Consider the following 54,891-nt stretch of genomic DNA (forward strand, 5'->3'; position numbering starts at 1 on the left):
GATCATGCCGGGCGACAACGCCGAGCTGGACGTCGAGCTGATCACGCCGATCGCGATGGAAGAGAAGCTGCGCTTCGCCATCCGTGAAGGCGGCCGCACCGTCGGCGCCGGTGTCGTGGCCAAGATCGTCGAGTAATCGACGATCCTCGCCACGCGAGACTAAAGCCTAGGCGGGAGCTCGCTCCCGCCGGGGCCAAGATCGTCGAGTAATATCGACGGGCGGCTTTCGAGCCGCACAGTACGAGTATGCGTAAGCGTACCGGCCTCAAGCAGCCCGCAAGGGCGGTAGGCCGCAGTAAAGCGTAACAGAGCGGCCCCCGGAGAAATCCGGGGGCCGTTTTGCTTTCTGACGATGCATTGAATCAGAGCGGGCGCCCGACTTTGGTCGAATGGGACGGTTAAGCTTTTCTCAGCCAGGCGTGGGCCATCAGGCGCCGCTGAAAGGAGCATCTATGACTGACGTTGACTGGCCCCGCCGCGCCGGCCTCTCCGCCGCGCTCGACGAGGCCGCCATCGTGGCGATCACGGATCGCGCCGGCCGTATTCTGTACTGCAATGACAAGTTCGAGGCGGTCAGCGGCTACTCGCGCGAGGAACTGATCGGTCAGACGCACAGGGTGGTGAACTCGGGCGTCCACCCGCGCGACTATTTCCGCAATCTGTATCGCACCATCGCGGGGGGCGAGGTGTGGCGCGGCACCATCCAGAACCGCACCAAGTCGGGCGAGCCCTATTGGGTCGATACGACCATCGTGCCGAACCTGGGGTCTGACGGGCGGCCCGAGACCTACACCGCCATCCGCTTTGAGGTGTCGGACCACGTCCGCGCGCTCAAGGCCCTGGAACTGGCGCAGGCCGAGGCGCGACAGGCCGCCGAGGTGCGGGACCGTTTCTTCGCCAACATCAGCCATGAGGTGCGCACCCCGCTGAACGCCGTGCTGGGCCTGGCCTCGGCCCTGGCGCACACGACGTTGACGTCGCGCCAGACCGAGATGCTGAAGTTGATCACCGGAGCAGGGGACGCCCTGCGTCGCGTGCTGGACGACATGCTGGACCTGTCGAAGATGCAGGCGGGTCAGTTCAGCCTGTCGCTGACGCCGTTTGACCTCAGAACCGACATCGAGGCCGTCGTCGAGATGCGCCGCGCGGTCGCCGAGGACAAGGGGCTGACGCTGGACGTGGCGTTTGCGCCGAGCGCGCAGGGGCAGGTGATCGGCGACGGCGTCCGCATCACCCAGATCGTATCCAACTTGGTGTCCAATGCGGTGAAATTCACGGCTGAGGGGCGTGTATCTGTTCGTGTCGACGTGCGCGCCGAGGACAACCGGGAACATCTGATCATTGAGATCGAGGACACGGGCATGGGCTTTGACGCCGAAGCGGCGCGACGCCTGTTTGATCCCTTCGTTCAGGCCGATGACGCCATATCGCGCCAGTTCGGCGGTACAGGTCTGGGCCTGTCCATCTGCAAGTCGTTGGCCGAGTTGATGGGCGGAGAGATTGCCGCAGAGTCGGCGCTGGGCGAGGGCAGTCTGTTCCGTGTGGTCCTGCCCGTCGAGCGTGTGGCGGCGGTCGTGGCCGAACCGGCGGCGACATCGGTTGAAGCGGCGCATGCGTCGGATGAGGGCGCGCAGATTCGCGTCCTGGCGGTCGAGGACAACCCGGCCAATCAGATGGTGGTGCGCTGCCTGCTGGAGCCGCTGGGCTTCGAGATCGTCACTGCCGACAACGGTCTGGAAGGCGTGCGGCGTTTCGAGCAGGAGCATTTCGATATGGTGTTGATGGACATGCAGATGCCGGTCATGGACGGGCTGGACGCCATGCGCCGCATCCGCGCCGACGAAGCGCGACTGGGCGCCGAACGCACGCCCATCGTCATGCTGACGGCCAATACGACCGAAGTTCACCATCTGAAGGCGGTGCAGGCGGGCGCCGATCATCTGGTGTCCAAGCCTGTCACTCTGGACATCCTGTTGCAGGGGATGGAGCAGGGCGCCGCCGCCGCCGCTGAATGGTCGGGCGAGCCGGTTCTTTCGGCCGCCTGACCGCAGGAACCGGGCCGCGCGGCTCGGCGTTCAGAAGCGGTCGTCAATGATCGGTTAACCACGATGAAACGCGCCGCTCGTCTAGGCTTGATGATTGGTCTGGTGATCGGGCTCAGCGCCTGCGCCGCCGGACATATGAGGCAAGGCGACGTCGATACGGGCTTCTACGGCGGCGTCGAAGCGGCTCGAACGGGCTGAACGCCGCAGTTTTGACAACAGTGCTGGCGCAGACGAGGCTTCGCCTTTACTATCGGCTGCGCGGACGCCGTTAGTCGCGCCGCGTCAGGGCTTCTCCCTTTTCGATGTTGACCATCGCTATCGTCGTCGTGCTGCTGCTTGTGGTGCTGAACGGCCTTTTCGCCATGACCGAACTCGCGGTCGTGTCCTCCCGCAAATCCAAGCTTCAGAGCCGCGCCGAACGAGGCGACCGCGGCGCCCGCGCCGCGTTGAAGCTGGCCGAGGAGCCGACTCAGTTCCTTTCGGCGGTTCAGGTGGGCATCACCCTGATCGGCATTCTGGCGGGCGCCTACGGTCAGGCCGCCATCGCAGGCGAGCTGGATGACATCCTGACGGCGAACCTGCCGGCCCTGGCCCCCTATTCGCAGATCATCGCCACCGGCGTGGTCGTGGTGCTGATCACCTATGTCTCGCTGATCGTCGGCGAACTGGTGCCCAAGCGGCTGGCCCTGATCTTCCCCGAGACCATCGCCTCCAAGATGGCCGGTCCGATCTCGACCCTGGCCCTGGTGATGAAGCCGTTCGTGTTGCTGCTGACGGCCTCGACCTCGGGCATCCTCAAACTGCTGGGCGTCAAGGACCGCGACGGCTCGGACGTCACCCAGGAAGAGGTGGAGAGCATTCTGGCCGAGGGCACTTCTGCGGGCCTGATCGAGCCGGAAGAGCAGGAGATGATCGAAGAGATCCTGCGCCTGGGCGACCGGGCCGTGCGCGTGGCCATGACGCCGCGTCACGAGGTTTACTGGATCGCCCTGGACGATTCGGAAGAGATGCTGCGCGAGGAAATCCGCACCTGCCCCTATTCGCGCATCGTGGTGGCGCGCGACAACGACATCGATAATCCGTTGGGGGTGGTCCACAAGAAGGATCTGCTGGATAGCCTGCTGGACAACGGCGAGTTCAATGTCGAGAAGCTGGTGGCCGAGCCGGCCTTCATCCCGCAGTCGACCTCGGTGCTGAAGGCGCTGGAGATCCTGAAGGGCTCGAAGGTGCACATGGCCTTCGTGGTCGATGAATACGGCGCCTTTGAAGGCGTGGTCACGGCGACGGATCTGCTGGAGATGATCGCCGGCGACTTCAACGAGAGCCATGACGAGGCCGAGACGGCCGTGCGCAAGCGCGCTGACGGCACCTGGGCTGTCGACGGTCAGATCGATCTGGATGAACTGGGTGAGGCCCTGGGCGAAGACTTCGGCGAGCATGAAGGCTTCCACACGGTGGCGGGCCTGGTGCTGCACCATCTGTCGCGGGTGCCGAACGAGGGCGACGTCCTGCAACTGGGGCGTTTCGAGGTCGAGGTCATCGACATGGACGATCGACGTATCGACAAGCTGTTGTTCCGCCCGGTCATCAAGGGCGAAGAAATCGACGCCGCCTGATCCAGGCGGCGTCGATCATGACGGTTCAGTCGCGATCCAGCGGCTGGACCAGGGCGACCCGATAGGGACGCATGGGGCCGCCCGGCTCGGCCAGGGAGACGTATTCCCCCGGCACGAAGCGTTCGCTTTCGAGGCGGAAGCCGACGGCGTCGGACTCTTCGCCGGGGAAGTCCAGCACCCAGCGGCCGTCGGCGCCCTGAGACAGTTGGCCGACCGCCAGGGTTTCGCCGTCGTGGAAACGACGGACGCGCGTGCGCTCAGGCGCAGCGAGCAGAGCCGCCGCGTCCAGCCGTGATTGCTGGTCCAGCGTCATGACCAGATCATAGCCGTCGCGCGGATCGCCGTGCGGCGCATCGGCCTCGCGGGCCAACTCCAGCCGGATATGGTGCAGCGTCATGGTCAGCGCGCCTTGCGGTCGGCCAGGTTGCTGCTGATCACGCCATAGGCCATGGCGGCCATGAAGGTGAGGAAGAAGGCGCCCATGGCGGCGACGGGAGCGACGATTTCTGAAGGCATGACAGTTCTCCTATGCCGACAGCAGAGCCTATCTCGGCCCTCTTCGCCTTGATGGAGATCAAAGGTCTCGCAGATCAGGCCGCGGCCCGAAGCGGTCCGACGTCGGCCTGGATATGGCCGTTCTGGCTGATGCCGCTGACCGTCAGAGCCTGATCGCAAAGGGTCAGGGGGGCCGGGCGGTGGCTGACCAGGATCAGGCCCTGGCCCGTGCGTTGGAGGCGTTGCGACAGCCGGTCCAGCACCTTGGCCTCAGTGGCGGCGTCCAGTCCTTCGGTCGGCTCGTCCAGCACCAGCCAGGGGGCGGGGCGCAGATAGGCGCGGGCCAGGCCCAGGCGCCGCCGCTCGCCGCCTGACAGCCGTGCGCCGTTTTCGCCCAGAGGCGCGTCCAGGCCGCCGGGCGCGGCGCGGATGCGATCAGCCAGTCCGGCGTCCTCCAGCACGGCCCAGAGCTGGTCGTCATCCGCCGTGGGGGCGGCCAGGCGCAGGTTCTCGCGCACCGTTCCAGCCATCAGCACCGCCTGTTGCGGCGCATAGGCGAACAGCGGCCGCACCGCATCCGGGGCCAGGGCGGCGCCGTCCATATCGGCGAAGGCGACCTCGCCTGGAATGGGCGCGCGCAGATGCATCATCCGCTCGATCAGGGTGGTCTTGCCCGCGCCTGAGCGGCCCACGACAGCCAGGCGTTGAGGCGGCGTGAGGCGCAGATCGGCGAATGACAGGCGAAGCGTCGGCGCTGCGGCGGCAGGCGCCGCGACGGGCGCTTCCCCATCCAACAGTTCGCCCAGACGCTGGACGGCGACCGCGACGGCGCCGTTCTGGCGCAGGGCGTTGAGCAGATTGCCGGCGCTCTCGATCGTGGCGACGGCGGCCAGCATGGCTAGCGCCGTCAGGGCGGGAGAGGCGGCGCCTGCGGCCAGCGCCGCGCCCGTGACGCCTAGCGCCATGGCCAGGGTCTGGCCCGCCATCAGCCAGCCTCCGGCGCGGGCCAGGGCCTCTGCGGCGGCCTCGACGGCGCCGCCCTGACGGGCCAGGCGGTCCACGGCCCAGTCCTTCATGCCATAGGCCTGAAGTTCAGGCGCGGCGGCGGCCATGGCGGCGAAGTCGGTCTTGAAGTCGCCCATGGCCTCCTGCAAGCGGCGGCCCGCAGGTTCGGCCAGACGACGGCCCATGAGGACGCCCAGCGCCACGCTGACTACGGCGGCCAGCGCCACCGCAACGGCCGCCTGCCATCCGGCCAGCGAGGCCATCACCATGCCGGTCAGCAGGCCTGCGCCCGCACTCCACGGGGCGGACAGGCGCACGAAACGGTCCTGAACGGCGTCGACGTCCTGCACCAGACGGGCCGAGGCCTCGCCGCCCGCCAGCGACAGGGCGCGGGTCGCGGGGCCGCGCGCCAGGCCGTCGAACAGCTGGGGGCGCAGGGCGGCCAGCGCCTTCAGCGCCGCCTCGTGTCCGGTGACGCGCTCGCCATAGCGGGACGCGGTGCGCACGATGGCCAGAAAGCGGATGACCGCGCTGGGCACCAGATAGTTGAACGCCTGGGCCGCGGCCGGTCCGACGGCGCCGGCCAGGGCGGATGCGGTGATGAACCAGCCTGACACCCCCAGCAGGGCCACGGCCCCGGCCGAGACCAGCGCCCCCGTGACCGAAGCGGCCAGCAGGCGCGGAAACTGGGCGCGCTCCTGGGCGCGGATCATGGCCTTGAGGCGGGCGACGCCGGGAGAGGACTGAGGCTTCACAGGCGCACCACCACATCGGCCAGTTCGGCCACGGCGTCGGAATGGGTCGCGATCAGGGTCGTGCGCCCGCGCGCCGCCTCGCGGATGAGCGGCAGCAGGGCGGCCTCGGCCGCGGCGTCCAGATTGGCGGTCGGCTCGTCCAGCAAAAGCAGGGGCGAGGGCTTGAGGAAGGCGCGGGCCAGGCCCAGACGCCGCCGCTCGCCGCCTGACAGGCCGCCGCCGCGCTCGTCGATCCGGCGGTCCAGCGCGCCGTCGAGCCCCGCCTTGCGGGCGGCCTGTTCGATTTCTTCGGGCGTAGCCCCGCGCCGGGCCAGGGCGATGTTCTCGGCCAGGGTTCCGCGGATCACGACCGGGGCCTGACCGGCCCAGGCGATCCAGGCGGCCAGGTCGGGATTGTCCGACAGGCGCGCGTCGCCGACTTCAACCTCGCCTCCAGACAGGGGCGCCAGGCCCAGGAAGAGGTTCAGCAGGCTGGTCTTGCCTGCCCCGCTGAGGCCGGTCAGGGCCACGATGGAGCCGGGCGCGACCGTCAGATCGAAGCCGCTGAGGACCGGCGCGCCCTCATAGGCGATCGCCACGTCTTTGAAACGCACGGCGGGCGCTGCGACGGGCGGGGAGGGGCGGGCGCGGGGCGCCTCGTCGGCCTGGTCCAGGCGGCTGAGGCTGGGGACGGCGGACTCGGCGGCCTGACGGTCGTGATAGGCGGCGGCGAGACGGCGCATGGGCTGATAGACCTCGGGCGCGAGGGCGAGGACGAAGAAGGCCTGCGTCAGGCTCAGTTCGTCCGGCGCGGGGAAGGGCAGCAGCTTCAGCAGGTTGAAGCCGCAGTAGACGGCGACCAGGGCCACAGCCAGGGCTGAGAAGAACTCCAGCACCGCCGAGGACAGGAAGGCGACCTTCAACACCTTGCCGGTGCGGCGGGCCAGGTCGTCCGAGGCGCGGGCGATGACGCGGGTCTGCTGCGCCTCGGCCTGGAAGGACAGGATGGCGGGCAGGGCGCGCACCCGGTCCAGGAACAGGCCCGACAGCCGTTCCAGCGCCTGGAACTGACGGCGGCTCTCGGCGCCGGCCGCCATGCCGGTCAGGGCCATGCCCAGCACGAAGGGCAGCAGGGTGAAGATCAGGATGCCGGCGGTGAAGGGGCTGACGATCCCCGCCGCCAGGATCAGGATCAGGGGTGAGACGGCCGCCGCCGTTCGGGCGGGGGCGAAGCGGGCGACGTGGCCGTCCAGGGCCTCTACGCCCTCGGCGGCGGCGGTCATGGCGGCGGCGTCAGACAGGCGGCCGCTCAAGGCGCCTTTCAGCGCGTGACGTCGCAGGCCGTTCTTGGCGGCGCGGGCGGCGCGGGTGTTGACGAAGACCGCGCCCTGGTTGAGCGCGGCGCGCGCGATCAGGGCGACAGTCGCCAGAATCAGGCCGGGAACGGCTTCGGCCAGACCCTGCGGCAAGGCGCCGACGGCCAGGGCCAGTCCGGCGGCGAAGCCGATGGCGGGAACCGTGTCCGCGATCACCAGGGCGCCGCCCAGGCTCATCAGGCGACGCCAGGGCGACAGGGCGGATTTCAACCAGGCTGCAGGCGCCGTCGTCTCTGCGATTCGTCGCGAATCCGCCTGTTGAGGGTCGACCGGCTGGGCCGTCATCACGTCTCCTGGTGCGCCATTCTGGGAATGTGGGCCTGATCCGGCTTCATCCAATGCAACCGGCCACGATAGAGGATGGGGCAAAAAGCCTATGTGGCGAAAGGTCTTTGGGCGAAACGCCCTCTAGTTCAAGTCGCTGTCGCCAGCTTTGATCAGGATCAAGGCGCGCCAAACGGTGCGACTTTAGGTTATAGTAGAACGCCGGTCGATGGGGGCTGGCGGTCAGGAGCCTGAACCCATGATCGACCTGGCGGTCGTAGACCTGTCACGCCTTCAGTTCGCACTGACGGCGCTATACCACTTTCTATTCGTGCCCCTCACATTGGGCCTCTCCTTCATGCTGGTCATCATGGAGAGCATCTATGTGATGACCCGCAGGCCCATCTGGCGGACGATCACCCGCTTCTGGGCCACGCTGTTCGGCATTAACTTCGTGCTGGGCGTCGCCACCGGCATCACCATGGAGTTCCAGTTCGGCATGAACTGGAGCTACTACTCGCACTACGTCGGGGACATCTTCGGGGCGCCGCTGGCGATCGAGGGCCTGATGGCCTTCTTCCTGGAAGCGACCTTCGTGGGCCTCATGTTCTTCGGCTGGGACAAGCTGAAGCCGGTGACTCACCTGTTCGTCACCTTCCTGACGGCGCTGGGCACCAACCTGTCGGCCCTGTGGATCCTGATCGCGAACGGCTGGATGCAGAACCCGGTCGGCGCGGCCTTCAATCCGGACACCATGCGTATGGAGGTCACGGACTTCATGGCCGTGCTGTTCAACCCGGTGGCCCAGGCCAAGTTCGTCCATACCGTTTCGGCCGGTTATGTCTGCGCCTCGGTCTTCGTGCTGGGCGTGTCGGCCTTCTATCTGCTGAAGGGCAAGCACAAGGGCTTCGCCAAGCGGTCGATGACGGTGGCCGCAGCCTTCGGTCTGGCCTCGTCGCTGTCGGTCGTGGTTCTGGGCGATGAGTCGGGCTACGCCCTGACCGACAACCAGAAGATGAAGCTCGCCGCTCTGGAGGCCATGTGGCACACCGAAGAGGCCCCGGCGGGCCTGACGGCCATCGGCTTCCCCAGCCTGGAAGACCGCAAAACGCACTATGAGGTGAAGATTCCCTATGTTCTGGGTCTGATCGCCACGCGCAGCGTCGACAAGCCCGTCGAAGGCATTCTGAACCTGGTGGCTATCGCCGAGGACCGCATTGAGCGCGGCGTCGTGGCCTACGACGCCCTGGAGAAGATCAAGGCTGATCCGACCGACATGGCTGCGCGCGGCCAGTTCGAGACGGTCCGCAACGACCTGGGCTACGGTCTGCTGCTGAGACGCTATGTCGAGGATCCGCGTCTGGCCACGCCCGAACAGATCCAACTGGCGGCCTGGAGCACGGTGCCGAACGTGCCGGTGATGTTCTGGACCTTCCGCGTCATGGCGGGGATCGGTTTCCTGATGATCGGCCTGTTCGCCACGGCCTTCATTCTGTGCACCTTGCGCAAGCACGAAACCCGGTGGTTCCTGCGTCTGGCCGTTCTGGCCATTCCGCTGCCGTGGATCGCGATCGAGTTCGGCTGGATTCTGGCCGAGGTCGGCCGCCAGCCCTGGGCCGTGGAAGGCGTCCTGCCGACCTTCCTGGGCGCATCCAGCCTGACGGTGACGCAACTGTGGACGACGATCATCGGCTTCACCGTGCTTTACGGCGCCCTGGCCGTGATTGAAGTGGGCCTGATCCTCAAGGCCATCAAGAAGGGCCCCTTCCACGAACAGGAAGCCCAGGACGAGTCGGCGGCAGACGCCGAACCGGCCGTGGCCTGACGCTTCAGATCAAGGATAATCGAAGATGGAACTTCCTCTCGACTTCGCCACGCTTCGCCTGATCTGGTGGGGACTGGTCGGCATTCTGCTGATCGCCTTCGCCCTGACGGACGGATTCGACCTGGGCGTCGGCGCCCTTCTGCCCTTCGTCGCCAAGACGGACGAAGAGCGCCGCATGGTGATCAACACCGTCGGCGCCACCTGGGAAGGCAACCAGGTATGGTTCATCCTGGGCGGCGGTGCGATCTTCGCCGCCTGGCCCTTCGTCTACGCCGTCAGCTTCTCCGGCTTCTATCTGGCGATGTTCCTGGTGCTGTCGGCGCTCATACTGCGCCCGGTCGCGTTCAAGTATCGCTCCAAGCGGCCCGAAGCGAAGTGGCGCTCGATGTGGGACTGGGCGCTGTTCATCGGCGGCTTTGTGCCGGCACTGGTGTTCGGCGTGGCCATGGGCAACGTCCTGCTGGGCGCGCCCTTCCGCCTGACCAGCGAACTGCGCGCCTTCTATGACGGTTCGCTGCTGGGCCTGTTCACGCCGTTCACTCTGATCGCGGGTCTGCTGTCCGTGGCCATGTTGGTGTTGCACGGCGCCGCCTGGCTGGGGCTGAAGGCCGAACGGGGGCCCGTGGCCGACCGCGCACGCATGATCGGCACCGTCGCCGGCGTGCTGAGCATCGCCCTGTTTGCGATCGGCGGCCTGATGGTGGCCTATGGCGACATGGGCTTCCGCATCACCGGAGCCCTGGACGTCAACGGCCCGTCGAACCCGCTGCGCACCACGGTCGAGGCGGTCTCAGGCGCCTGGATGGACAACTACGGACGCTATCCGTGGATGATGATCGCTCCGGCGCTCGGTTTCCTCGGCGCGGCGGCGGCGGTCCTGGGCCTGTGGCGCCGCAGCGAGCCCCTGGCCTTCGGCGGTTCGTCGCTGTCGGCGGTGGGCATCATCTCGACCGTCGGCCTGTCGATGTTCCCCTTCATCCTGCCCAGCACGGTCGACCCGCAGTCCAGCCTGACGGTGTGGAACGCATCGTCCAGCCACTTGACGCTGTTCATCATGCTACTGGTGACGCTGATCTTCCTGCCGCTGATCCTTCTCTACACGGCCTGGGTCTACAAGGTGCTGTGGGGTCGTTCCACGACCCAGGCGCTGCGCAGCAACCCCGACCTCTACTGATCCCGCGAAAGGAGATCATTCCATGTGGTATTTCGCCTGGATCCTTGGCCTGGGCCTTGCGGTGCTCTTCGGGGTGCTGAACGGCCTGTGGCATGAGTTCCAACTGTCGGACGCCGGAGACGAGGGCCATTCAGAGCCCTGACGCTTCGGCCGCTGATACCAGCGGAAATATCCCCTTCGGCGTTTGTCGGAGGGGATTTTTCTTGGCTGAAACCGAAGAAATATCCATGGCTTGCGATGGATCAAGGCTGTACGGCGGTTGCAGGCGCATGGTCGGCAAGACATCGAAGCCGGGCGTTTTTCGATCCGGCGAATGTCGGGGATTAAACTAATGAAAACCGCCGCCGCATTGATCGCTTCCGTCAGCCTGCTGGCCGTCGCGGGCGCCGCCTCGGCCCAGAACGCCGCGCCTGAACAGGTAGGCAAGGGCTCGTTGATCGTCACGGCCCGCATGACGGGCGTCCTGCCGCAGGCCGACGACGCCATCGTCACCGCCGCTGGGGCCGACAGCGGCCTGAAGGTCGATGTCGGCGACGACTGGATGCCGACGCTGGGCTTCACCTATTTCGTCGCCGACCACTGGGCCGTCGAGGCCATCCTGGGCGCCACCCAGCACGAAGTCCGGGCCAAGGGCGGCGCCACCGACGTGGCCGTGCACGAGACCTGGGTGCTGCCGCCGGTGGTGACGCTGCAATACCGGCCGACGCCGAACGCGACGGTCAGCCCCTATGTCGGGGCGGGCGTCAGCTACATGGCCTTCTTCAGCGGCAAGGATAAGAACGGCTTCGAGGTCGATCTGGACGACGGCTTCGGCGTCGCGCTTCAGGCCGGGGCGGACTGGAACCTCTCCGGCCCGTGGACGCTGAACCTCGACGCCAAAAAGGTGTGGTTCGACACGGACGCCAAGATCAACGGCGGCGCGCTGAAGAGCAGCGTCAGCCTGGATCCCTGGGTCGTGTCGGTGGGCGTCGGCCGCAAGTTCTAAAGCCGATGCAGGGAGGGGCGCGGAACGTCAGGCCGCGTCCCCTTCACCTTTTTTCTGAAATGAGATCAGGCGGCGCCTTCGCCCAGGGCCTTCAGCGCGGCCGGATCGGGCAGGGCGGCGTCATTGCCCGGCAGCAGCTGGATCAGGCCCGAGGTCTTGAACTGGGTGAAGACCCGGCTGACCGTCTCGATCGTCAGGCCCAGATAGTCGGCGATGTCCAGCCGCGTCATCGGCAGGTGGACGTGGCCCACGGCGCCGCCCAGCTGCACCTGTCGCTCGGACAGGCGGGTCAGGAAGCTGGCCAGCCGCTCGCGCGCGGTCTTGCGGCCCAGCAGGACGATCTGCTCCTGCGCGGCCATCAGTTCGTCCCCGGCCAGGGCCACCAGGCGGTGCTCTAGCGCGGGCAGGGCGTTCAGCAGTTGATCGAAGTCGCCGCGCCGGAAGCGGCAGGCGTTCAGCGGCGTCAAAGCCTCGGCCGTGAAACTGGACGGACCGCGTCCGCCCAGGCCCAGGAAGTCGCCCTGGAACAGGAAGCCGGTGATCTGGCGTCGTCCGTCGGGCAGCAGGCGATACAGCTTCACCGCGCCGTCTACGACGTTGAAGACATAGGGGTTCGGATCGCCTTCATGGAACAGAGCCTGTCCCGGCTGGGCCGAGACGCTTTCGCTGGCGCAGGCCATGCTCTGCAGTTCATGGCCCTTCAGGTCCGCGCAGACGCCCAGCGGGCGGGCGCCGCAGGTGGAGCACGGATGGACGTCTTCCAGACGCACCTCTTCGATTTCGGCCTGGGCCGCAGCGGTGTTCACGAACGTCGTCTCCCGGATAGCGCGGCAGTCTAGGCGATAAGCGGCCGATTCCGAATAGGTCAGCCTGTCCTAGCCGTCAGTTCGGCGGCGCAGTCCGGTGCGGCGGCTTCCTCCGCGTAGCGTAGCCGAGCGCCCAACTGGCAGGCCAGGGCGGTCAGTTCGACGGCCAGGCTCTGCCGCACCAGGGGCCGCACCCCCATTTCGCGCACCACGAAGGGACCGGCCCACAGGGTCTCGCCGTACTCCAGATCGGGCTGGCGCCACCAACTGACGAAGCCCAGCACCCCGCCGCGCTGATTGCGGGCGCTGAGGATGCCCCGGCTTTCCGGTGCGGCGCGCCAGGCGGACAGGAAGGCGTTCCACTGCGCCGGCTCCAGATTGGGCCGCCACAACCGCGCCAGGGCGAAGGCGGCCGGCGCCTCGGCTTCGCTGAGGGGGGCCACCTCCAAGCGAGGCGCATCGGACGCGAAGCGGGACTCTGTCATAGGGGCATTGGAACCGAAGCCGCGTCCAGTCGCCTTGATCTGCGTCAAGGCTGCATCGAAGCTGTTCAGTCAATCTGTCTCGTCATCTTCTGGAGAAACGCCATGAGCTCGACCTCGCGCATCACCCCGATCCACGGCGGCGCGGTGGCCGCCATTCTCAAGCTGCTGGACAGCCAGAAGCTGATGACCCTGGCCGTGAACCGGGCCGACGGACGGCCGCAGGCGGCGACGCTGGGCTATCTGAACGACGGGCTGAACCTCTATTTCGTCACCGCTCGCGACAGCGAGAAGCTGAAGAACATGACCGCCGACCCGCGCGTCGGCGTGGCCGTGCGCGGCGTGGGCGAGGAAGGGGAGGCGGTCGGCGTCTCCATCGACGGCCGCGCAGAGGAGGTCACGGATGGCGACGAGGTGAAGCGGCTGAACGACCTGATCATCGCCCGCTCGCCCGACCTCAGCCCCTGGGCGCCCGGCGGCGACGCCGTGGCGGTGGTCAAGGTGATTCCCGAAGAGATCGAGGCGGTGGCGGTGGTGGAAGGCCGCAGCCGGGCCCAGACCTTTTCGATCGGCGATTCCGACGCCCTGGTGAAGGGGCTGAGCTATGAGCCCAGCGCCGTAGCGCGTCTGTTCTGAGGAAAATCCGCGACTTCGCGCGTCTGCGGCGCAGATGGCCCTTGAAATGACGGTGGGGCTCGGGCATACGCCCCCCTCTGGCGAGGGTCGCGCCGCTGGGTGGTTATCCACGGCGCGCTGATCTTTGTCCGGGACACTAGGAGTGTAGCTCAGCTGGTAGAGCATCGGTCTCCAAAACCGAGGGCCGGGGGTTCGAGTCCCTCCACTCCTGCCATTCCCCCTGTTGTGATCGCCTGGGACTTCCCATGTGGAGCAGCAGGATCCAGAGGTTGAAGAGACGTCAAATGGCCAAGGCGAAGACCCCGGGCGGCCGCCGCACCACGGGGACCAAGACCGCAGCAGCCGCGCAAGGCGCAGCGACCGTGGCTGTCGACGCGCCCGCGCCGAAGAAGAAGACGTCCATCCCGCAGTTCATCAGCGAAGTTCGCGCTGAAGCCCGCAAGATCGTGTGGCCCAGCCGCAAGGAGACCTGGATCACCTCGGTGATGGTCTTCATCATGGTGCTGATCGCGGCCGCCTTCTTCTGGATCGTCGACACGGGTCTCGGCTTCGCGTCCCGCATCATCCTCAGCCTTGGCCAATAAAGGAGACGCGCACATGACCGATGCAGCGCCCAAGCCGGCGGCCAACCCCCGCCACAAGTGGTACATCGTCCACGCCTATTCGAACTTCGAGAAGAAGGTCGCCGAGCAATTGCGCGACCAGGCCAAGCAACAGGGCCTGGAAGACGCCTTCTCTGAAATCCTGGTTCCGACCGAGGACGTCATCGAGATCCGCCGCGGCAAGAAGGTCAACGCCGAGCGCAAATTCTTCCCCGGCTATGTGCTGGTGAAGATGGAGATGACCGACGAGGCCTATCACCTGGTCAAGAACACGCCGAAGGTCACGGGCTTCCTTGGCGCCGCGGGCGGCACCAAGCCCCTGCCGGTCTCGGAGCGTGAAGTTCAGAACATCATCGGCCAGGTGGAAGAGGGCGTCGAGCGTCCGAAACCCACTATCCGCTTCGACATCGGCGAGAACGTCAAGGTCATCGACGGCCCGTTCGCCAGCTTCGATGGTCAGGTCGAAAGCGTCGACGAAGAGAACGCCCGCCTGCGCGTGGCCGTCTCGATCTTCGGGCGCCCGACCCCGGTCGAGCTGGAGTACAATCAGGTGGAGAAGGTCAGCGCCTGATCGGCTGCTGACGCCACGCAGAGATCGGGACCGTCTTCGGGCGGTCCCGTTTGCGTTTTCAGGGTCTGCCTGCTAAACGCGCGCCTTCGCTGGACGGCCTTCGAGTCGCCCGGCGGCAAATCCGTGGAAGGCAGCCATGCCGCACCACGGCTCACCGGCCGGGCGCATCGTCGCCGGGTCATTCATAGGAGAGACCAATGGCCAAGAAGATTCTCGGCTATATCAAGCTGCAAGTGCCGGCCGGTTCGGCCACGCCTTCGCCCCCGATCGGCCCGGCTCTGGGTCAGCGCGGCGTGAACATCATGGGCTTCTGCAAGGAGTTCAACGCACGGACCGAGAAGGAAGCCAAGGGCACCCCGCTTCCGACCGTCATCACCGTCTATCAGGACAAGTCGTTCACCTTCATCACCAAGACGCCGCCGGCGACCTGGTATCTGAAGCAAGCCGCCGGCATCAAGTCGGGCGCCAAGCTCGTCGGCCGCGAGTTCGCCGGCAAGATCACGCAGACGCAACTGCGCGAAATCGCCGAGAAGAAGATGAAAGACCTGAACGCGAACGACCTGGACGCCGCGTCGCGCATCATCGAGGGCTCGGCCCGCGCCATCGGCATTCAAGTGGTGGAGGGCTAAGACATGGCTAAGCTGACCAAAGCCCATAAGGCCCGCACGGGCGTCACCGAAGACCTGCTGGCCTTCTCGGACGCCATCAAGCTGGTGAAAGACAACGCCAAGGCCAAGTTCGACGAGTCGATCGAAATCGCCATCAACCTGGGCGTCGACCCGCGTCACGCCGACCAACAGGTCCGCGGCGTGGTGAACCTGCCCTCGGGCACCGGCCGTGACGTCCGCGTCGCCGTCTTCGCCAAGGACGCCAAGGCTGATGAAGCCAAGGCGGCCGGCGCCGAGCACGTCGGCGCTGAAGACCTGTACGAGAAGATCGCCGGCGGCTTTATGGACTTCGACCGCGTGATCGCGTCGCCGGACATGATGGCCCTGGTCGGTCGTCTGGGTAAGGTGCTGGGCCCGCGCGGCCTGATGCCGAACCCGAAGGTCGGCACCGTGACCCCGAACGTCGCTCAGGCCGTCAAGGACGCCAAGGGCGGCGCTGTCGAGTTCCGCGTCGAGAAGGCGGGCATCGTCCACGCCGGCATCGGCAAGGCCTCCTTCACCCAGGACGCCCTGGAAGCCAACGTCAAGGCCATCGTGGACGCCCTCGTCCGCGCCAAGCCGTCGGGCGCCAAGGGCACCTATGTGAAGCGCATCGCCCTGTCCTCGACGATGGGCCCGGGCTTCAAGATCGACCCGGCTTCGCTGGGCGCCTGATCCGGCTTCACGGCTAAGAATGACGACGGCCCCGGAAGAGAGATCTTCCGGGGCCGTTTTCTGTTGGGCGGGCTTGAGAGGCCAGTCGGGGATTCAGCCTCCCGTGAACTCTCGCTGCGCCTTCATCATCTCGGTGATCAGCCGTTTCTCGCCGTCGTCGAGGTAAGGGTTCCAGACGTCGAAGATCAGGATGACGCGCATGGCCTCCGCCTCATTCCACGCTTCATGCTCGATGGTGTCGTCAAAGACCCAGGCGCGGCCCATCTCCCATTCGCGCACTGTATTGCCCACGCGGAAGCGCGCCGGTCCCGGCAGGACCAGCGGCAGGTGCGTCAGCAGGCGCACGTTCGAGGAGCCGGTGTGCGGCGGAATATGCGTCTTGGGCTGAAGCGCCGAGAACATGGCGGTGGGCGCGAAACCGTCCTGATCCGCCATGGGCAGGCTTTCCAGCAGGGCGGCGGTCCGGGGCGCGCGGGCGCAGACTTCATCCTGGCGGCGGCCGTCCTTCCATAGGAAGAGGGAGCTCCATTTGCGCGAGTGGTTCAGTTCGCCCCACTGATTGACCGGCGCGCCCTTGGGATAGGCGATGTAGGGCGAGAACTCGTCGAAGGCGGTTTCGAGCAGGGTCGCCAGTTCGGCCTGGATGACAGGGGTCGCCTCTTCCAACTGCGCCAGCCAGGGAAACAGGGTGCGGTCATAGAAGGGGATGACCGGCAGACGCGGATAGTTGAGCAGGAGCGGCTGTTGCTTGGGCGGCTGTTTCAGACCAGCGTAGATCTCCAGGCCTTCTTCAAAGCGATCCCGGCTGGCTTCGCCCAGTTCGGTTTTCAGCGGCGCGATACGATCCTTCATGAACTCGGCCAGCGCCTTGGCGTGTCGGTCGATCAGGTTGCTGGCGTAGTCCATCTGGCTGACGACGCCGGGCGGGCAGGAGGCGCGCGGCGGGGCGATCTTCAGGGCGTTGCGATAGACTTCGACCGCCGTCTTGGTCTGGTTGATCTTCTCCAGCATGGCGCCTTTAGCCAGCAGCGCCATGAAGTCGTAGGGCCGCATGTCGAGCGCTTCGTCCAGGACGTGCAGGGAGGCGTGGTAGTCCCCCATAAGGCGCAGGGCGACGGCGCGGTTCAGGGTGGCGTTGTGCGTTTTACCGAACTGATCCGCCTGATCCAGCAACCGCAAGGCGGACTGGGGGTCGCGACGCGCTAGAGCCTGGCCGGCTTCGACAAGCAGGCGCTCCTGCTCCGCAGGGTAGGTCATGACACTTTCAGACGCTATTTGAACACAAAGATGACATTTTATTCATGCGCCTCGGCTGGAACGGCGTCAATGGCTGGGGGAGAAATCCGAGAATCCGTATGCGGATGACTTGACGAAGGGGCCGGAAGCCGGGACTTGGGGCGCCGGCTCGGTCCTCGGTATGCGCGAGGCGGCCTTGCGGAGACGACCCATGCTCAACTGGTTCCAGGCGCTGTTGCCGAAGGAAGACAACTTCTTCCGGCTGTTCGACGCCCACGCTCAGTCGCTGGTTCATGGCGCGGGCGCCCTGCGTCAGATGATGAACGGCGGACCCGAGACCGGGGAATGGTGCGCCAAGGTGGTCGCCCACGAGGAAGAAGCCGACGAGATCGCGCGCGAGGTGCTGTTCGCCGTGCGCCGCAGCTTCATCACTCCGTTTGACCGTTCGGACATCCGCGGCCTGACCAACTCGCTGGACGACACCATCGACCAGATGCAGAAGGCGGCCAAGATCGTCACCCTGTACGAGATGCGCGATTTCTCGCCCAAGATGCAGGAGTTGGCCGACATCGCGGTCGAATGCGCGGCCCTGACGCAGGAGGCCTTCGGCCTGCTGCCGGCGATGCGCAAGAACCATGAGCGGCTGGCGATCCTGACGGAGCAGATCACCAACCTGGAAGCCCGCAGCGACGACCTCTATGATGCGGGCATGAAGGCGCTTTATGAGGCGCACCGACACGACATGACGGGCGGCAACACCCTGGGCTTCATCATCGGCAGTCAGTTGCTGGATCACCTGGAGAAGGTGATCGATCGCTTCGAGGACGTGGCCAATCGCATCAATGGCGTCTTGGTCGAGCACCTGTAGGGCGCCATGGATCACGCCCTCCTGATCCTGGTCTTCCTGATCGGCGTCGCCCTGCTGTTCGACTTCCTGAACGGCCTGCATGACGCGGCCAACTCGATCGCCACCATCGTCGCCACGCGCGTCCTGCCGCCGATCTATGCGGTGGGGTGGGCGGCCTTTTTCAACTTCATCGCCTTCCTGTTCTTCGGCCTGCACGTCGCCGACACCATCGGGCGGGGCATCATCTCGCCGGACGTGATCTCGGATCAGGTGATCTTCGGCGCCCTGATGGGGGCCATCAGCTGGAACGTCATCACCTGGCTGGGCGGGATCCCGTCGTCCAGTTCGCACGCTCTGATCGGCGGCCTGCTGGGAGCGGGCATCGCCAAGGCGGGGGCCAGCGCCGTGGTCATCGCCGGGGTGCTGAAGACGGTGGGCGCCATCTTCATGTCGCCGGCCATCGGCTTCCTGCTGGCCCTGCTGCTGGTGCTGATCGTGTCCTGGCTGTTCGCCAAGGCCAATCCCAACTTCGCCGACCGGGTCTTCCGGGGTTTGCAGTTCGTGTCAGCCTCGGCCTATTCCCTGGGCCACGGGGGCAATGACGCCCAGAAGACGATGGGGATCATCGCCATCCTGCTTTATTCGCGCGGCATGCTGGGCGGCGAGTTTCACGTGCCGTTCTGGGTGGTCATCACCTGTCAGGCGGCCATCGCTCTGGGCACTCTGTTCGGCGGCTGGAAGATCGTTCACACCATGGGATCGCGCATTACGCGGCTTAGCCCCCAGCAGGGTTTCTGCGCTGAGACGGGCGGGGCCATCACCCTGTTCGCGGCGACCAGCATGGGCATTCCGGTGTCGACCACCCACACCATCACCGGCGCCATCGTCGGCGTGGGCGCGGCCAAGCGCGTCTCGGCCGTGCGCTGGAGCGTGGCGCGCAGCATCGTCACAGCCTGGTTCATCACCATGCCGGCCGCCGCGGCCATCGGCGCCCTGTTCTACGTCCTGGGCGGGCTGTTCCTGACCTGATGTCCAGCAAGCCCCGCACCTTGTCTTCGGAAACGCGCCAGATCGCGGCCTTGCCTTGGCGGCATGGCTCGAACGGCGTGGAGATCATGATGATCACCTCGCGCGAGACGCGGCGCTGGGTCATCCCCAAGGGCAACCGCATGGCCGGCAAGACCGACGCCGAGGCCGCCGTGATCGAGGCCTATGAAGAGGCGGGCGTCCAGGGCGACGTCATGGGCGCGCCGATCGGCTGGTTCCGGTACGGCAAGCGGCTGAAGTCCGGGCGGGTCCAGGCCACCATCGCCAGCGTCTATCCGCTGGAGGTCTTCATCCAGCTGGGCGCCTGGCCCGAAGACGCCCAGCGCGAGCGCCGCTGGATGTCGACCGAAGACGCCGCCGCTGTGGTGGACGAGGTCGAATTGGCTGAACTGATCCGCGACTTCGATCCGGGGCGCGGGACGGAGTAGGGCGCGCGCTTTCAATGGCGAACGGTGTTCGTTATGGGTGTGGCCTCGCTATGGAGAATCCGATGTCGCCCGTTCTGTCCGCCGTCTGTTTCACCCTTGTTGCGATAGGAGCGACCTTTGCGGCGCCCGTCCATGCTCATGCGTCGCTCGAGGAACAGGCCAAGGCCTCTGTGCAGGCTCCGGACAATCGCGCGGCCTTGACCCGTCGCTATCTGGAGTTGACCACGGGCGGCATCGACAAGCTCGTACAGCAACTGGTCAGCGATGAACTCATGGGCATGGCCGACGAGATGCCGGCCGAACAGTTGGAGTGGTTCCGCGCCAATACCGTCATCATCATGCGGCCTCATATGGATGGACTGATCCGGAGCTTGAGCGACGATATCCAGACGCGCTTCACCGAGGCCGAACTGGAGGCTTTGGTCGGTTTCTACGACACGCCGCAGGGGCGCGCGATCGCCGCCAAGCAGATGGAGATGGGCGGCGCCTTGAACCAAGCCATGCAGGGCTTCCAGATGGCCTATCTGCAAGATTTGATGACCAAGTTTTGCGGCGCCTTTGACTGTGAGGCCATGACCCGACAGGCGGCGGGCGGAGCCAAGCCCTCCAAGCGTTGATTTTCCCGCCGGGCCGTGTATAGAGCCCGCATCTCGTCAGGGCCTCGGTTCTGACGATGCCTGTCCGAGAACTTCGGGATGCGGGGGTCGCCCGCGTCGTAAACGTCCAGAGAGCCCTCTGGCGCCGTGGGGAGATGGGGATGCAAAGACCTTTTGCCTGCCGGCATCCGGCGGGCGGGCTACGCTTCCTTCGGACAATAAGACCGGCCTGAACGCTGTGCAGCGATGCATGGCGCTTAAGCCAAATCCGTCGTCGGGAATAAGCCCGGCGGCGAATACCAAAACTGGAGACCACAATGGACCGCGCACAAAAAGCCGAGTCGATCGAATCGCTGAAGAGCGTGTTCGCCGACGCGGGCGCCGTGGTCGTGACCCACAACCTGGGTCTGACCGTTGTGGAGATGGAAGACCTGCGTGGTCGCCTTCGTAAAGAAGGCGGCGCGTTCAAGGTGGTGAAGAACCGTCTGGCGCTCAAGGCGCTGGGCGTCGAGGAAGGCAGCGAGTACCACAGCCTGTTCAAGGGCCCCGTGGGCATCGCATACGCCGCCGATCCCGTCACTGCCGCCAAGGTCACGGCCGAATTCGCCAAGGGCAACGACAAGTTCGTCATCCAGGGCGGTTTCATGGGCGACAAGGTTCTGGACGCCAAGGGCGTCGAGGCCCTGTCCAAGCTGCCGTCGCTGGACCAACTGCGCGGCAAGCTCATCGGCCTGCTGCAAGCCCCGGCGACCAAGGTTGCCGGCGTCCTGCAGGCGCCGGCCGGCCAACTGGCGCGCGTCTTCAACGCGTACGCGACCAAAGACGCCGCCTAAGCCCCGTCATCTCTGCATATCTCTCTGAACCTCATCCTACCGAAGGAAGACTAAAATGGCTGATCTCGCCAAAATCGTTGAAGAACTGTCGGCTCTGACCGTCCTGGAAGCCGCTGAACTGTCGAAGCTGCTGGAAGAGAAGTGGGGCGTTTCGGCCGCCGCTCCGGTCGCCGTCGCCGCCGTCGCCGGCGCTGCTGAAGCCGCTCCGGCTGGCGAAGAGCAAACCGAGTTCACCGTTGTCCTGGTTGACGGCGGCGACAAGAAGATCAACGTCATCAAGGAAGTCCGCGGCGTCCGCACCGACCTGGGTCTGAAGGAAGCCAAGGACCTGGTCGAAGGCGCTCCGCAGCCGGTCGTCGAGAACGTCTCGAAGCAGACCGCTGAAGAGCTGAAGAAGAAGCTGGAAGAAGCCGGCGCCAAGGTCGAAATCAAGTAAGATTTCGGAACTGGCCTCTGGATCTCCAGAGACAGCTTTCAAAGCGAAGCGGGTCGGAGGGAAACCTCCGGCCCGTTTTCTTTTGCGCTGCGCCGCGCCACGAAAGCGCTGCAACAGCCGTGCGTGACGTGGACGGAAACGCGCGCTAATCTGCCCCGAAAGGCCATCAGAGCCGTGAGGAGCGTCCCCATGTCCGACTTCGAGCACGTTTTCGAGCAGCCGCCGGAAGGCGCCGCCGCCGACTGGACCATCCCTCAGAACTGGTCGGCCTATACCGAGGTCGAGCATCAGACCTGGAACACCCTGTACGAGCGGCAGATGAAGATCCTGCCGGGTCGCGCCAGCGAGGCCTTCCTGCGCGGCCTGGACGCGCTGGACCTGAACGCAGGCGGCATTCCCGACTTCGAGGTCATCAACCCCAAGCTTCAGGCCCTGACCGGCTGGACCGTGGTCTGCGTGCCGGGGCTGGTGCCGGACGAGGTCTTCTTCGACCATCTGGCCAACCGCCGCTTCGTCTCGGGCCAGTTCATCCGCAAGCCGGACCAACTGGACTACCTGCAGGAGCCGGACATCTTCCACGATGTGTTCGGCCATGTGCCGATGCTGACCGACCCCGACTTCGCCGCCTATATGGAGGCCTACGGCAAGGGCGGGCAGCGGGCGGCGTCGCTGGGCATGCTGCCGAACCTGGCGCGCCTCTACTGGTACACGGTCGAGTTCGGCCTGATGCAGGAAGCGGGCGAGCTTCGCATCTATGGCGCGGGCATCGTGTCGTCGGCGACCGAGAGCGTCTTCAGCCTGGAAGACCCCTCGCCGAACCGTCTGGGCTTCGACCTGGAGCGGGTGATGAAGACCCTCTATCGGATCGACGACTTCCAGCAGGTCTATTTCGTCATCGACAGCATCGAACAGCTGAAGCGAGAGACGCTTCAGGACTTCGGCCCGATCTACGACCGTCTGCAAGGCGCCGAGGCTCTGCCGATCGAGGCCGTGCTGCCGACCGACAAGGTGTTCACGCACGGCACCCAGGCCTACGCCGCCAAAGGCGGGCGGTTCGCGGCATAGGCGGCGCATCTTCTCCCTCCCCCTGAAGGGGAGGAAGAAAAAACAGAGTCCAATTCGTCTGAAACGTCTGAATCTCTCCTCTGCGGCGGCGCGGGGGAGGGATCATCGCATGGGCGCAGGCGACAGTGTGAAAGCGCGGGTCTACGCGAGCCGACGCCGGAAATTGTCTGCGTTTGGACGGTGAGGATGCGCTGACATTCCTCTGTCCGTCCCCCTCGGGACAGGCCCGAGGGGGACGGTATGGGGGAAGGGCCTCAGACCCTGAACCGCTCCCACGGGCCGGTGACGGCCAGCGTCATGCCAGGGGAATACAGGTTCACGAACATGGTCCGGCCGTTCGGGGCCCAGCAGACGCCAGCGAATTCGGTGTTCGATTCATCGGCGTCGTGGCGCATGGCGTTGCGGGCGATGGCGTAGACGCGCCCATCGGGAGTGACGCCCTTTACATGCTGGGTGCCGACCTGTTTGTCCTCGCAGCCGATGACGTGGCCGTTGGGGGCGATGGCGATGTTGTCGACATAGTCCAGCACGGCGCGGTCGCCCGCCTCGACGAACAGCTCCAGCACGCCCGGTTGGGCGGCCTCGTCCGACTGGCCCTCGCGCGGGCTGGGGACGTAGCGCATGATCTGGCCGTGACGGCCGACGCCGCCCGAGGTGCAGGTGAAATAGAGGTGGTCGCCCGCCCAGTGGACGCCTTCGCCGCGCGCGAACAGGGCCGCGCCCGAGGCGTGGCCGCGCAGGGATAGGTCGCCGTCGGGGCTTTCGACATGATCCAGGTCGACCCAGCGCACGGCCAGGCGCTGGCCCTGGCGCCACAGGACGTCGTTCCAGTTGCGGGTGTCGCCGCGCGCCTGATCGACCAGGGCCAGGGCCTGAAGGCGGCCGCCCGTCTGCAGACGGCGCGGGTCGGTCGGCAGGTAGCGGTAGAAGAGGCTCTCGGCCGTGTCCTCGGTCATGTAGACGACGCCGGTGCGCGGATCGATGCAGGCGGCCTCGTGCTTGAAGCGGCCCATGGCGCGGATCGGGGTCGGATCGACCAGGCCGGTGGCGCGCGACGGAACCTCGAACACCCAGCCGTGGTCCTGAGGCAGGCCGTCCTTGGTCCCGGCGACGATCTCTTCGCAGCTCAGCCACGAGCCCCAGGGGGTGACGCCCCCGGCGCAGTTGACCGCCGTGCCGCCCAGGCTGAGGTGCTGGCGCTCGGCGCGGCCGGTCCTGAGGTTGTAGACGACGGTGGTGGTGCCGCCGCCCAGCGGAGCGACCGCGCCGTTCTCATCGGGATAGACGCCGTAGACGCGGGCGCGGTCCAGGTCGCCGACCAGTCGGTGATTGGCGCCCCAGGCGCTGGCGTTGAACTCCAGCGGATTGACCTCGTGGTTGCGGACCAGGATCACCCGGTCCTCATCCAGCCCGAAACAGCCCATGCCGTCGAACTTGTCGGGGGTCAGCAGGCCGTCGGCCATGGTCTCGCCCGCCTGGGACGCCACGCGGTAGGAGAAGCCCTCGGGCAGGTCCAGCAGGCCATAGGGATCGGCCTTCATCGGGCCGTAGCCGAACACCTCGTTGCGCGAGGGGTCGTCGACGAAGCCGCCCGGTTCGGCGGCGACGGCGTGGGCGCGTTTGGCGTAGCCCGACAGGGCGAGGGCGGCGGCGGAGGCCATGAAGGCGCGGCGTGAAGCGATCATGCCCCGTGCTTACGAGCGGTGCATTACGGTCCGATGACGGCGGCTTGACCGCAGCGTGACGAGGGCTGCGGCCGATGGTCCCTTCGCTACTAAAGAGGTGTGGAAGCTCAAGCGCCGATATGAACGAAGCGCGCGGTGATTTTAAGGTCGTTCTGACTAATCAGCGCGGCGCACGATCTTTCATCAGAGGCTTCACAGCCTGACCATTCGACGCGCCAGACTTCGCCCCAGCTTTCAGGTACGCGAGCGGTCAACTGGACCGATGTCCCTGACATAGCTCGAATCCAGCATAGTCGAGGAGCTTCGTAACGATCGAACTCAAAGCGTTGGGCACCGCACCGAATCCCGACCGGCGAACTGACTACGATTGCCTGCGATGGAGCATCTTCATTGACCTCTACAGTCAGGCGGGTGTCCAGGCGGCGTCCTTTCACTTCCAGGAAACCGAGGTCGGTGACGGGATCTTGTAGCAGAAACAGGGTGAGGAGCGCGATCATGAGAAATCAGGTCCGCTGGAACGGATAAAAGCCGCCGCCGAGGTTCAGGATCTGCGTCAGCTCGTCAAGCGCGCCACGCGTCTCGTCCAGTAGGGCGGGGTCGGCCAGGTCGTGCGCCGTCAGGCTGTCGCGATACCAGCGGCGGCCCCAGTCCGACAGGCGGGCGTGCAGCGCGTCGGTCAGGCGCATGGCCGGATTGGTCGCCGCCAGCTCGGCCTCGGTCAGGACGACCCTGAGACGGAGGCAGGCCGGGCCGCCGCCGTTGCGCATCGACTGGCGCACGTCGACGTATTCGACATGGCCGATCGGGCCGTTGGAGGCGGCGAGCCCTTGCGCGACCGCATGGCTGCGCGGGTTGTCGCGCGTCTCGGTCGGGCAGATCAGGGTCAGGCGGTCCTGCCCCGGAACCCGGATCAGCATGGAGTTGAACAGATAGGAGCTGATGGCGTCGGCCAGCGGCAGGTCGGCGGCCGAGACCTCGACGAACTGCGGCTCGAACCCGTCGGCGGCGGCGCGGATGGCGGCCTTGGTCGCGTCCGTGTCCTCGAAGGCCAGCTCATGGAAGAAGAGGGTGTCCAGGGCCCCGACGCAGACCACGTCGTTGTGGAAGGTGCCGCCGGCGATGGCGGCCTTGCCCTGACGCGCCAGGACGGCGCCGGACGCTTCGTGGCGGCGCATGATCGCCTCGGACGCCTCGCGCCTCTGACGGGCGGGATAGGGACCGTCCCAATGCTCCCAGGCCTCGCGGCCCCAGACCATCAGATTGACGCCCGCCTCGCCGTGATCGCGGCACAGGCGGACGTGGTTGGCCGCCCCTTCGTCCGCCAGGTGGGCGACCGAGGGCAGGGCGTCGTGAACGGCGAAACGGCTGGCGTCGGGGAAGAGGGCGTCCAGCGCGCGCTTGGTCTGATCGTGCTCAAGGCTGCGGTGCAGATTGGTGATCAAATTAGCGGGGGTGAAGTGGACGCGGCCGTCGCGGCTGTCGGCGCTGGGCGTCACCGTGGCGGCGTTGGCGGCCCACATGGGCGAGGCCGAACAGGCGGCGGCGGCGAAGGAGGGCGCATCCTTCCATGCGCGCTCCAGCACCTGGGCGTCGGAGCCCGAGAAGCCGAGGTCGCGCAGGAAGGGGATGTTCGGCCGCTCATGCGGAGGCAGGACGAACTGGGGCAGGCCCAGGTCGGCCAGGGTCTTCATCTTGTCGAGGCCCTGCAGTACCGCCGCGCGCGGGTTCGACGCCTCGCCCTTGTTCAGGCTGGACGCCAGATTGCCCGGCGACAGTCCGGCGTAGGAGTGGGTCGGCCCGATCAGGCCGTCGGCATTGGCCTCGACAGCAGAAGTCATGCGCGCAAGCCCTTGATCTCGTTTTCGATGTTCTTGACCGATCCCGCCTCGAAGCTGGCGACCGGATAGGCGCAGTAGTCGGCGGCGTAGTAGGCGCTGGGGCGGTGGTTGCCGCTGGCGCCCAGGCCGCCGAAGGGCATGTCGCCCGCCGCGCCCGTGGTCGGGCGGTTGAAGTTCACCACGCCCGCGCGGATGCGGTTGATGAAGCGGTCCCAGTGCTTCGCATCGTCGCTGACCAGACCAGCGGACAGGCCGTATTTCGTGGCGTTGGCGGCGGCGATGGCGGCGTCGAAGGTCGGGACGCGGATGACCTGGAGGAAGGGAGCGAACATCTCTTCGTCCTCGACCGCGACGCCGGTGACGTCGATGATCGCAGGCTTGACGAAGGCGCCCGGCAGGTTGTCGACGGGGCCGGAGGCGCGGATCACGCGCGCGCCCGCGTCGATGCGCTGTTGCAGGGCGGCCAGCGCGTTGCCGGCGGCCTTCTCGGAGATCAGCGGCCCGGCGTAGGGTTCGGGGTCGCTGTCCCACGGGGCGAAGTTCAGGCGGTCCGACATGGCGGCCACGGCCTCGACGATGGCGTCGCCCTGCGCGCCTTCCGGCACGATCAGGCGGCGCGCGCACGAGCAGCGCTGACCAGTGGTGACGAAGGCGGACTGGACCACGATGCCCGCGACAGCCTCAGCGTCGGCGGCGTCCCAGACGACCAGCGGGTTATTGCCGCCCAGCTCCAGCGCCAGGATGACGTGGGGATCGTCGGCGAACTTGCGACGGAAGTGAGCGCCCGCCGCGCCCGAGCCGGTGAACATCAGGGCGTCGATGGGCTGGTCCAGCAGGGCCGCGCCGGTTTCGCGCCCGCCCTGCACCATGTTGAACACGCCCTTGGGCAGGTCGGCGGCGTCCAGGCACTCGGCCATCAGCTGGCCGGTTAGGGGCGTTTCCTCGGACGGCTTGAACACGACGGTGTCGCCCGCCAGCAGGGCCGGGACGATGTGGCCGTTGGGCAGGTGGCCGGGGAAGTTGAACGGGCCGAGCACCGCCGAGACGCCGTGCGGGCGGTGACGCAGGGTCGCGCGACCGAAGGCGGTGTCGTTGCTGCGCTCGCCGGTGCGCTCGTCATAGGCGCGGATCGAGATATCGACCTTGCCCGCCATCGAGGCCAGTTCGGTCTTGGTCTCCCACAGGGCCTTGCCGGTCTCGCGACTGATGGCTTCGGCCATTTCGGGGGCGCGGTCTTTCAGGATGGCCTGATAGCGCTTCACCGCGTCGATGCGGTCCTGGCGCGGACGGTCGGCCCAGTCGGGGAAGGCGGCGCGGGCGGCCTCGACGGCGGCGCCGACCTGTTCGGTCGTGGCGGCTTCGCCTTCCCAGACGGTTTCGCCGGTGGCGGGGTTGGTGGAGGTGAAACGGGTCATTTGAGTTCTCCCCTTCTCCCCTTGCGGGAGAAGGTGGTCGCGGCAGCGACCGGATGAGGGGTTGCGGCGACGTCTGACGGGGCGGTGCTGTAGTTAAGATAAGAGGCGGACGTCGCGGCGACACCCCTCATCCGACCTGCTTCGCAAGCTGCCTTCTCCCACAAGGAGAGAAGGGCGTTTTTGTGCGCTACCGCCTTCGGCTGCTTGAGCGCGGGTATCACGACTTCACCCGCACCGTGGCGCCGTCCTTGATCTTCAGGGCGGCGGCGACGTCGGGGGTCATGTGAACGGTTTCGCCGTCCACCAGGACGCGGGCGCGCACGGCGCGGAAGGCCGAGACGCTGTCGGTCGAGACGAGGCTGGGCAGTTCGACCTCGACCTCCTTCTCGATGCGGGCGCTCAGGACGCGGGCGTCGCGGACGGTGCGGATGTTGTCACGACCGCAGGCCACGGTCGGACCGGCGTCGAAGATGTCGACCAGGCCGTTGGGACGGAAGCCTTCGCTTTCCAGCAGGGCCATGGCGGGCACGCCCTGGGGGTGGACCTTGCCGATCACGGCGCGCGCGGGTTCGGGCAGCAGGTCGATGTAGATGGGGTGGCGAGGGGCCAGGTCGAGGATGAACTGCTTGTCGGTCGAGCCGCTCATGCGGTCAGCGTCGTCGAAGTCCATCGGGAAGAATTTGTGCGCCACATGGTCCCAGAAGGGGCAGTAGCCGTCGGGCGTGAAGACGCCGCGCAGTTCGGCCAGCACGTTGTCCGCGAACAGGTCCGGCTGGGCCCCGATCAGCATGTAGCGCGACTGGCTGAGCAGGCGCCCGGCGCCGCCCTTGCGACGATCGGCCTTGAGGAACAGGGAGCCGACCTCGGTCCAGCCTGTGCATTCGTTGACCAGGACGAGGGTCTGATGGTTCAGCTTGATGCCCAGCGAAGGCGACTGGACCGTGTTGTTGACCACGCGGAAGCTGAAGAAGGGGCGCTTCAACCCTACCGTCGCCTTGACCGAGCCGACGCCGTCGATGTCGCCCGTGTCGCCGTCTTCCAGCATCAGGGTGTACCAGGCTTCCTGCGACGGAATGCGGCCTTCGAAGCTGGCCTGGCTCAGTTCCAGGCGTTCGCTGAGGACATCGGCGTCCTCGGGCAGGCTGGTGAAGCCGGGGCCGGACAGGATGGCCAGTTCGAGCAGGTGATGAAGATCGGCGGGGCCGGCGGGGCGAACAACGAGCATGCGGTTACATCGTCTCCAGTCGGAGCTGTTTCAGTTTGAGGGCGTCGATCTCGCCCGAGGCGATCTTGCACAGGATAAGGGCGGACAATTGCGCCCGTTCGACGAAGCTGGCGGGCCAGGCGAACTCCTGGTCCGAGTGAATCTCGCCGCCGACGACGCCCAGAGTGTCGACGTTGGGCAGGCCCGCGGCGTGCAGGTTGTTGCCCTCGCAGACGCCGCCGGACGGCTTCCAGGCGATGGTCTGGCCCAGCAGGTCGCCGGCGTCGCGCACGGCGTGGAACAGGGCGGTCTGGCTGGCGTCCATCGGCTTGGGCGCGCGGGTCATGCCGCCGTGCAGGTCCAGCGTCAGGCCGGGGAAGGGCGGCTCGGCGGCGAGGGCGCGCACCGTTTCGTCGATCCAGGTCGCGCTCTGGGCGTCCGGCACGCGGACGTTGAAGCGGACCACGGCGTTGTCGGCCACGACGTTCAGGGGGCCGCCGCCCGCGATCTTGGCCACATTGACGGTGACGCCCTCGCGCTGGCCGTTCAGGCCGTGCAGGCGGGCGGCGATGATGGCGGCGCCCGCGACGGCGTTGGCGCCCTCATGGAAGGCGCGGCCCGCGTGGGCGGCCTTGCCGGTGACGATCAGGTGGAAGTTGCCGCTGCCCTTGCGTTCGCCCGCGAGCGTCCCATCGGACAGGGCGGGTTCATAGGTCAGGCCGACGTGGCCGCGCGCGCCCAGTTCCGCCAGCAGGGGCGCCGAGGCGGGCGAGCCGATCTCTTCGTCGGGGGACAGAAGCACGGTCCAGCCGACGCGGGCCTTGTCGGGATGGGTCTCGAAGGCCTCCAGCGCGGCCAGCATGACGCTGATGCCGCCCTTCATGTCGGCGATGCCGGGGCCGTTCAGGGCGCCGTCGTCGCGCGTGACGACGGTCTGGAAGGCGCTGTCGGCGGGGAAGACGGTGTCGTAGTGGCCGGTCAACACGACCTGAAGCGGGGCTTCGGGCCGGACGACGATCTTCAGGCAGTCGGCGTAGCTCTCGGCGATGACCGCGCCGCTGTCGGCGACGGTGGTGGAGCCTTGCGTCGGCACGCGCTCGACCGTGGCCTGCGCGAAGGCGGCGCGCGCCGTGGCGTCCAGAACGTCGAGAATCCGCGCCAGCCCTTCGGCGTGGCGGCTGCCTGAGTTGATGTTGGACCAGTCGACGGCGCGCTGGACAATGGCGTCGCCTTGGGCCGCGACGTGATCGAGCACGGCCTGATCTTGAGGTTCGATCCGCATGGCGGCGACCCTAGACGGGCGGGCGCCAAAGGTGAAGGTGGGGCGATATCTCTTTCACGCACTTGGGATTTCGGCGCGGAGCGGGATAGTTTCGCCGCCTCAGTCAGGGAGTCGCGCATGAACCGACGGATCGCACCGCCCCAACCGTTCGCCCCGGTCGATTCGACCGAGACGGCGAGGGCGCTGGCGCGCGGCAGCGCCTGGGCCTTCTGGATCTGGGCGGGCGTGGGCCTGATGCAGGCCGGGCTGGTCTGGTTCCTGAGCGCGCCCGAACAGGCGGAGTTCCGCGGGGCGACAACGGGTTTCGCGGTGGTCTTCTCGGCCGTGGCCGCCGTTCTGGGCCTGGTGCAGTGGCGCCGTCCCAACCGCATCCTGCCGGTCTTCGGCCTGGCCTGGGCGCTTTATGAACTGAGCGCGATGTCGGTCAGCCTGATGGTCGGGGCGTCGCCGGCCGCGCCGGGGCTGCCGGGCTGGAGCGTCGGCGTGGCGGGAGCCGGCATGGTGCTGTGCCTGTTGCTGCACATCGGCGGCCTGCGCGGGGCGGGGAAGCTGGCGCAAGACGGCCTCAAGGCCTAGGTGAGGGCGCAGACAGGAGCCTGACCATGACCGTCACCCTTTACCACAACCCGAAATGCTCGACCTCGCGCAAGGCGCTGGAGCTGCTGCGCGAGCGCGGGACCGAGCCGACGGTGGTCGAGTATCTGAAGACCGGCTGGGACGCCGAGACCCTGAACCGTCTGGCGCGCGAGACGGGCGGCGGGCTGAAGGGCCTGCTGCGCAAGAAGGAGGTTAAGGCCGCCGAGTTGCTGGCCGCCGATGCGGATGACGCGGCGGTCCTGGCCGCGATGATTGAGAGCCCGGTCCTGGTCGAGCGCCCCATCGTCGAGACGCCCAAGGGCGCGGCGATCGGTCGGCCGGTCGAGGCGGTGTTGGGGGTGCTTTAGGGGCTCTTGGTTTTCCGAGCTTCAGCCTCCTGCGCTCGACTATGGGCTTCAACGGCCTCTGCCGCCTCTGCGGGGACTTCGGCGCGGGCTTCAACAGATTGTTGGACGCCTGCGATCTTGCCCGTCTCAACAGGCGTCGTCACCTTTGCACTGACTTCATGACGGGGCTCGGAGCAGGCTGATATGAGCGCCAGGGTCGTTAAGGCTGCTGCACGCTTCATGTTCGCCTCCGTTTGATAACGCGACTCTTTCAAGTGAAGGTTGGTTCGTCGAGTGAAGATTTCTTCATGCGACAGGTAAATTGACCCCTCCGCGCTTCGATGTCAGACCCCGGTTGTCCGTCACGCTTGGAGTTCGCCCATGACCCGCACCCTGTATGGCATCAAGGCCTGCGACACGATGAAGAAGGCGCGCGTCTGGCTGGATCAGAACGGCGTGGCCTATGACTTCCATGACTACAAGGCGGCTGGGGCGAACCGCGCCGAGGTGGAGCGCTGGGTCGCCGAGCATGGCTGGGAGAAGGTGCTGAACCGGGCGGGCACGACCTTCCGCAAGCTGTCGGACGCCGACAAGGCCGACATCGACGCCGCCAAGGCGGTGGACCTGATGCTGGCCCAGCCGTCTATGATCAAGCGGCCGGTGCTGGACCTGGGCGACGGGCGCACCCTGTTGGGCTTCAAGCCGGACGTCTACGCCGCCGCCCTGAAGGGCTGAGGTTCAGTCCTCGACGGCGGTCGTCGGGCGGTCGTGGCCGTCGGCGCGCTCGGTGACCCACTGGCCCGAGGCGTCTTCATATTCGATCCAGAACGTGCGGTCCGGCACGCGCTGTTCGCGCGCCGCGGCCGTGGCCGCCGCCAGCGCCGCTGCGTGGCTGGGGAAGGTCTCGGAATAGCTGTCGCCCAGTTGGTAGGCCCAGCCGCCGTCGTGCTGGACGATGCGATAGGTGATGGTCATGCGCCGCTCCGAAGGGATCGGCTACAGCGTTGAACGCCGTTTCGGGCGTGTCGAGTCACGCTGTGGTGACGCATTACGAAGAGTTCATGCGCGCAACTGCATCCATAGGCGATCATCGCCGCCTCTTGTGATCAGAAGGCCGCCGCATCAGGCTCGGCCGAACAGAGTTTCACGAAGGGGCGACAACCCATGGACGGCTTTGAAATCCTTATCCCGCTGGCGCCATTCCTGATGGTGGTGGCGATCGTGGTCATCCCTGCCTGGCTGAAGAGCCGCGAGCGGCGCGAGATGCAGGCTACGCTGCGGACGGCCATCGAAAAGGGCCAGCCTCTGCCGCCCGAGGTCATCGAGACCATCAGCAAGGAGAATGTGAAGCCGCCGGCGACGGCTGCGCGCGACCTGCGCACCGGCGTCATTCTGCTGGCGGTGGCCTTCGGCATCGGCATCTTCGGGTATGCGGTCAGCTTCGCCGAGATGGACGCCTACTATCCCATCGTCGGCATCGCCGCGATTCCGGGCATGATCGGTCTGGCCTTCATCATCCTGAGCTTCTTCAACAAGAACAAAGGCTGAGGCGGGCCGGAGCAGGGAAGCCGTCATGGCCCAAGCCTTACGTGATCTGCATGACGTCGAGCTGGCCGGGCTTGCGGCCGGCGGCGGCCGCCGCGAGTTCGGCGAGTTGGTCCGTCGGCACGGCTCGGCGGTGCGGGGGCTGCTGCGCCGTATGGGCGCCCAGCCTGCGCTGGCCGACGACGTGGCTCAAGACGCCTTTCTGCTGGCGTTCGAGAAATGCGCCGAGTTCCGGGGCGAAGGCACCTTCGCCGCCTGGATCAAGCGTATCGCCGCCCGCATGTATCTGAAGCGCATCTCGAAGGAGGCGCGCTATGTGGCGGAAAGCGAAACGGAAAACGTCGCGCCCGCCGTCGACAGCATCGGCCGCGTGGACCTGGACGAGGCCTTGAAGGGGCTCAGCGAGGTCGAACGCCTGTGCGTCTCCCTGTGTCACGGCGCGGGGCTGTCGCACCCGGAAATCGCCGCGGCCATGAATTTGCCGCTTGGAACGGTGAAATCTCATGTCAAGCGTGGTCTGGATAAACTTCGGGCCCGGCTCCAGCCGGGGCCGGTTGCAATCGGGAGCGCATCCCATGTCGGCTGATGAATTCGACCCGACGATCGAGCGCCTGTTCGCGCAGACGCCGCACTTTCCCGATTCGGTCTTCTTTGAAGCGGATGTGGCCGCGCGGCTGAACAAGGCCTCGCGCGTGCGGTCCGTGGCCCTGTCGGCGGCGGGGGTGATCGGGGGCCTGATCGCGATGCACGAACTGCTGGGCGTCAACTTCCATGTGGGACCGGATGGATTCTCCGCCCAGGCGGGCGGCGTGATCGATTCGGCCAGCTCCCAGGCCGGGATTCAGGGCGGGCTGGCGCTTCAGTCGCTGCTGGAGCGGAGCGGGCTGGGCGATGCGGCCCTCGGCTCCATTGGCTCCATGGGCGGGATGCAGATGTTCTGGGCCACGGCCGGGGTGCTGGTCGCCTTGCTGGCGGCGGGCGTGGTGAAGCTGTCGCAACAGATCTGAGCGCCGTTTTCCCGCCCCAGTCCCGGCTTAGGGCTGGAAAAAGCCGTTTCGCGCCCAACGCCTGCGTTGCGGCCGTGACGCCGAACCTCTAGGGTCGCGGCGTTTTTATGATCGGCCTTGGCTGCATTTTTGGGGCGACGTTTCGTGGTTGATGTCTTCGAACAGGTCGAGGAGGAGCTTCGCTCCGAACGCTATAAGCGTCTGGCTCGCACCTGGCTGCCGATTCTGGGCGGCCTGCTGGCGGTCGCCCTGGTCGCCGCGCTGGCCTGGTGGGGCTGGCAATCCTATGTGAGCTCGCAGGCCGACAAGGCCTCGGCCGCCTATGAGCAGGGCGTTCAGGCGCTGCAGGCGGGCAAGCCCGCCGAAGCCAAGACCGCCTTCGCCGAGTCGGCCAAGGCGGGCGGCGGCTACAAGGCCCTGGCCCTGATGCAGCAGGCGGGTCTGGCTCAGGCCGAGAACAAGACGACTGAGGCCGTGGCTCTGCTGGATGAAGCCGCCAAGGCCGCCAAGGATCCGATTCTGTCCGACATCGCCGCCCTGAAGGCGGTCTTCCTGGTCATGGACACGGCCTCGCTGGAAGACGTGCAGAAGCGTCTGGAGCCGCTGACCGGCGACAAGCGCCCGATGCAAGCCTTCGCCCAGGAAGCCCTGGCCATGGCCCAGCTGCAGCACGGCAAGACCGCCGAGGCGCGTCAGACCTTCGTGCAGCTGCAACTCGGCCAGGATGTGCCGGACCCGGTGCGCCAGCGCGCCCAGGCCGCCGTTCAGGCCGTCGACACCGGCACGGCCGCCAACCTGGCCGCCATCGTCAAGGCCGCCGCTGCGCTGCCGACGCCCGCTCCGGGCCAGGCGGCTCCCGCCGCTCCGGCCGAGGCTGCGGCCCCGGCTCAAGCGCCCGCCGCGACGCCTGCCCCCTGATTTGACTCCCTCGGGACGCCAACCATGACCAAAACCCTTAAAGTCGCCCTGTTGAGCGGTCTGGCCCTGACCGTCGCGTCATGCGGCACGGTCCGCAACGCCCTGCCGTTCGGTCTGGGCGGAGACAAGGAGCCGGTTGCGACGGCGACCGAGGGACAGCGTGTCTCCATCCTGGAGTTCGAGCAGCAGCTGGCCCCCTCGGCGGCCCTGTCGGGTCGTGACTTCTTCCTGCCGGGCCCGCAGGCGGCGACCGCCTGGAGCCAGCCCGGCGGCAACGCCGAGAATGCCGTCGAGCATGTGATCGCCGCGCCTGAGTTCACCGTCGCCTGGCGGCGCGACATCGGCGCAGGCTCGGCGAACGATCGCCAGGTCATGTCCCCGGTGGTGGCCGAGGACGGCAAGATCTTCGTGCTGGACGGCGAAGCGGGCGTGACCGCCGTGGACGCCGGAACCGGCGCCGTCTTGTGGAAGGCCAGCGTCAAGGTCGAGGAGGCTGATCGCGGCCGCCGCTTCATGGGCATCGGCCTGGGGGGCGGATCGGGCGGCGGCGGCTTCGGCGGCGGCGTGGCCGTCAGCGGCGGCAAGGTCTTCGTCTCGTCGGGCTATCGCGTCATGACGGCGTTTGACGCCAATACGGGCGCCGAGCTGTGGCGCACCGCAGTCGACCTGCCGATCCACGGCGCGCCGACGGTGGCGGGCCAGCGCGTCTATGTCGTCGACATCGACAACCAGTTGATGGCCTTCAACGTGGCCAACGGCCAGCAGGACTGGTCCTATCGCGGCATCACCGAGCCGGCCCGCATCATGCGCGCTTCCAGCCCGGCGGTCAGCGGCGGCACGGTGGTGGCGCCCTTCTCCTCGGGTCAGATCGTGGCTCTGCAGGCGACCAACGGCCAGCCGGTGTGGGAGCAGGTGCTGTCGCGCACCAGCCGCACCAGCGCCCTGTCGGAACTGCGCGACATCGCCGGTCGTCCGGTCGTCAGCCGCGGTCAGGTCTACGCCATCAGCCAGTCGGGCGTGATGCAGGTGATGGACCTGCGCAGCGGCCAGCCGAAATGGTCCCTGCCCATCGTCGGGGTGAACCAGCCCCTGCCGGTCGGCGACGTGGTCTATGTCGTGTCCCAGGCAGGCGAGCTGACCGTGGTCAACCGCGAGACGGGCCAGGTTTACTGGACCCGCGACCTGAACGAGGGCCGCGTCCGCAAGGAAGGCGGCTTCCTGGGCTTCGGCAAGCGCACCGTGCGTCCGGTCTGGTCCGGCCCGATCCTGGCGTCGAACCGCCTGGTGCTGGTCAACTCGGACGGCGAGGCCGTGGCCTTCGATCCGAAGACGGGCGCGCAGACCGGCAGCCTGAAGCTGGGTTCGGCCGCCTATATCGCCCCGGCCGCCTACAACGGCGCCCTCTATGTCCTGACCGACAAGGGCCAACTGGTCAGCATCCGCTGACCTTTTCACCGATTTAAGCTAGAAGGCCGACATGGCTCTGAAGGTCGCCATCGTCGGCCGCCCCAACGTGGGCAAGTCGACACTGTTCAATCGCCTCGTCGGCAAGCGCCTTGCGCTGGTCGATGATCGCCCCGGCGTGACCCGCGACCGCCGCTACGCCGACGGCGTGATCGGCGACATGGATCTGACCCTGATCGACACGGCGGGGTATGAGGACGTCACCGACGAAAGCCTGGAAGCCCGGATGCGCGAGCAGACCGAGGCGGCGATCGAGGACGCGGACCTGATCCTGTTCATGATGGACGCGCGCGAAGGCGTGACCTCGCTGGACCGCATCTTCGCCGATCGCCTGCGCAAGGTGCACAAGCCCGTCGTCCTGCTGGCCAACAAGTCCGAAAGCCGCGAGAGCGGCGGCGGCGTGGGCGAAGCTCATGGTCTGGGCTTCGGCGAACCGGTGCCGATCTCGGCCGAGCACGGCGAGGGCATGGCCGACCTGTATCAGGCGATCCTGGCCGCGTCGGAAGACATCTTCATCGAGGAAGTCGACGAGCCGGAAAAGCCGATCCGCATCGCCGTCATCGGCCGTCCGAACGCGGGCAAGTCGACCCTGATCAACCGCCTGATCGGCGACGACCGCCTGCTGACCGGCCCGGAAGCCGGCATCACGCGCGACTCCATCTCGGTGGACTGGGTCTGGGAAGGCAAGAACATCCGCCTGATCGACACCGCCGGGATGCGTCGCAAGGCCCGCGTCCAGGAGAAGCTGGAAAAGCTGTCGGTCGCCGACACCATTCGCGCCATCACCTTCGCCGAGGTGGTGATCATGGTGATGGACAAGGACGACGCCTTCGACACCCAAGACCTGCAACTGGCCGATCTGGTCGAGCGGGAAGGGCGGGCGCTGGTCTATGTCGCGTCCAAGTGGGATCTGGAAGAAGAGCCGCAGTCGCGCCTGGCCGAGCTGAAGCGCCTGGCCGACGACAAGCTGCCGCAGCTGCGCGGTTCGCCCTTCGTGGCCCTGTCGTCCTTCAACGGCCGCGGCGTCGAGCGTCTGATGCCCGCCGTGCTTCAGGCCTATGACACCTGGTCGGTCAAGGTGAAGACCAAGGATCTGAACGACTGGCTGTCCCTGGCGACCCAGAGACATCCGCCGCCCGCCGTGGACGGCAAGCGCATCAAACCGAAATACATGGCCCAGACCAAGGCGCGTCCTCCGACGTTCGTGCTGATGGCCAGCCGCGCCGCGTCCATGCCGGAACACTACAAGCGCTATCTGATCAACTCGATCCGAGAGAGCTTCGACCTGCACGGCACGCCGATCCGGCTGAACGTCAAGTCGGGTTCGGCCAACCCCTATGCCGAGGGCGGCGCCAAGTCCGGCCCGGAACGCTTCAAGGGCGACGCCAAGACCGCCCCGCGCCGGGTGATCAAGGCCGAGAAGGCCGAGAAGCTGTCCAACCTGCCCGGCAAGGCGCTGGAGCAGAAGGCCAAGGCCGGCATCAAGCCCAAGGTGAAGCCTCTGGGCGGATTGAAGGCCAGCGCGTCCAAGAAGGCGGGCTCCAACGCCTTCATCGGCAAGGGCGCGCGCGGCGGCGCACGCCAGGTGTCCCGCTCGGGCCGCGTCCGTACGGGCCAGAAGGGCGGAGCCAAGCGCTGAAGATGTCGTCCCGGCCAACGGGACGTCTTTCGCCCATTGCTCAGGTCTGCGCTGATCGCTCCGCCTTGCGCGGCGATCAGCGTGGGCGACTGGGCTGTTCGGGTTCGTCGCCGAGCGCGAGCTTCAGGGCCAGGGCGACCATGACGACCCAGCGCAGCTCATGCCAGTTCATGGCGATGCTCTCGCTGAGCATGGTGAAGGTGAAGGAGGCCATCATCGGCAGGGCCACCCAGCCGCCGGGGCTGGTGTAGGCCGCCCACAGCGATTGCGCCCATATCTGCACCAGCCACAGTGCGAACAGGATGACGCCGCCCAGTCCCAGGGCGATGTAGATCTCCAGCCAGCCGCTGTGGGCGTTGGCCGGGATGAAGTGGGCCTGGTGCCCGATCCAGGCTTTAGGGCCGGTGAAGCCGGGGTCGTCCCATACCGCGCCGTAGCCGAAGCCGCGCCAGGGATGCTCGGACATCTGCTGCATGATGCCGGACCAGATTTCTGTGCGGCCGGTCAGGGTGGCGTCCTTGCCCAACAGCCCCAGCACGACGTCGGTTTCGGCGGAGATCAGCAGGGCGCCGCCGATGACGACCACGACGGCCAGCCAGGTGGCGACGACGGCGCGCAGGGGGCCGGACTTCACCACGGCGACGAAGCACATGGCGCTGAGCGACAGCAGCAGCACCAGCAGGGCCGTCTTCGAGGTCGACAGGATGACCAGCGCCACGGAGACGACCGCCAGGCCGAACCACAGCTTGCGCCGCTCGGGAGCCATGACGCCCGCGGCCAGCAGGAAGATGGTGGTCTTCACCATGACATGGCCCAGGCCGTTCTTCTCAAGCCACAGGCCGCGCCAGGCGCCGGGGAAGAGCTCCTGCATCCGGCCGAAGTCGGGCAGCAGCGCGCCCAGCAGGAAGGAGAGGACGGCCAGGGCGCCGAGGGTTCCCGCTATGATCTCGGTCAGGCTGCGCCAGCTCCACCGCGAAGCCAGGGCCACGCCCGCCAGGGTGGTGAACAGCAGGGCCGGAATCCGCCGCGCCGTCAGATCGGGCATGATGGACCAGAAGTAGGTGGCCGCCGTCAGCAGCAGCAGGGCGATCAGCAGCGGCGATCGGACCATGCCCCTGATAGCGCGCTCGGGCCTCATGCAGACCAGCACCACAGCCAGCAGATAGGCCGGATAGTAGAAGTTGCGAAGGAAGTCGGCCGAGCGCGCGCCATAGTCGGTCAGCGGCGCGCTCCAGAAGCCGACATAGGTGAGGATCAGGCCGACTGAAGCGATCAGCGCCACAACGTCGGCCAACGGGGCGGCGCGGACCAGCGGCAGGGACGAACGACGCAGCGTTGAGCTTGTCGCGGTTCGCACGTCCGTCGCCGGTCCTGTCGGCATGAAGACCCTAGACCAGGGCGTCCGCCGACAGGCCTTGCTTCCATTCCTTGAAGCTGACCGTCAGAGGCGGAGTGAGATCAGGGCGGGCCAGTTCGACGATCAGGGGACCGATCTCCGAAGGATGCGGCAGAACGCTGGGATCTTCGCCCGGGAACGCCTGGGCGCGCAACTGCGTCCGCATCCGGCCCGGATCGACGATGCTGGCGCGCACCGGCGTGCTCTCGATCTCGTCGGCCCAGCATTTGACCAGGGCCTCGGCGCCCGCCTTGGTCGCGGCGTACATGCCCCAGAAGGCGCGCGGCTGGCTTGCGACGCTGCTGGTCAGGTGGATGGCGCGCCCGGCGTCCGAGGCGCGCAGCAGCGGCTCCAGCGAGCGGATCAGGCGATAGACGCCGGTGAAGTTGATCTTCTCGACCTTGGCGAACTCGCGCGGTTCGGCGTGGGCGACCGGGGTCAGGCCCGACGGGCCCATGGTGGCCGCCGCCTGAACCCAGATGTCCAGCTTGCCGAAGCGTTGGAACAGGGCGCCGCCCAGGCGGTCGATGGCGCCGCCGTCCACCAGGTCGAACGGGACCAGGCTGGCGTGCTGGCCGGTGGCGGCGAAGATCTCGTCGTCCAGCTCCTCCAGGGCGCCCTGGGTGCGCGCGGCGGCGACGACGTGGGCGCCGGCCTTGGCCAGGGCCAGGGCAGATTCGCGGCCGATGCCGCGCGAGGCGCCGACGACCAGGGCGACGCGGTTGGCGAGAGGGAGGGAAGCGTGTTCGGACATGGGGCCGCTGATAGCGCGGCCGGACGCCCGGCGAAAGGCTCAGTAGCCCGGCGCAGGCTGCCACAGGCTGAAGCTGACGCCCTGATCGTCGCTGACCACGACCGACAGGCCGGACGGGCTCTCGGCCGGCACGGCCGCGCGGCCGCCCAGCTCGGTCACGCGGGCGCAGGCGGCGTGGATGTCGTCCACGCGGAAATAGAGATTGGGGAAGGTCTTGTGCTCGCCCTTGGTGAGGCCGAAGGCGGGGTCGGACCCGGCCACATGGGCGTAGGTCGGGCTGGACGAAGCCTCATCGAAGCGCCAGCCGAACAGGCCCGCGTAGAAGGCGCGGGCCTTGTCGACGTCAGGGGTGTCGAGCGTGAAGTAGCCGAGCTGGATCATCCAGCCTTAAGCGGTCACCAGCAGAGAAAGTTGCTTCCCGCGCGGATCGCGGCCGCCTTCCTCGATCTCACGATCCAGCAGACGGGTCGGATAGTCGCCGGTGAAGTAGTGGTCGGTGTACTGCGGGCTGGCGGCGTTGCGCGGCCCGGCGCCCAGGGCGTCGTACAGGCCGTCGATGGACAGGAAGCCGAGGGAATCGACCTCCAGCACCGCGCGCATCTCTTCCATGCTGTGGGTGGCGGCCATCAGCTGCGACCGCTCGGGCATGTCGATGCCGTAGAAGTCTGGGAAGAGGATCTGCGGGCTGGCCGAGCGCAGGTGCACCTCCTTGGCGCCCGCCGCGCGCACGGCGCGGACCAGCTTCAGCGAGGTGGTGCCGCGCACGATGGAATCGTCGATCAGCACGACGCGCTTGCCTTCCAGGGCGGCGCGGTTGGGGCTGTGCTTCATCCGCACGCCCTTCTGACGGGCGCCCTGGCTGGGCTGGATGAAGGTGCGGCCCAGGTAGTGGCTGCGGATGATGCCCATTTCATAGGGCAGGCCGCTTTCCTGGGCGTAGCCGAGGGCGGCGGGGACGCCCGAGTCGGGCACCGGCACCACGATGTCGGCCTCGACCACGTGCTCGCGCGCCAAGCGACGGCCCATCTCCTTGCGGACGTCATAGACCGACAGGCCGTTCACGACGGAATCGGGACGGGCGAAGTAGACGTATTCGAACAGGCAGGGGCGAGCGGCGCGTGCGGCGAAGGGCTTGATCGAGGTCAGGCCCTCCTCGTCGATGACCACGACCTCGCCGTGTTCGACGTCGCGCACGAAGGTGGCGCCGATGGTGTCCAGGGCGCAGGTCTCGGACGCCAGCACCCAGGCTTCGCCGACCTTGCCCAGCACCAGCGGGCGGATGCCCAACGGGTCGCGCGCGCCGATCATCTTGTAGCGGGTCTGGGCCACCAGGGCGTAGCCGCCTTCGATCCGGCTCAGGGCGTCGATGAAGCGGTCGACGATCTTGGCCTTACGGCTGCGGGCGATCAGGTGGAGGATGGCCTCGGAGTCCGAAGTGGACTGGAAGATCGCGCCTTCCGAGACAAGTTGCGCGTGCAGGTATTTGAAATTCGTCAGGTTGCCATTGTGGGCGATGGCGATGCCGCCCTGGTCCAGATCGGCGAACATCGGCTGGATGTTGCGCAGGAAGCTGCCGCCGGCGGTGGAGTAGCGGGTGTGGCCGATGGAGGCTTGGCCTGGCAGGCGTTTCGTCAGTTCGGCGTTGCCGAAGGCGTCGCCGACAAGGCCCTGGTGCCGTTCGGTGTAGAAGCGGTCGTCGTGGACGCTGGCGATGCCGCAGGCTTCCTGGCCGCGATGCTGCAGGGCGTGCAGGCCCAGCGCGACGATGGAGGACGCCTCGTTCTCGGGCGCGCCCCAGACGCCGCAGACGCCGCATTCGAGGCGCAGCTGATCATCTTCCGGCTCACGCCAATGCTCACGGTGAACGACGGGTTCGGCGATATGGTGGCGCATCGTCAGGCTCCGATGACCGGGGAAGGATAACTCAAAGGGCGGCGCCGCGCACGTAAGCCGCCCAGGCGTCCGGGGCAAGCCTCATTGGTCGGAAAACCCTTCGCGAACGGAAGAACCGACGACGGGGGTCAGGGCGTCGGCGCCCTTGCCCAGGGTCGGCAGCACGATCTGGATGGCGCGGGCGGCGCCCTCGCTGACCGGGGCGGTGGCGGCTTCGGACAGCCAGCGCGGCGGGTTGTCCTGCATGGCGCCCATGATGATCAGGTGGACGGCGCCGATCAGGGCCAGGGCGCGGACGAGGCCCACCAGCAGACCCAGCGTCTGGTCCAGCATGCCGAGGGCATGGCCGCGCGCGCCCTGCGAAATGGCCGAGCCGAGGAAACGCAGGCCGAAGTAGAGGATGACGAAGACCAGCCCGACGGCCAGCACGGACCCGGCCCAGTCGGGATCGACCAGATCGCGCCCGATCGGCGCCGTCCACGGCAGGCTGATCAACGCCAGCAGCGCCGCCAGCATGAAGCTGAACAGGGCCGTGAGCTCGCGCATGCCGCCCCGGAACCATCCGGCGGCGCCCGAGGCCAGCAGGGCCAGGATCACGAAGACGTCGTAGCCGGTCACGCGCTCTGCGGCCTCAAGGGATGGGAACGCGCCTTAATAGCGGTTCTGGGAGATTCGCTCGACCGCGTCGGTCAGGCGGGTGACGACGGTCAGGGCGACATCGCCCTTCTTCACCTTGCCATTGGCTTGTGGCGGCGCGAGGGCGCGCTCGAAGCCCAGCTTCTTGGCCTCGCGCAGGCGGGCCTCGGCACGGCCGACGGCGCGGACCTCGCCTGACAGGCCGATCTCGCCGAAGACGACGCAGCCCTGGGGCAGGGGCATGTCCAGCGCCGAGGAGATCAGGGCGGCGGCGGCGGCCAGGTCGGCGGCGGGCTCGTTGATCCGCATCCCGCCCGCGACGTTCAGATAGACGTCCTTGTCGCCGAACCCCAGACCGCAGCGAGCCTCCAGCACCGCCAGCAGCATGGCCAGACGGCCGGAGTCCCAGCCGACGACCGCTCGTCTTGGCGTGCCGTATGCAGAAGGCGCGACAAGCGCCTGAATTTCCACCAGAACGGGGCGCGATCCCTCAATCCCGGCGAAGACGGCGGCGCCGGGCGCCCGGTCCTTGCCTTCGCCCAGGAACAAGGCCGAGGGGTTGGGCACTTCGCGCAGACCGGAATCGCCCATTTCGAACACGCCGATCTCGTCGGTGGCCCCGAAACGGTTCTTGCCCGCGCGCAGGATGCGGAAGGGATAGCCGCGCTCGCCCTCGAAGCTGAGGACGGCGTCGACCATGTGCTCGACCACGCGCGGCCCGGCGATCTGGCCGTCCTTGGTGACGTGGCCGACCAGGACGATGGCGGGGCCGCCGTTCTTGGCCAGCCGCACCAGTTCCGCAGCGCAGGCGCGCACCTGGGTGATGGAGCCGGGACCGGCGTCGTGCGCGTCGCTCCACAGGGTCTGGATGGAGTCGATGATGACGATGTCGAACGGATCGCGCTTCAGCGTCGTCAGGATGTCGCGCAGGGCGGTGGCGGAGGCCAGTGACACGTCGGCGTCGGCCACGCCCATGCGTTTGGCGCGGGCGCGGATCTGCTCGATCGCCTCTTCGCCTGAGATATAGGCGACCTTGGCGCCGTTGCGCGCCGCCTTGGCCGTGACCTCCAGCAGCAGGGTCGACTTGCCGACGCCGGGGTCGCCGCCCAGCAGGATGGCCGAACCCGGCACCACGCCGCCGCCGCAGACGCGGTCGAACTCGGTCACGCCGGTGACGATGCGCGGCGGCTCAGGCGTGTCGGACTGCAGAGACTCGAACTGGACCCCGCGCCCGCGCGCGGTCGAGGCGGGCTTCATCGCGCCCGGCGGGGCGGCCTTGGATTCCTCGACCAGGGCGTTCCACTCGCCGCAGGCCGAGCACTGCCCGGCCCATTTGGAATGAACCGCCCCGCAGGATTTGCAGACGAAGAGAAGAGAGTCGCGCGCCATGTGATCAGACCTAGCAGATCAGACGGGCCAGGACAGGCGGGTCGGAATGGCTTACGTCCGAAACTGTCATAGGGAGAGTGCGGGGTTGCGTCGGCATCCACACAGCCGTCATTCTGACATGATAAGGCCGTGATCCGACTCAACCGCCCAGAAGGCTAACGAATGACCCTGGAAAATCCCCCCGCCGTCGATCCCTCGCTCGTCTCGCGGGTCAAATACATCCTGACACGGCCCAAGTTCGAATGGCCGGTCATCGACGCCGAAAGCGCCAGCATCAAGGGGCTGTTCACCAGCTACGCCGTCATCCTGGCGGCCATTCCGGCGGTGGCGACCATCGTGGGCCAGATCGCCTTCGGCCATCGCGGCCTGTTCGGTCCGGTGCTGGCGGGCGCGCTCAGCTATGTGCTGAGCCTGATCAGCGTCTATATTCTGGGCCTGATCATCGACGCCCTGGCGCCGACCTTCGGCGGGACAAAGAACCCGGTGAAGGCGATGCAGGTCGCCGTCTATTCCATGACCGCCGCCTGGGTGGCGGGCGTGCTGAACGTCCTGCCGATGCTGGCCTGGCTGGCGGGCCTGCTGGGCCTGTACGGCTTCTACCTGATGTATCTGGGCCTGCCGACGCTGATGAAGACCGCCGCCGACAAGGCGCTGGGCTACACCATCGTGGTGGTGGTCGCGGCCATCATCCTGAACGTCATCGTCTTCGCCATCGTCGGCGCGGTGATCGCCAGCTTCGTCATCGTCGGCGCGGGCGCCACGGCGTTCGCCCTGAGCTAAGTCTGAAGAAGGGCTGGGGCCTTGCGCCTCAGCCCTTTGCTGTCAGCCCTGATAGACGCGCGGCACGCGCGGCGTGATCGAGGTCAGCAGTTCATAGCTGATGGTGCCCGCTGCGGCGGCCGCGTCGTCGATCAGGCGATTGGCGCCGAAGATCTCCACCGGATCGCCCGCCTTGACGTCGAGGCCGGTCACGTCGACCGCCAGCACGTCCATCGACACCCGGCCGATGATGGGCCGCATCTCGCCCGCGATGAAGACCTGCCCCTTGGGGCTGTAGGAGCGCAGCACGCCGTCGGCGTAGCCCGCGCCAACGGTGGCCACGCGCATCGGCCGCTCCGCCCTATACCCTTGCGAATAGCCGACGGTTTCGCCTGCGGGCACGTCGCGTACCTGCACCGCCTGGGCGATCAGGCTGGCGACCGGAGCGATCTTCTCGTGCGGGCGGCCTTCCGGCCCGCCGCCGTAGAGGCAGATGCCTGGACGCACCACGTCGAAGGCGAAATCCGGCCCCAGGAAGCAGCCGCCCGAGTTGGCGAAGGAGCGCGTCACGCCCGGATAGCGTTGGACCGCCGCCGCATAGGCGTCGCGCTGGGCGCGGTTCAGCGGGTTGGACGGTTCGTCGGCGCAGGCCAGGTGGGTCATCACCAGTTCGAGACCCTCGAACGGTTCGGGCGCGTCCTCGACGCGGAAGCCCAGCCGGTTCATGCCGGTGTCGATCTGAAGCCCGCAGGCCCCGCCGCCCGCCGCCTGCCAGGTCTGAAGCTGGGTCGGGTGGTTGATGACGGGCCGCAGGTTGGAGGCCTTGAGCATGGCGGCCCCGTCGCCGTGGCAGCCGTCCAGAATATAGATGACCGGCTCAGGCCCGATCGCCTCGCGCAGGCGCACGCCCTCGGCCGCACGGGCGACGAAGAAGGTGCGCGCGCCCTCGGCCATCAGGCGCTGGGTCACGGCGGCGGCGCCGAGGCCGTAGCCGTCGGCCTTCACGACCGGATTGACCGGACGGCCGGTCACGGCGCCCAGGGTGCGATAGTTGCGGGCGAGCGCGTCCAGATCGACGTTGAGGACGGCGGGAGCGAGGACGGGGGAGGTCATGGCGACGGTTATAGGCCGCTGTTCGGGCGGCGCCACCGCTTTGACGGCCTACTCCGGAATATCCGCATAGGCGCCGCCGTAGCGGCCGTCGTGGGCCAGGTTGCCGAAGCGGGTGGTGTTGGAATCGAACGCCAGCTTGACGATGCCGATGGGGCCGTGGCGCTGCTTGCCGATGACCACCTCGGCCTGGTGCTGCAGGCGGTCCATGTCTTCCTGCCACTTCAGGTGTTCTTCGGTGCCTTCGCGCGGCTCGGCCCGGCCCAGGTAGTAGCTTTCGCGATAGACGAACATGACGCAGTCGGCGTCCTGTTCGATCGAGCCGGATTCCCGCAGGTCGGACAGTTGCGGCCGCTTGTCCTCGCGCTGCTCGACCTGACGCGACAGCTGCGACAGGGCGATGATGGGGACGTTCAGTTCCTTGGCCAGGGCCTTCAGGCCGCCGGTGATTTCCGACACTTCCTGCACCCGGTTCTTCTGGCTGTTCTCGCCGGTCGTCACGAGCTGAAGGTAGTCGACCACGATCAGGTCCAGGCCGTGCTCCATCCGTTTCAGCCGTCGCGCGCGCGCCGCCAGCTTGGAGATGGACAGGCCGCCGGTGGCGTCGATGTAGAGGGGGCTTTCGCCGATCTCGATGGCCGCGTCGCGGATCTTGCCGAAGTCCGAGGCGTCGATCTCGCCCTTTCTCAGCTTGTCCGAGGACACGCCTGACGCATCGGCCAGGATACGCATGGCCAGCTGTTCGGCGCTCATTTCCAGCGAGTAGAAGGCGACGACACCGCCGTCGACCGTCTTGCGCCCGCCGTCCGGCGTCGGCTCCCAGCGATAGTTCCGCGCGACGTTGAAGGCGATGTTGGTGGCCAACGCGGTCTTACCCATCGAGGGACGGCCCGCGAGGATCAGAAGGTCCGACGGGTGCAGGCCGCCCAGCTTCTGGTCCAGATCGTCCAGACGGGTGGCCAGACCGGCCAGCTTGCCCTCGCGCTGATAGGCCTCGCCCGCCATCTCGACCGCGCCGGACAGGGCGTGGGAGAAACTGACGAAGCCCGACGACGGCTTGCCTGTCTCGGCCAGGGAATAGAGCGTTTGCTCGGCCTGTTCGATCTGTTCGTCGGCGGGCGTCTCGGGGTTGGGCGCCTCCTTGATGATCTCGCCGCCGATGCGGATCAGGTCGCGGCGCAGGGCCAGGTCATAGACGACGCGGGCGTAGTCGGGGGCGTTGGCGGCGGGCGGCGCCCGGTCCACCAGATCGGCGAGGTAACGCAGGCCGCCGAACTCCTGGAACGCCGGATCCTGCTTGAACCGCTCCATCAGAATGGTCGGCTCGGCCAGCAGGCCCTGACGGATGTGGTCCTCGACCGCATCGAACAGGCGCTGGTGGAAGGGCTCGTAGAAATGGCTGCCGCGCAGACGGTCCGACAGGCGCTCGAACACGGCGTTGTCGAACATCAGCGAGCCCAGAAGGGCCTGCTCCGCCTCCAGGTTGTGGGGCATGGACGACACCTGCACGGCGTCGGGGGCGTCATAGGGCATCGGAGCGAAGGCGGCGTTCATCGGCATCATCAATACGCATAGGCGCGCCCTGCGTCAGACGCGGGCGGGGTCGTGGTCGTGGACAGTCGCCGACGCCTGTGGACGGGCGCGGAAAACCGCTGTCGGATCAGTAGGAGGTCGTCAGGCGCGGCAGGGGTAGCGCTCGGCCATCCAATCGCGCACGGCCTGGGTCACGGTGATGCGACGGCGCGATTCCGGCATGGTCTCGAAGCGTGCGACCAGAGCCTCGGGCGTGATGCCGGTGCCGGAGGCGGGGATGCAGTGCGCCGGCGTGCGGCCCGCCGAAACGGCCGAGGCCTGCTCGGCCTTGACCGTGCTGACGGCGCCGGTGACGACGCGGATCAGGCGGCGAGTGTCCGGGCGCATTATGGCCACGGCGCGGTTGCGCGGGATGTCATGACCGATCGTCAGGAACTGCTGGACGGTCATGTCAGACGACTGGGCCTGGGCCAGGGGCGCGGAGGCGAGCAGAGTCAGGGCGCCTAGCGACGCGGCGAAGAGGACGGGAACGGAACGCGGCATGGAGGGCTAGATGCGCTCGCCTGCGCCGCTGTGCAAGGGTTCAGGAGCCGGTCAGGCGGGGCAGGGGTATTCCTCGGCCATCCACTCGCGCACGGCCTGATTGACGCTGATGCTGCGCCGCTGGGCCGGGATGGCGTTGAAACGGTTCAGGATCATGTCGGGCGACAGGCTGATCTTGGCGCCTTCGGGAATGCAGGTGGCGGAGCGCCGTCCTGCAGCCTTGGCGGCGACCTGATCGTCGCGCACTGCCTTGAAGGCTCCGTTCATCTCATTCATCAGCCGCCGCGTGTCCGACCGCAGCAGCGCCGTGGGATTGCGAGGGATGCGGTTGGCGGAGGTGAGGAACTCCTGCACGGTCATGGCGGCGGCCGCGCTGGGCAGGGCGGACAGCGCCAGGGCGGCGACGGTGGCGAATGTGGCGGCTTTCATGGGCTTCCCTCCCGCGAGACGGTGAAGCCTAGCGCGCGGTTCGCGACCGAACCATGACCGACGAACGTTGGCCCACATTAAGTTTTCGTCAGACGCGGCGGCTCCCCGCGGGCCGCCGCGCCTGACGAGGGAGGCGCGCTCAAAGGACAGGGAGGAAGCCCCGATGCGCGCGCTCCAAGTCCATCACCACTTCACGTTCAACCGGGCGTAGCCGTAGCGGCCGTTGAACCCGAACGGCGAGTAGTAAGGGAAGCCCAGCACCCCGTTGTTGTTCAGGTTGGCGGGCACGAAGTCCGGGTATTCGTCGAAGACGTTGTCCACGCCGATCGCCAGGCCGATCCGGTCGGTGATCTGGAAGCGGCCTTCCAGGTCGATGGTGGTCTTGTCGCCGGTCGAATAGTCGTTGGCGGACGTCGAGCCGGGTTGCAGCACGCTGGCGTAATAGGTCGCTCGCGCCGTGGCGCCCCAGCGGCCCTGGCTCCAGTCGGCCGAGGCGGAGACCTTGGTGTCCGGCGTGCCCTCCTCGATGGTCAGGATGCGCTGGCGCGCGAACAGGGTCGGGACCGGGTTCAGCACCGAGGAAGAGGTCGGGGTCTTGGTCACGCTGACGTCGTTGACGTTGGCGGCGACGGTGAAGTCCCAATCGCCCGCCGTCTCGGTGCGCAGGCGATAGCGGCCGACGATGTCGACGCCTTCGGTTTCGGTCGACACCCCGTTGAGGAAGAAGCGCGCGGCCTGGACGCCCAACGGGTCCAGCAGACCGGCGACCTGGGACGAGAAGCTGCGGTTGATCAGCTCCGACAGGACGATCTGGTTCTCGATCTCGATGCGATAGGCGTCGACGGTCAGGTCGAAATTACCCAGCCGTATCACGGCGCCCAAGGTGTAGTTGGTCGAGGTCTCGGCCTTCAGCGGACGGGCGCCCAGAACCGAGGCGACCTCGCTGGTGGCGGGGAAGGTGCCGGTTTCGACGAAGCCGCCGTTCTGCACGACCGAGGAGGTCGAGGTGAAGAAGCTCTGCTGCAGCGATGGGGCGCGGAAGCCGGTCGACGCCGAGCCGCGCAGGGCGAAGTTCGGGGTGAAGTCGTAGCGGGCGGCGAACTTGCCCGTCTGGGCGTCGCCGAAGTCGGAATAGTCCTCGACGCGCAGCGCGCCCTCGACCGTCAGTTTTTCGGTCAGCGGGATTTCGACGTCGGCGTACAGGGCCACGGCGTCGCGGTCTTCATCGACCGCGTTCGAGGGCTGGAAGCCGGGGAAGCCCTGGGCGCCGCCGGCCAGGGCGGTGTTCGATCCCAGCGGGCCGCGATTCCACGATTCCGGCTGGCCGGCGTCGATCTTATAGCTCTCCTTGCGGGCCTCCAGGCCCCAGGCGAAGTTCAGCGGACCGCCGTCCAGGCCGATCTCGAACTGACGCGTGAAGTCCGCGCCGAAGACCAACTGGTCATAGGTCAGGCCGCCGGAATCGAAGCTGGTCGGGGAGGCGGCGCCATAGGTGGCGTTCAGCGAATCCTCAGTGCGGAAGTCCAGGGCGTTGCGGCCGTAGACCAGGCTGAAGTCCGCGTCCCATCCGGCCAGCGTCCCGCGCACGCCGCCGGCGGCTGAAACGTCCTGGGAGTTGATGGCGATCTTGGGCAGGAAGCCGTTCGGATAGATGTACGGCACGTTGTTGGGGTTGTTCGACAGGCGCGGGAAGGCGGCGGATGAGCTGTCGCGTTCCTGATAGCCGGCCCAGCCATAGGCTTCCCAGTCGGCGTTCAGCGGCTTGCCTGCATTGGCGAAGACGCTCCACTGCTCGACCTTGGGGTCGCCGAAGCGGGCGGTGATCGCGCCGTTGGCGGCGGGGCGCGGATCGTAGTCCGAACGGTTGGTCGGGTCGCGGTCGGAATACTCCGCCGACAGGGTCAGGAAGCCGTCCGAGCCCAGGCCGAAGCCCTGCCAGGCCGAGACGGTGACGGCGCGGCCGTCCTGCTCGTCCCGCTTGCCGCGCGCGGTCTCCACATTGGTGAAATACTGGCCGTAGGTGACGCTTGCGCCGCCGCCCTCGCGGGCTTCCTTGAGGCGCAGGTTGACCACGCCGGCGATGGCGTCCGAGCCGTATTGCGCCGAGGCGCCGTCGCGCAGCACCTCGACCCGGTTCAGGGCGCCGCTGGGGATGGCGTTCAGGTCGACGGCGGCCGAGCCGCGGCCGACCGTGCCGTTGACGTTGACCAGGGCCGAGGCGTGGCGGCGCGTGCCGTTGACCAGCACTAGGGTCTGATCCGGCGACAGGCCGCGCAGGGTGGCGGGACGGATCGAGTCCGTGCCGTCATTGGCCGAGGGCCGCTGGAAGGTCAGGGACGGCACCGTCTGGGCCAGGGCGGCGGCGAACTCGGTCGTGCCGCGGTTCTGCAGGGTCTCGGCCGTCACCACGTCGACGGGGGCCAGGGTGTCCAGGCGCGAGCGGGCCGGGGCGCGGGTGCCCGTCACCACGATGTCGTCGACCGAGGTCGCGTCGTCAGGAACAGTTTGGGCGCTGGCGGCGCCTGCGATCAGCAGGGCGACGCCGGATACGGCGGCCAGAAGGGCGGGGCGGCGGGGAAAGCGGGAGGTCATCTCGAGAGGTCGTCTTTTCTGATTGGACGCGCGTCAGGGCTCGCCGCCGCGGAAGGGCGGACGTCAGGCGCGTCGGGAAGCGAAATTCTTAAAGCGGACGGAAACCGCAGACCGGCGGCGGGCCGGTCGTAGGGGACGGTTTCAGTGTCGCGGGCACAGACATCGCGCCGGTCGGACTGCCGGGCGATGCAGTCGGGCGTAAAGGCCGGGGCGCATCGTCATCTCCTGCCCGTCAACGGCGACGAGCCATGGCGATATTGCGGTGCGAAAACGGCGACGCCTATCGAGATTATGTGCGGGGATGTTTAGGGAAACTAAAGTGTGAGCGATATGCTCAATACCCGCCCGCCCCTGCGTCCGCCGAGCGAGCGGAACAGGAGGCGTTCAGCCCAAGAAAAAGGGGCGCTTCCTTACGGAAACGCCCCTCGATCATCTCGCCGAAGCGACAGGATCAGGCTTCGTCGCCGAAGCCTTCCTGTTGGCCGGCGCCGCCTTCCAGCAGCTCCTGAGCGGCCTGGTCGGCGGCGTTACGCTCGTCGTCGAACTGAGCGCGGATCACGTCCTCGCCCTTCGCTTGACGCTCGGCTTCGTCGGCCGAACGGGCGATGTTGATCTTGACGGTGGCCGAGACCTCGGGGTGCAGGCGAACCAGCACTTCGTGGACGCCCAGCGTCTTGATCGCCGTGTTCAGGACGACCTGCGAGCGCTCGACCTTGCCGCCTTCGGCGCGAACGACCTCAGCGACGTCGCGGCCGGCGACCGAGCCGTACAGCTGACCGGTTTCGCCGGCCTGACGGATCATGACGTAGCTCTGACCGTCGATCTTGTCGGCGATCTTCTGAGCTTCGGCCTTGTTCTTGTCGTTGCGGGCCTCAATGGCGGCGCGCTCGATTTCGAAGGCCTTCAGGTTGGCTTCCGTGGCCCGACGCGCCTTGTCGCGCGGCAGGAGGAAGTTGCGGGCGAAGCCGTCCTTGACAGTGACGACGTCGCCGATGGCGCCGAGGTTCTCGACGCGTTCCAGCAGAACGACCTTCATCTTACTTCACCACGTACGGCAGCAGGGCCAGGTAGCGGGCGCGCTTGATGGCCTTGGCCAGCTCGCGTTGCTTCTTGGCGGAAACGGCGGTGATGCGCGAAGGCACGATCTTGCCGCGTTCGGAGACGTAACGCTGCAGCAGCTTCACGTCCTTGTAGTCGATCTTCGGCGCGTTGGCGCCCGAGAACGGGCACACCTTGCGACGACGATAGAAGGGGCGACGGGCCGGGCCGGAGCCGGCCGGAGCGCCCGGGATGGGGGCAGTCGTATCGGTCATGATCCGGTTCCTTATTCCGAAGCCGCGGCGTCGTCGCCGCGCGGGGCGCTGCGGTCACGCTCGCGTTCACGGCGGGCCAGCAGGGGCGACAGCTCCAGGTCGAGTTCCTCGACGCGGATGGTCAGCCAGCGCAGCACGTCTTCGTTGATCGACAGCTGGCGCTCGACTTCGGCCATGGCGGCCGGCGGGCAGTCGACGGCCATCAGCGAATAGTGAGCCTTGCGGTTCTTCTTGACCCGGTAGGTCAGGTTGCGCAGACCCCAGTACTCGATCTTGGCGACGGAGCCGCCGTTTTCTTCGATCAGAGCCTTGATGGTGTCGTTCAGCGCTTCGGCCTGTTGCGCCGAGATATCCTGGCGCGTCATGACCGTGTGCTCGTAAAGAGCCATGCGGCATTCTCCCTTGGCGGACATCGGCGCGGGCGAACCGGGTAGTTCGTCCACGATGGCTCCTGACGCGGCGGACGGGAGTTTCCCGACCCTTTGACGTTCCGCAGCAGGACCGAAGCCCTGGAAAGGGCGCGCCTATACGGGAAAAACCCCGGCAGGGCAAGGCGCGGCGGCCCTTGCGCGGGCGATTGGCATGGGCGGCGAAGCGCGGCACGGTTACGGTTCTCGCAACCGGAGCCTTCAGGATGACGCAAACGCCGACGCCGAGGAACCGCTGGTCGCTGATCGGGCCGGGAATCGTGGTGGCGGCGACCGGGGTGGGGGCGGGCGATCTGGTCGCCACCCTGATCGCCGGATCGCGCTTCGGCTACGCCCTGCTGTGGGCCGCCGTCGTCGGGACCGTGCTGAAGATCGCCCTGGCCGAGGCCGTGGGCCGGTGGACCCTGTCCAGCGAGCGGACGATGTTCGAGGGCTGGTCGAGTCTAGGCGGCGGCTGGCTGGACGGGCGGTTGAACTGGGCCGGGCTCTATTTCGGCGTCTATGTGGTGGTGTGGGGCTTCGTCTACGGGGCGGCGGCCATGACCTCGACGGCTCTGCCGCTGGCGACGCTGTTCCCCGTGCTGGACCTCAAGGCCTGGGGGATGCTGAGCGGGGTCGTCGGGCTGATCTTCGTCTGGTTCGGCGGTTACGGCCTGTTCGAGAAGGTGATGACGGCCTGCGTCGGGGTGATGTTCGTCACCGTCGTCGGCCTGGCCGTGATCGTCACGCCGAACCTGCCTGAACTGCTGACCGGCCTGTGGCCGAGCCTGCCGGAAGGGTCGGCCTTCTACACCCTGGGCCTGATCGGCGGGGTAGGGGGCACCATCACCATGGCGGCCTATGGTTACTGGCTGAACGCCAAGGGCTGGAAGGGGCCGGGCTGGATGGCGGTCATGCGGCTGGACAACCGGGTGGCCTATGTCGTCACCGGCGTCTTCGTCGTCGCCATGCTGATCGTCGGGGCCGAGCTGCTCTACAGCGCGGGCATCGCCCTGCAAGGCGGGGATCGGGGGCTGCTGGATCTGGACCAGGTGCTGCGCGAGCGGTTCGGGCGGCCGATCTCCATCCTGTTCCTGGTCGGCTTCTGGGCCACCAGCTTCTCCAGCCTGCTGGGCGTGTGGCAGGGCGTCAGCCTGATGTTCGCCGACTTCACCGCCCATGTGCGCGGCCGCTCCGAGGATCCCCAGGCGCGCGGCGACAAGAGCCGGGCGTTCCGCGCCTACGCCCTGTGGCTGACCTTCCCGCCGATGCTGCTGTTGTTCATGGATCGGCCGTTCGGGCTGATTGTCGCATATGGGGTGCTGGGCAGCCTGTTCATGCCCTTCCTGGCGGGGACGCTTCTGTGGCTGCTGAACAGCGCCCGGACGCCGCAGGAATGGCGCAGCGGCTGGATTTCCAACCTGATGTTGGGAGCGGCGGCTCTGCTGTTCGCGGTGCTGGCGGGTAAGGAGCTGCTGGGCCTGATCCCGTCGTAGGCGGCCTATTCCTCGCAGGAGTTTCACAAAAGCCCCGGCGAACCGTCGCATTGGGCCGCTAGGCGTCGCCCTCGACCACGTGAGGTTCGGGGAAACATCGTCATGAAGCTGTCCGTCGCCTGTTTGGCCGCGTCTGTTCTGCTGGCCGCCGCGCCCTCCATGGCCCAGGTCGTCGCGCCGCCGGACCCCGATCAGCCGCCGCCGCCGCTGCACGCGCCGAACGGCCGCTGGGCCGCCAAGGGCTGGGCCGACCGCATCGTGCTGAGCCCGGCCGCAGACGCCGCGCGCGGCGCCGCCGTCGCCTGGCGCACCGATGCGCGCCAGACCGCCGCCGAGGCCCAGATCGCCGAGGAGATCGACGGCCCCCTGCTGGGCTTCGCCGCCCGCACCGTGGCCGGGACCACGGCGCCGATCGAGAACGAGAACGGCCGCGCCTTCTATCATCAGGCGCGCTTTGACGGGCTGAAGCCGGACACGCGCTATGTCTATCGCGTGCGCGCCGCCGACGGCTGGAGCGAGTGGCTGCCGTTCCGCACGGCCAAGGCCGAGTTCGCGCCCTTCCGCTTCATCTATCTGGGCGATACGCAGAACGACATTCTGGAGATCGGCTCGCGCGTGATCCGCTCGGCCTTCAAGGAGGCGGGACCGGCGGCCCTGGTCGTCCATGCGGGCGATCTGGTGGCCCAGCGCGAGGTCAAGGTTCACGACGACGAGTGGGGCGAATGGACCGAGGCGGGCGGTCGCGCCTTCGCCATGACGCCGCAACTGCCCGCCAGCGGCAACCACGAATACGTCGACCACATCCTGCCGAACGGCGAGGAATCGCGCCTTCTGGGGCCGCACTGGCCGCTGCAGTTCGCCCTGCCGGACAACGGGGCAGACGGGGCGAAGGCGACCAGCTACTACGTCGATTATCAGGGCGTGCGCTTCATCGTGCTGGACGGCACGGCGGCCATCGACCTGGGGGCCGGGGAAAGCCAGACGCGCTGGCTGGACAAGGTGCTGGCCGAAAGCCCGGCGCGCTGGAACGTCGCCCTGTTCCACCAGCCGATCTACACCTGCGCCCGGCCCGAGGACACCGAAGAGTTGAAGGCCGCCTGGAAGCCGATCTTCGACGCCCGCAACATCGATCTGGTGCTGCAGGGGCATGACCATTGCTACGGCCGCGTCTCCAACCCGGCCGGGGCCGAGGCGTCGCGCGCCGACAGCGCGGCGGGCCGTCCGCAGGGGCCGGTCTATGTCGTCTCCGTCACCGGCTCCAAGATGTACGGGCTGAACGACCGGGCGGACACGCA

Annotated in this window: 57 protein-coding genes, 1 tRNA gene and 1 pseudogene (1 of these 59 only partly in view); 32 read left to right on the plus strand and 27 right to left on the minus strand. The window is 67.3% G+C overall.

Annotated features, from left to right (window positions below; all coding sequences use genetic code 11):
- The 3 genes from ACU5AP_RS05495 to ACU5AP_RS05505 form a co-directional block, all read left to right on the plus strand.
- Positions 1-136, plus strand: a 136-nt coding sequence (locus ACU5AP_RS05495; RefSeq protein ID WP_446680977.1) for an EF-Tu C-terminal domain-related protein, incomplete at its 5' end; no start/stop codon positions are given.
- Between the two features lie 316 nt (positions 137-452).
- Positions 453-2,045, plus strand: coding sequence for an ATP-binding protein (locus tag ACU5AP_RS05500; protein ID WP_446680915.1), 1,593 nt, complete (start codon positions 453-455; stop codon positions 2,043-2,045).
- Between the two features lie 302 nt (positions 2,046-2,347).
- On the plus strand, positions 2,348-3,661 hold the full coding sequence (locus tag ACU5AP_RS05505; RefSeq protein ID WP_446680916.1) for a hemolysin family protein: 1,314 nt from the start codon (positions 2,348-2,350) through the stop codon (positions 3,659-3,661).
- A 25-nt stretch (positions 3,662-3,686) separates the two neighbouring features.
- Here the strand turns inward: ACU5AP_RS05505 and ACU5AP_RS05510 are convergent, their stop codons facing one another.
- From ACU5AP_RS05510 to cydD, 3 genes are all read right to left on the minus strand, one after another.
- Positions 3,687-4,058: a hypothetical protein gene (locus ACU5AP_RS05510; RefSeq protein WP_313521792.1), complete on the minus strand. Its 372-nt coding sequence runs from the start codon at positions 4,056-4,058 to the stop codon at positions 3,687-3,689.
- Between the two features lie 193 nt (positions 4,059-4,251).
- Entirely contained in the window at positions 4,252-5,916 is a 1,665-nt protein-coding gene (locus ACU5AP_RS05515; RefSeq protein ID WP_446680917.1) for an amino acid ABC transporter ATP-binding/permease protein, read from the minus strand.
- Positions 5,913-7,556, minus strand: a complete 1,644-nt coding sequence (cydD, locus tag ACU5AP_RS05520; RefSeq protein WP_446680918.1) for a thiol reductant ABC exporter subunit CydD — start codon at positions 7,554-7,556, stop codon at positions 5,913-5,915. Before cydD ends, ACU5AP_RS05515 begins: the two co-directional genes overlap by 4 nt.
- A gap of 241 nt (positions 7,557-7,797) precedes the next feature.
- On the opposite strand from cydD, the gene ACU5AP_RS05525 reads away from it, so the two are divergent.
- The 4 genes from ACU5AP_RS05525 to ACU5AP_RS05540 all read left to right on the plus strand — a co-directional run bounded on the left by ACU5AP_RS05525 (position 7,798) and on the right by ACU5AP_RS05540 (position 11,519).
- The gene (locus ACU5AP_RS05525; RefSeq protein WP_040346820.1) at positions 7,798-9,360 is read left to right on the plus strand and encodes a cytochrome ubiquinol oxidase subunit I; all 1,563 of its coding nucleotides are present in this window, start codon (positions 7,798-7,800) and stop codon (positions 9,358-9,360) included.
- Between the two features lie 25 nt (positions 9,361-9,385).
- Positions 9,386-10,534, plus strand: coding sequence for a cytochrome d ubiquinol oxidase subunit II (cydB, locus tag ACU5AP_RS05530; RefSeq protein WP_003165497.1), 1,149 nt, complete (start codon positions 9,386-9,388; stop codon positions 10,532-10,534).
- A gap of 22 nt (positions 10,535-10,556) precedes the next feature.
- Positions 10,557-10,676 (plus strand): cytochrome bd-I oxidase subunit CydX, encoded by a 120-nt coding sequence (cydX, locus tag ACU5AP_RS05535; RefSeq protein ID WP_003165496.1) that lies wholly within the window; start codon positions 10,557-10,559, stop codon positions 10,674-10,676.
- Between the two features lie 189 nt (positions 10,677-10,865).
- Positions 10,866-11,519: an OmpW/AlkL family protein gene (locus ACU5AP_RS05540; RefSeq protein WP_223851000.1), complete on the plus strand. Its 654-nt coding sequence runs from the start codon at positions 10,866-10,868 to the stop codon at positions 11,517-11,519.
- Positions 11,520-11,584: 65 nt separating this feature from the next.
- Here the strand turns inward: ACU5AP_RS05540 and ACU5AP_RS05545 are convergent, their stop codons facing one another.
- Positions 11,585-12,325, minus strand: coding sequence for a Crp/Fnr family transcriptional regulator (locus tag ACU5AP_RS05545; protein ID WP_446680919.1), 741 nt, complete (start codon positions 12,323-12,325; stop codon positions 11,585-11,587).
- Positions 12,326-12,384: 59 nt separating this feature from the next.
- A complete protein-coding gene (locus tag ACU5AP_RS05550; protein WP_128720755.1) occupies positions 12,385-12,768 on the minus strand; it encodes a hypothetical protein in 384 nt (127 codons plus the stop codon).
- A gap of 144 nt (positions 12,769-12,912) precedes the next feature.
- Between ACU5AP_RS05550 and ACU5AP_RS05555 the strand changes: the two genes are divergently transcribed.
- From ACU5AP_RS05555 to rplA, 6 genes are all read left to right on the plus strand, one after another.
- Complete coding sequence (locus ACU5AP_RS05555; protein ID WP_003165491.1) at positions 12,913-13,443, plus strand: pyridoxamine 5'-phosphate oxidase family protein; 531 nt, start codon at positions 12,913-12,915, stop codon at positions 13,441-13,443.
- A gap of 138 nt (positions 13,444-13,581) precedes the next feature.
- Positions 13,582-13,657: transfer RNA gene (locus ACU5AP_RS05560), tRNA-Trp, on the plus strand.
- 70 nt (positions 13,658-13,727) lie between these two features.
- Positions 13,728-14,027, plus strand: a complete 300-nt coding sequence (gene secE / locus ACU5AP_RS05565; RefSeq protein WP_003165490.1) for a preprotein translocase subunit SecE — start codon at positions 13,728-13,730, stop codon at positions 14,025-14,027.
- A gap of 13 nt (positions 14,028-14,040) precedes the next feature.
- On the plus strand, positions 14,041-14,616 hold the full coding sequence (gene nusG / locus ACU5AP_RS05570) for a transcription termination/antitermination protein NusG (RefSeq protein ID WP_003165489.1): 576 nt from the start codon (positions 14,041-14,043) through the stop codon (positions 14,614-14,616).
- Between the two features lie 197 nt (positions 14,617-14,813).
- Positions 14,814-15,245: a 50S ribosomal protein L11 gene (gene rplK / locus ACU5AP_RS05575; protein ID WP_003165488.1), complete on the plus strand. Its 432-nt coding sequence runs from the start codon at positions 14,814-14,816 to the stop codon at positions 15,243-15,245.
- 3 nt (positions 15,246-15,248) lie between these two features.
- Complete coding sequence (gene rplA, locus ACU5AP_RS05580; RefSeq protein ID WP_003165486.1) at positions 15,249-15,938, plus strand: 50S ribosomal protein L1; 690 nt, start codon at positions 15,249-15,251, stop codon at positions 15,936-15,938.
- Positions 15,939-16,031: 93 nt separating this feature from the next.
- Here the strand turns inward: rplA and ACU5AP_RS05585 are convergent, their stop codons facing one another.
- Positions 16,032-17,195: an aspartyl/asparaginyl beta-hydroxylase domain-containing protein gene (locus ACU5AP_RS05585; protein WP_446680920.1), complete on the minus strand. Its 1,164-nt coding sequence runs from the start codon at positions 17,193-17,195 to the stop codon at positions 16,032-16,034.
- 190 nt (positions 17,196-17,385) lie between these two features.
- On the opposite strand from ACU5AP_RS05585, the gene ACU5AP_RS05590 reads away from it, so the two are divergent.
- The 7 genes from ACU5AP_RS05590 to phhA all read left to right on the plus strand — a co-directional run bounded on the left by ACU5AP_RS05590 (position 17,386) and on the right by phhA (position 22,426).
- On the plus strand, positions 17,386-18,042 hold the full coding sequence (locus tag ACU5AP_RS05590; protein WP_046654324.1) for a DUF47 domain-containing protein: 657 nt from the start codon (positions 17,386-17,388) through the stop codon (positions 18,040-18,042).
- Positions 18,043-18,048: 6 nt separating this feature from the next.
- Positions 18,049-19,050 (plus strand): inorganic phosphate transporter, encoded by a 1,002-nt coding sequence (locus tag ACU5AP_RS05595; RefSeq protein ID WP_046654322.1) that lies wholly within the window; start codon positions 18,049-18,051, stop codon positions 19,048-19,050.
- Complete coding sequence (locus ACU5AP_RS05600) at positions 19,050-19,496, plus strand: NUDIX hydrolase (protein WP_128720281.1); 447 nt, start codon at positions 19,050-19,052, stop codon at positions 19,494-19,496. Before ACU5AP_RS05595 ends, ACU5AP_RS05600 begins: the two co-directional genes overlap by 1 nt.
- Positions 19,497-19,558: 62 nt before the next feature.
- The gene (locus tag ACU5AP_RS05605; protein WP_164918029.1) at positions 19,559-20,113 is read left to right on the plus strand and encodes a DUF2059 domain-containing protein; all 555 of its coding nucleotides are present in this window, start codon (positions 19,559-19,561) and stop codon (positions 20,111-20,113) included.
- A gap of 296 nt (positions 20,114-20,409) precedes the next feature.
- Positions 20,410-20,925, plus strand: coding sequence for a 50S ribosomal protein L10 (gene rplJ, locus ACU5AP_RS05610; RefSeq protein ID WP_003165479.1), 516 nt, complete (start codon positions 20,410-20,412; stop codon positions 20,923-20,925).
- 55 nt (positions 20,926-20,980) lie between these two features.
- Positions 20,981-21,361, plus strand: a complete 381-nt coding sequence (rplL, locus tag ACU5AP_RS05615; protein WP_003165478.1) for a 50S ribosomal protein L7/L12 — start codon at positions 20,981-20,983, stop codon at positions 21,359-21,361.
- Positions 21,362-21,550: 189 nt separating this feature from the next.
- Positions 21,551-22,426 carry a phenylalanine 4-monooxygenase gene (gene phhA, locus ACU5AP_RS05620; protein ID WP_003165476.1) on the plus strand — a complete coding sequence of 292 codons (876 nt, stop codon included), beginning with the start codon at positions 21,551-21,553 and terminating at the stop codon, positions 22,424-22,426.
- 254 nt (positions 22,427-22,680) lie between these two features.
- Here the strand turns inward: phhA and ACU5AP_RS05625 are convergent, their stop codons facing one another.
- The 6 genes and pseudogenes from ACU5AP_RS05625 to ACU5AP_RS05650 form a co-directional block, all read right to left on the minus strand.
- Positions 22,681-24,111: an alkaline phosphatase PhoX gene (locus tag ACU5AP_RS05625; protein ID WP_446680921.1), complete on the minus strand. Its 1,431-nt coding sequence runs from the start codon at positions 24,109-24,111 to the stop codon at positions 22,681-22,683.
- A 107-nt stretch (positions 24,112-24,218) separates the two neighbouring features.
- Complete coding sequence (locus ACU5AP_RS05630; protein WP_128720278.1) at positions 24,219-24,608, minus strand: hypothetical protein; 390 nt, start codon at positions 24,606-24,608, stop codon at positions 24,219-24,221.
- A 6-nt stretch (positions 24,609-24,614) separates the two neighbouring features.
- Positions 24,615-25,949 (minus strand): N-succinylarginine dihydrolase, encoded by a 1,335-nt coding sequence (gene astB, locus ACU5AP_RS05635; RefSeq protein ID WP_446680922.1) that lies wholly within the window; start codon positions 25,947-25,949, stop codon positions 24,615-24,617.
- Positions 25,946-27,373, minus strand: a pseudogene (gene astD, locus ACU5AP_RS05640) (succinylglutamate-semialdehyde dehydrogenase); the annotation flags it as partial. The gene astB and the pseudogene astD, both read right to left, overlap by 4 nt.
- Before the next feature lie 208 nt (positions 27,374-27,581).
- Complete coding sequence (locus ACU5AP_RS05645) at positions 27,582-28,589, minus strand: arginine N-succinyltransferase (protein ID WP_446680923.1); 1,008 nt, start codon at positions 28,587-28,589, stop codon at positions 27,582-27,584.
- A 4-nt stretch (positions 28,590-28,593) separates the two neighbouring features.
- Positions 28,594-29,850 carry a hydrolase gene (locus tag ACU5AP_RS05650; RefSeq protein ID WP_446680924.1) on the minus strand — a complete coding sequence of 419 codons (1,257 nt, stop codon included), beginning with the start codon at positions 29,848-29,850 and terminating at the stop codon, positions 28,594-28,596.
- A 117-nt stretch (positions 29,851-29,967) separates the two neighbouring features.
- Here ACU5AP_RS05650 and ACU5AP_RS05655 point away from each other — a divergent pair, with 117 nt between their 5' ends.
- From ACU5AP_RS05655 to ACU5AP_RS05665, 3 genes are all read left to right on the plus strand, one after another.
- Positions 29,968-30,426, plus strand: coding sequence for a hypothetical protein (locus ACU5AP_RS05655; protein ID WP_003165469.1), 459 nt, complete (start codon positions 29,968-29,970; stop codon positions 30,424-30,426).
- A gap of 26 nt (positions 30,427-30,452) precedes the next feature.
- Positions 30,453-30,794: an ArsC/Spx/MgsR family protein gene (locus ACU5AP_RS05660; RefSeq protein WP_446680925.1), complete on the plus strand. Its 342-nt coding sequence runs from the start codon at positions 30,453-30,455 to the stop codon at positions 30,792-30,794.
- Between the two features lie 360 nt (positions 30,795-31,154).
- Positions 31,155-31,508 (plus strand): ArsC family reductase, encoded by a 354-nt coding sequence (locus ACU5AP_RS05665; RefSeq protein ID WP_446680926.1) that lies wholly within the window; start codon positions 31,155-31,157, stop codon positions 31,506-31,508.
- Between the two features lie 3 nt (positions 31,509-31,511).
- On the opposite strand, the gene ACU5AP_RS05670 is transcribed toward ACU5AP_RS05665, so the two are convergent.
- Positions 31,512-31,748, minus strand: coding sequence for a DUF2188 domain-containing protein (locus tag ACU5AP_RS05670; RefSeq protein WP_003165466.1), 237 nt, complete (start codon positions 31,746-31,748; stop codon positions 31,512-31,514).
- A gap of 189 nt (positions 31,749-31,937) precedes the next feature.
- On the opposite strand from ACU5AP_RS05670, the gene ACU5AP_RS05675 reads away from it, so the two are divergent.
- The 6 genes from ACU5AP_RS05675 (at position 31,938) to der (ending at position 37,346) form a co-directional block, all read left to right on the plus strand.
- On the plus strand, positions 31,938-32,321 hold the full coding sequence (locus tag ACU5AP_RS05675; protein ID WP_046654304.1) for a DUF6249 domain-containing protein: 384 nt from the start codon (positions 31,938-31,940) through the stop codon (positions 32,319-32,321).
- A 25-nt stretch (positions 32,322-32,346) separates the two neighbouring features.
- On the plus strand, positions 32,347-32,904 hold the full coding sequence (locus tag ACU5AP_RS05680; protein WP_128720270.1) for an RNA polymerase sigma factor: 558 nt from the start codon (positions 32,347-32,349) through the stop codon (positions 32,902-32,904).
- Complete coding sequence (locus ACU5AP_RS05685) at positions 32,894-33,325, plus strand: hypothetical protein (RefSeq protein WP_046654300.1); 432 nt, start codon at positions 32,894-32,896, stop codon at positions 33,323-33,325. The genes ACU5AP_RS05680 and ACU5AP_RS05685 overlap by 11 nt, the downstream gene beginning before the upstream one ends.
- Positions 33,326-33,469: 144 nt before the next feature.
- The gene (locus tag ACU5AP_RS05690; protein WP_128720269.1) at positions 33,470-34,243 is read left to right on the plus strand and encodes a tetratricopeptide repeat protein; all 774 of its coding nucleotides are present in this window, start codon (positions 33,470-33,472) and stop codon (positions 34,241-34,243) included.
- Between the two features lie 24 nt (positions 34,244-34,267).
- Positions 34,268-35,689, plus strand: coding sequence for a PQQ-like beta-propeller repeat protein (locus tag ACU5AP_RS05695; protein WP_128720268.1), 1,422 nt, complete (start codon positions 34,268-34,270; stop codon positions 35,687-35,689).
- A 31-nt stretch (positions 35,690-35,720) separates the two neighbouring features.
- Positions 35,721-37,346 (plus strand): ribosome biogenesis GTPase Der, encoded by a 1,626-nt coding sequence (gene der / locus ACU5AP_RS05700; RefSeq protein ID WP_046654295.1) that lies wholly within the window; start codon positions 35,721-35,723, stop codon positions 37,344-37,346.
- A 76-nt stretch (positions 37,347-37,422) separates the two neighbouring features.
- Here the strand turns inward: der and ACU5AP_RS05705 are convergent, their stop codons facing one another.
- The 6 genes from ACU5AP_RS05705 to radA form a co-directional block, all read right to left on the minus strand.
- Complete coding sequence (locus ACU5AP_RS05705) at positions 37,423-38,703, minus strand: O-antigen ligase family protein (protein WP_232624013.1); 1,281 nt, start codon at positions 38,701-38,703, stop codon at positions 37,423-37,425.
- Between the two features lie 31 nt (positions 38,704-38,734).
- Complete coding sequence (locus tag ACU5AP_RS05710; RefSeq protein WP_088411861.1) at positions 38,735-39,496, minus strand: SDR family NAD(P)-dependent oxidoreductase; 762 nt, start codon at positions 39,494-39,496, stop codon at positions 38,735-38,737.
- Between the two features lie 39 nt (positions 39,497-39,535).
- Positions 39,536-39,877 carry a VOC family protein gene (locus ACU5AP_RS05715; RefSeq protein ID WP_046654292.1) on the minus strand — a complete coding sequence of 114 codons (342 nt, stop codon included), beginning with the start codon at positions 39,875-39,877 and terminating at the stop codon, positions 39,536-39,538.
- Positions 39,878-39,883: 6 nt separating this feature from the next.
- A complete protein-coding gene (gene purF, locus ACU5AP_RS05720; RefSeq protein WP_128720266.1) occupies positions 39,884-41,389 on the minus strand; it encodes an amidophosphoribosyltransferase in 1,506 nt (501 codons plus the stop codon).
- A gap of 81 nt (positions 41,390-41,470) precedes the next feature.
- Positions 41,471-42,007: a CvpA family protein gene (locus ACU5AP_RS05725; protein WP_128720265.1), complete on the minus strand. Its 537-nt coding sequence runs from the start codon at positions 42,005-42,007 to the stop codon at positions 41,471-41,473.
- Positions 42,008-42,040: 33 nt separating this feature from the next.
- The gene (radA, locus tag ACU5AP_RS05730; RefSeq protein ID WP_446680927.1) at positions 42,041-43,414 is read right to left on the minus strand and encodes a DNA repair protein RadA; all 1,374 of its coding nucleotides are present in this window, start codon (positions 43,412-43,414) and stop codon (positions 42,041-42,043) included.
- A gap of 162 nt (positions 43,415-43,576) precedes the next feature.
- On the opposite strand from radA, the gene ACU5AP_RS05735 reads away from it, so the two are divergent.
- Entirely contained in the window at positions 43,577-44,194 is a 618-nt protein-coding gene (locus ACU5AP_RS05735; protein ID WP_076222749.1) for a Yip1 family protein, read from the plus strand.
- Positions 44,195-44,236: 42 nt separating this feature from the next.
- Here the strand turns inward: ACU5AP_RS05735 and alr are convergent, their stop codons facing one another.
- From alr to rpsF, 8 genes are all read right to left on the minus strand, one after another.
- Positions 44,237-45,286: an alanine racemase gene (gene alr, locus ACU5AP_RS05740; RefSeq protein WP_128720263.1), complete on the minus strand. Its 1,050-nt coding sequence runs from the start codon at positions 45,284-45,286 to the stop codon at positions 44,237-44,239.
- Positions 45,287-45,334: 48 nt separating this feature from the next.
- Positions 45,335-46,837 carry a replicative DNA helicase gene (locus tag ACU5AP_RS05745; RefSeq protein WP_046654370.1) on the minus strand — a complete coding sequence of 501 codons (1,503 nt, stop codon included), beginning with the start codon at positions 46,835-46,837 and terminating at the stop codon, positions 45,335-45,337.
- Positions 46,838-46,957: 120 nt separating this feature from the next.
- Entirely contained in the window at positions 46,958-47,359 is a 402-nt protein-coding gene (locus ACU5AP_RS05750; protein WP_076222745.1) for a hypothetical protein, read from the minus strand.
- A gap of 51 nt (positions 47,360-47,410) precedes the next feature.
- Positions 47,411-47,788, minus strand: coding sequence for a hypothetical protein (locus ACU5AP_RS05755; RefSeq protein ID WP_128720262.1), 378 nt, complete (start codon positions 47,786-47,788; stop codon positions 47,411-47,413).
- 183 nt (positions 47,789-47,971) lie between these two features.
- On the minus strand, positions 47,972-50,380 hold the full coding sequence (locus ACU5AP_RS05760; RefSeq protein ID WP_446680928.1) for a TonB-dependent receptor plug domain-containing protein: 2,409 nt from the start codon (positions 50,378-50,380) through the stop codon (positions 47,972-47,974).
- Between the two features lie 451 nt (positions 50,381-50,831).
- Positions 50,832-51,416 (minus strand): 50S ribosomal protein L9, encoded by a 585-nt coding sequence (rplI, locus tag ACU5AP_RS05765; protein ID WP_003165450.1) that lies wholly within the window; start codon positions 51,414-51,416, stop codon positions 50,832-50,834.
- A 1-nt stretch (position 51,417) separates the two neighbouring features.
- Positions 51,418-51,693: a 30S ribosomal protein S18 gene (rpsR, locus tag ACU5AP_RS05770; RefSeq protein WP_003167100.1), complete on the minus strand. Its 276-nt coding sequence runs from the start codon at positions 51,691-51,693 to the stop codon at positions 51,418-51,420.
- A gap of 11 nt (positions 51,694-51,704) precedes the next feature.
- Positions 51,705-52,082, minus strand: a complete 378-nt coding sequence (gene rpsF, locus ACU5AP_RS05775; RefSeq protein WP_003165448.1) for a 30S ribosomal protein S6 — start codon at positions 52,080-52,082, stop codon at positions 51,705-51,707.
- Between the two features lie 245 nt (positions 52,083-52,327).
- Here rpsF and ACU5AP_RS05780 point away from each other — a divergent pair, with 245 nt between their 5' ends.
- On the plus strand, positions 52,328-53,596 hold the full coding sequence (locus tag ACU5AP_RS05780; protein ID WP_167470482.1) for an Nramp family divalent metal transporter: 1,269 nt from the start codon (positions 52,328-52,330) through the stop codon (positions 53,594-53,596).
- Positions 53,597-53,698: 102 nt separating this feature from the next.
- Positions 53,699-54,891, plus strand: partial view of a fibronectin type III domain-containing protein gene (locus ACU5AP_RS05785; protein ID WP_446680929.1) — the 5' portion only. It continues 238 nt past the right edge of the window; the window shows 1,193 of its 1,431 coding nt (coding positions 1-1,193); it begins with the start codon at positions 53,699-53,701; its stop codon lies beyond the right edge, outside the window.

Source organism: Brevundimonas sp. RM1 (assembly GCF_052907225.1).

Coding starts and splice junctions, on each gene's coding strand:
- ACU5AP_RS05500 (WP_446680915.1), top strand. CDS start 453: ATGACTGACGTTGACTGGCCCCGCCGCGCCGGCCTCTCCGCCGCGCTC.
- ACU5AP_RS05505 (WP_446680916.1), top strand. CDS start 2,348: ATGTTGACCATCGCTATCGTCGTCGTGCTGCTGCTTGTGGTGCTGAAC.
- ACU5AP_RS05510 (WP_313521792.1), bottom strand. CDS start 4,058: ATGACGCTGCACCATATCCGGCTGGAGTTGGCCCGCGAGGCCGATGCG.
- cydD (WP_446680918.1), bottom strand. CDS start 7,556: ATGACGGCCCAGCCGGTCGACCCTCAACAGGCGGATTCGCGACGAATC.
- cydB (WP_003165497.1), top strand. CDS start 9,386: ATGGAACTTCCTCTCGACTTCGCCACGCTTCGCCTGATCTGGTGGGGA.
- cydX (WP_003165496.1), top strand. CDS start 10,557: ATGTGGTATTTCGCCTGGATCCTTGGCCTGGGCCTTGCGGTGCTCTTC.
- ACU5AP_RS05540 (WP_223851000.1), top strand. CDS start 10,866: ATGAAAACCGCCGCCGCATTGATCGCTTCCGTCAGCCTGCTGGCCGTC.
- ACU5AP_RS05555 (WP_003165491.1), top strand. CDS start 12,913: ATGAGCTCGACCTCGCGCATCACCCCGATCCACGGCGGCGCGGTGGCC.
- secE (WP_003165490.1), top strand. CDS start 13,728: ATGGCCAAGGCGAAGACCCCGGGCGGCCGCCGCACCACGGGGACCAAG.
- nusG (WP_003165489.1), top strand. CDS start 14,041: ATGACCGATGCAGCGCCCAAGCCGGCGGCCAACCCCCGCCACAAGTGG.
- rplK (WP_003165488.1), top strand. CDS start 14,814: ATGGCCAAGAAGATTCTCGGCTATATCAAGCTGCAAGTGCCGGCCGGT.
- rplA (WP_003165486.1), top strand. CDS start 15,249: ATGGCTAAGCTGACCAAAGCCCATAAGGCCCGCACGGGCGTCACCGAA.
- ACU5AP_RS05585 (WP_446680920.1), bottom strand. CDS start 17,195: ATGACCTACCCTGCGGAGCAGGAGCGCCTGCTTGTCGAAGCCGGCCAG.
- ACU5AP_RS05590 (WP_046654324.1), top strand. CDS start 17,386: ATGCTCAACTGGTTCCAGGCGCTGTTGCCGAAGGAAGACAACTTCTTC.
- ACU5AP_RS05595 (WP_046654322.1), top strand. CDS start 18,049: ATGGATCACGCCCTCCTGATCCTGGTCTTCCTGATCGGCGTCGCCCTG.
- ACU5AP_RS05600 (WP_128720281.1), top strand. CDS start 19,050: ATGTCCAGCAAGCCCCGCACCTTGTCTTCGGAAACGCGCCAGATCGCG.
- ACU5AP_RS05605 (WP_164918029.1), top strand. CDS start 19,559: ATGTCGCCCGTTCTGTCCGCCGTCTGTTTCACCCTTGTTGCGATAGGA.
- rplJ (WP_003165479.1), top strand. CDS start 20,410: ATGGACCGCGCACAAAAAGCCGAGTCGATCGAATCGCTGAAGAGCGTG.
- rplL (WP_003165478.1), top strand. CDS start 20,981: ATGGCTGATCTCGCCAAAATCGTTGAAGAACTGTCGGCTCTGACCGTC.
- phhA (WP_003165476.1), top strand. CDS start 21,551: ATGTCCGACTTCGAGCACGTTTTCGAGCAGCCGCCGGAAGGCGCCGCC.
- ACU5AP_RS05625 (WP_446680921.1), bottom strand. CDS start 24,111: ATGATCGCTTCACGCCGCGCCTTCATGGCCTCCGCCGCCGCCCTCGCC.
- ACU5AP_RS05630 (WP_128720278.1), bottom strand. CDS start 24,608: ATGATCGCGCTCCTCACCCTGTTTCTGCTACAAGATCCCGTCACCGAC.
- astB (WP_446680922.1), bottom strand. CDS start 25,949: ATGACTTCTGCTGTCGAGGCCAATGCCGACGGCCTGATCGGGCCGACC.
- ACU5AP_RS05645 (WP_446680923.1), bottom strand. CDS start 28,589: ATGCTCGTTGTTCGCCCCGCCGGCCCCGCCGATCTTCATCACCTGCTC.
- ACU5AP_RS05650 (WP_446680924.1), bottom strand. CDS start 29,850: ATGCGGATCGAACCTCAAGATCAGGCCGTGCTCGATCACGTCGCGGCC.
- ACU5AP_RS05655 (WP_003165469.1), top strand. CDS start 29,968: ATGAACCGACGGATCGCACCGCCCCAACCGTTCGCCCCGGTCGATTCG.
- ACU5AP_RS05660 (WP_446680925.1), top strand. CDS start 30,453: ATGACCGTCACCCTTTACCACAACCCGAAATGCTCGACCTCGCGCAAG.
- ACU5AP_RS05665 (WP_446680926.1), top strand. CDS start 31,155: ATGACCCGCACCCTGTATGGCATCAAGGCCTGCGACACGATGAAGAAG.
- ACU5AP_RS05670 (WP_003165466.1), bottom strand. CDS start 31,748: ATGACCATCACCTATCGCATCGTCCAGCACGACGGCGGCTGGGCCTAC.
- ACU5AP_RS05675 (WP_046654304.1), top strand. CDS start 31,938: ATGGACGGCTTTGAAATCCTTATCCCGCTGGCGCCATTCCTGATGGTG.
- ACU5AP_RS05680 (WP_128720270.1), top strand. CDS start 32,347: ATGGCCCAAGCCTTACGTGATCTGCATGACGTCGAGCTGGCCGGGCTT.
- ACU5AP_RS05685 (WP_046654300.1), top strand. CDS start 32,894: ATGTCGGCTGATGAATTCGACCCGACGATCGAGCGCCTGTTCGCGCAG.
- ACU5AP_RS05695 (WP_128720268.1), top strand. CDS start 34,268: ATGACCAAAACCCTTAAAGTCGCCCTGTTGAGCGGTCTGGCCCTGACC.
- der (WP_046654295.1), top strand. CDS start 35,721: ATGGCTCTGAAGGTCGCCATCGTCGGCCGCCCCAACGTGGGCAAGTCG.
- ACU5AP_RS05710 (WP_088411861.1), bottom strand. CDS start 39,496: ATGTCCGAACACGCTTCCCTCCCTCTCGCCAACCGCGTCGCCCTGGTC.
- ACU5AP_RS05715 (WP_046654292.1), bottom strand. CDS start 39,877: ATGATCCAGCTCGGCTACTTCACGCTCGACACCCCTGACGTCGACAAG.
- purF (WP_128720266.1), bottom strand. CDS start 41,389: ATGCGCCACCATATCGCCGAACCCGTCGTTCACCGTGAGCATTGGCGT.
- radA (WP_446680927.1), bottom strand. CDS start 43,414: ATGGCGCGCGACTCTCTTCTCTTCGTCTGCAAATCCTGCGGGGCGGTT.
- ACU5AP_RS05735 (WP_076222749.1), top strand. CDS start 43,577: ATGACCCTGGAAAATCCCCCCGCCGTCGATCCCTCGCTCGTCTCGCGG.
- alr (WP_128720263.1), bottom strand. CDS start 45,286: ATGACCTCCCCCGTCCTCGCTCCCGCCGTCCTCAACGTCGATCTGGAC.
- ACU5AP_RS05745 (WP_046654370.1), bottom strand. CDS start 46,837: ATGAACGCCGCCTTCGCTCCGATGCCCTATGACGCCCCCGACGCCGTG.
- ACU5AP_RS05750 (WP_076222745.1), bottom strand. CDS start 47,359: ATGCCGCGTTCCGTTCCCGTCCTCTTCGCCGCGTCGCTAGGCGCCCTG.
- ACU5AP_RS05755 (WP_128720262.1), bottom strand. CDS start 47,788: ATGAAAGCCGCCACATTCGCCACCGTCGCCGCCCTGGCGCTGTCCGCC.
- ACU5AP_RS05760 (WP_446680928.1), bottom strand. CDS start 50,380: ATGACCTCCCGCTTTCCCCGCCGCCCCGCCCTTCTGGCCGCCGTATCC.
- rplI (WP_003165450.1), bottom strand. CDS start 51,416: ATGAAGGTCGTTCTGCTGGAACGCGTCGAGAACCTCGGCGCCATCGGC.
- rpsR (WP_003167100.1), bottom strand. CDS start 51,693: ATGACCGATACGACTGCCCCCATCCCGGGCGCTCCGGCCGGCTCCGGC.
- rpsF (WP_003165448.1), bottom strand. CDS start 52,082: ATGGCTCTTTACGAGCACACGGTCATGACGCGCCAGGATATCTCGGCG.
- ACU5AP_RS05780 (WP_167470482.1), top strand. CDS start 52,328: ATGACGCAAACGCCGACGCCGAGGAACCGCTGGTCGCTGATCGGGCCG.